Raw genomic sequence first — 57079 nt, 5'->3', positions numbered from 1 at the left:
GCCGATCGCGCCGAGAACAATGACCTTTCGGCGCGCCACCCGGACATCGTGGCCCGGCTGGTGCAGCGCTGGAAAGACTATATGGCGCAGGTCGGCGGCGTGAATCCGGTGCGTCCGGCCAGCTTCTACTAGGACGGCGACATGCGCATGACCGAATGCCTGCTGGCGCTGGTTGGCGCCGGCGCCCTCGCCGGCGCCCTTGCCGGCGCCGCGCTGGCGGTGACCGATGCCCGCCAGGCGCCGACCCTCGCGAAGCTCGGCACCGAGACCCTTTGCGCGGCCGGGACCGGCCTGCCGCCGGGCTGGGGCCGGGATCCGCGTGCCGGCATGGTGCGCCTGGCCGGCGGCGAATTCGTGTTCGGCAGCCTCGCGGGCTATCCGGACGAACGCCCGGCCAGCACCGCGCGCCACAAGGTCGACGGCTTCTGGATCGACCAGACCGAGGTCACCAACGCCCAGTTCGAACGCTTCGTGCAGGCGACCGGCTACGTCACCGAGGCCGAGCGCGAAGGCGCCGCCGTCGTGTTCGACACGCCCGATGCGGCCGAGCTGCGGCGCCGTCCCTACGCCTGGTGGCGCTATGTACGCGGCGCCAGCTGGAAGGATCCGCACAGCGCGCAGGCGCCGGCCCCGAACGCGCCGGTGACGCTGGTCACCCAGGCCGACGCCCTCGCCTATGCACGCTGGCTGGGCCGCGACCTGCCGACCGAGGCGGAGTGGGAATACGCGGCCAAGGCCGGCCGCGACGACGCCGGGCTCGATGGCGCGCCGGTCGATGCCCACGGTCGTCCGACCGCCAACTACTGGCAGGGGCCCTTCCCGCTGGCCGACAGCGGCCAGGACGGCCACGCCGGCCTGGCGCCGGTCGGCTGCTACGCCGCCAACGCCTTCGGACTGCACGACATGATCGGCAACGCCTGGGAATGGACCAAGGATGGCTACAGCGGCGCGCGCCAGCCGCACGCGAACGGCGACACCGCCGTGGCGGCGGCGCGCCTGCCGGCCGCGCCGGTCGTGATCAAGGGCGGCTCGTTCCTGTGCGCCCCGACCTACTGCCTGCGCTACCGGGCCTCGGCGCGCGAATCGCAGGAAGCCAACCTGGGCGCCAGCCATATCGGCTTTCGCACCGTGCTGCGCGGTGCCTGAGAATGGCGCGGGATGAATCGGAGGACATGATGTCGCCAGGCGCCTGAACGGCCGCGACGACTGGACCGGCAAGCATTTAGCTGCAACAATTCGGGAATGAGTATCATTTACCGATTCCACCTGTGGCTGCGCACGACGCTGGTCGTACTGACCTGCGCTTTCGCGCCGGCCGCCCTCGCCCTCGACCCGGCCATCGCGCTGGACGGCTATCGCCATGAACGCTGGGGCGAGCTGGAAGGCGCGCCGCGCTACGTCGACGCGCTGGCGCGCAGCCAGGATGGCTGGCTGTGGGTCGGCAGCCGTTACGCCGGCCTGCTGCGCTTCGACGGCCTGCGCTTCCTGCCGTTCGACACGGCCGACGGCAGCCGCCTGCAAAACAACAATATCAGCGCGCTGCGGCCCGGCCCCGGCGGCGAACTGTGGATTGGGCACGGCAGCGGCGGGCTGAGCGTGCTGCGCAAGGGACGTTACCGGCACCTGCTCACGCCCGAACAGAGCGGCAGCGTCTTCGCCATCTCCCTTGGCGCCGATGGCGCGCCCTGGATCGCCGGCTGGCGCGGCCTGTTCCGGGTCGAGGGCGATCGCGTCGTGCGCATCGGCCCGGAACTGGGCTACGACGCCGTCCGCGCCGAATACGTGCTGGCCGACGGCGCCGGCCGGGTCTGGGCCACCGACGGCGCGGCGCTCTACCTGCGCGAGGCCGGCGCCCAGCGCTTTCACAGGCTGCGCGCGGTGCGCGGCGATGCGATGCTGCTCGAGGCGCGGGACGGCAGCGTATGGCTGGTGCTCGGCAAGCAGTTCGAGCGGGTGGCGCCGCCGTCGCCGCGCAGCGTGCCCTTTCAACCCGGCAGCGCCAACACCTACCAGTCGCTGTTCGACCGCGACGGCAACGTCTGGTCCGGCAACTGTCCGGTCGGCATTTGCGTGCTGCGCCCGGCCGACTGGCAGCGCGGCGGACGTTTCACGCCGGTTGGCGCCGCCGAGCGGCTCGACCAGTCGTGGCAGATGACCAGCCTGTCGGTGCTGGCGCTGATGGAAGACGGCGACGGCAGCATCTGGGTCGGCACGCCGTCGGGACTGGAGCGGCTGCGCGACCACGCCGTGCACATGGTGCCGCAACTGCTCGACCGCGGTATCTCCCACCCCGCCCGGCACCCGGACGGTGGGATCGTCGCGGTACGGGTCCAGCGACTGGACGGTACGGCCGGCCTGGTGCGCCTCGAGAACGGCAGGGTAAGCGACCTGCCGGACTCCATCGCCACCCACGTGCTCGACCGCGCCCCCGACGGCACGCTGGTGCTCGGGGGCCGGTACGGCATCGAGCGGCACGGCCGCGCGGGCGTCGAGCGCATCGCGCTGCCGCCCGCGGTCAGCGCGGCCGCCGACAGCATCCGGCCCCGGCGCCTCACCGCCGGCAACGACGAGATCTGGCTCTGGACCGGGCGCATGGGCGCCTGGCATTACCGCAACGGCGCCTGGACCCGGCCGCCGGTCAAGGAAGACCAGCCGCAGGAAGTGGCGTTCGACGCCGCCGGCCGCAGCTACCTGGGGCTGCGCGGCAATCGCCTGCGCATCGTCGACGGCGAGACGGTGCGCGAGTACGGCGCCCGGGATGGACTGGACGTCGGCAAGTTCAGCCTCATCGTGCCGGGCACGCCCTTGGTGGTCTCGGGCGAGGATGGCATGCAGGTCCTGGCAGGCAACCGCTTCCGCAGTCTCGCGGTCAGCGTGCCGGACGGCATCGGCGCGGCCAGCGGCATCGTCACCGACGCCGCCGGCGTGCGCTGGATCAATGCCGAGCGCGGCATCTACCGCGTCACGCTTGACGACTGGACGCGTTCGATGAACGACCCCGACGTCCGGCTGCGCGGCCGGCTGTTCGATGCCGCCGACGGCTACCTGGGCGGCGGCGTGTCGCGCCTGCTGTCGCGCACGGCCGCGATGGCCAGCGACGGCACGCTCTGGTTCGCCGGCGAGCGCGGCCTGGCCTGGATCGATCCGCGCAAGACCGCGCCCAATCCGGCGACGCCCGCGGTGGAGGTGCTGGCCGTCTCGAGCGGGGCGCGCCACTACGGCGCCCGCATGGGATTGACACTCGAGCAGGGCACCGAGAACGTGCAGATCGACTACACGGCGCCCAGCCTGCGCATGCCGCAAAAGGTGAGCTTCCGCTATCGCCTGGCCGGCAGCCGGGACTGGGAGGAAGCCGGCACGCGGCGCAGCGCCTTCTTCCAGCGGCTGCGCCCTGGGACGCACAGCTTCGAGGTGATGGCCATCAACGAGAGCGGCGTGGCGGGCCCGGTCACGACCCTGGCCTTTTACATCCCGCCGCGCTGGTTCCAGACCTGGTGGTTCCTGGCGGCCTGCCTGCTGGCCTTCGTGCTCATGGCCGCGTGGGCCTACCGGCTGCGCACCCGGCGGCTGGCCGAGCGCATCGAAGGCGAGCTGATGGCGCGCATGCGCGAGCGCGAATCGATCGCCCGCTCCCTGCACGACACCTTCCTGCAGGGCGTGCAAGGGATGCTGCTGCGGATGCACTCGGTGCTGACCGGGCTGCCGGCCAACAGCCCGGTGCGCACCGGGCTCGAGCGCGTGCTGGAGAACGCCGAACAGGTGCTGGAAGAAGGCCGCGACGAAGTCCAGGGCCTGCGCCAGGGCTTCGCCAACGTCGACGCATTCTGGCAGGGGCTGCTGCGCGACGTGGAACTGATCCTTCCTGGAGGAAGCCAGCGCCTGGCGCTGGCGGCGGCGCCGGGATCGGTCGACCGGTTGCCGGTGCGCCTGCGCCGCGACGTGCATGCGATCGTGCGCGAAGCCCTGGTCAACGCCCTGCGGCATACGCCCGGGCCGGTCCGGCTCAGCGCCGACGCCGGCCAGCGCGACGTGACGCTGACCGTCGGCGACGAAGGAAGCGGCGGCTGCGCCATGGACAAGCCCGGCCACTTCGGCCTGCAAGGCATGCGCGAGCGCGCGCTCCAGATCGGGGCCAGGCTGCGCATCGACAGCGGCCCCGCGGGCACCCGGATCACGCTGGCGATTCCGGTCGGGCCGGGCCAGGCGGATCAGGCGTCGCGCCCCGTCCCGCCCTGCCCGCCGAGCACGCGCACGGCATCGTCGACCACCGGCACGATCGCCAGCACGCACAGGAAGGCGGCCAGCGGCACCGTGGACAGGTAGCCCAGGTGCTTGAAGCCCAGCGCCCCCACCACGCCGCCCAGGCAGAACGCGCCCAGTAGCGACAGCATCAGCAGCAGGCGCCCGAGGTTGGCCGTGACTTTCGGCTGGCGCAGCGGGCCGTCGGCATTCCAGTAGGCCATCTTGCCAAGCTCGATGCCGATGTCGGTCACGATGCCGGTCATGTGGGTGGTGCGGATCTCGGCACGCGAGACCTTGGTGATGACCGCGTTCTGCAGCCCCATCATGAAGCACAGCAGCATCACGGTCAGCGGAATGAAGAAGGCATCGATCCGGGCCAGGCGCGCGCCGAGGATGCCGAACACCAGCAGAAGCACAGCCTCGAGCAGCAGGGGCAGCGCGAAGCCGCTGTGCAGGCCGCGGCGCCGGATGTAGTTGACCAGGATCGCGGTGCAGGCCGCGCCGAGCAGGAAGCTGAGCAGCGCGCCGAGCGCGGCCAGCACCAGGTCGGTCTCGCCCAGCACCAGGTGGTCGGCCGCGCTGGAGACGATGCCGGTCATGTGCGAGGTGTATTCGCGCACCGCCAGGAAGCCCCCGGCATTGATGGCGCCGGCAACGAAAGCCAGCGCCACGCCCAGGTGCCGGTTGGCGCCGGGCGTGCGTTCATGTCCTGTCAGGCTGCGCGCGTAACTGATCGGCACGGCGGATGGCTCTCCAGAAAATCGCTGGTCGGTAGACGATTAATGTTACCGCAAATCACTTGCCGCACGCTCGAACGTTCTTCCATTCATGGAGCTATAATAAAAAATTATCGAAAAGCGCACACCGTTGTGCGCCCAAGACTGCCGTGAATCCCCATCTCGACAAGCTCCATCCCTACCCGTTCGAAAAGCTGCGCCAGCTGTTTGCCGGCGTCGCCCCGAACCCGGCCTATTCCGCGATCAGCCTGGGCATCGGCGAACCGAAGCATCCGACGCCGGCCTTCATCGAAAAAGCGCTGACGCATTCGGTGGCCGGCCTGGCCAACTATCCGAGCACGGTCGGCGGCGAGCCCCTGCGCGCGGCGATCGCCGGCTGGCTGGAACGCCGTTACGGCATCCCGGCGCTGGACCCGGCCACCATGGTGCTGCCGGTGAACGGCTCGCGCGAAGCGCTGTTCGCGATCGCCCAGTGCATGATCGACGCCTCCCGGCCGGATGCGCTGGCGATGTGCCCGAACCCGTTCTACCAGATCTACGAAGGCGCGGTCTACCTGGCCGGCGCGGCGCCGTACTTCGTCAACTCCGAACCCGCGCGCAACTTCGCGCCGGATTACGGCAGCGTGCCGGAAGACGTGTGGCCGCGCGTGCAGCTGCTGTATGTGTGCTCGCCCGGCAATCCGACCGGCGCCACCCTGTCGCTGGACGACTGGCGCCAGCTGTTCGAATTGTCCGACCGCTGGGGCTTCCTGATCGCGGCCGACGAGTGCTATTCCGAGATCTATACCGGCTCGGCGCCGCCGCTGGGCGCGCTGGAAGCGGCGCACCAGCTCGGAAGGAGCGGTGGCGAACAGCCGTACCGCAACCTGATCGTGTTCTCGAGCCTGTCGAAGCGCTCGAACGTGCCGGGCATGCGCTCCGGCTTTGTCGCCGGCGATCCGGTGGCGATGAAGAAATTCCTGCTGTACCGCACCTATTGCGGCGGCGCGATGTCGCCGCCGGTGCAGGCGGCCTCGATCGCGGCCTGGAACGACGAGCAGCACGTGCAGGACAACCGCGCGCTGTACAAGGAGAAGTTCGCCCTCATCACCCCGCTGCTCAAGGGCGTGATGGACGTCGAGCTGCCCGACGCCGGCTTCTACCTGTGGGCCGACGTGCGCCGCACCGGCCTGTCGGACCTTGAGTTCGCACGCCGCCTGTACGCCGACTATAATGTGACGGTCCTCCCGGGCAGCTACCTGGCGCGCGAAGCGCACGGCCAGAATCCGGGGCGCGATCGTATCCGTATGGCCCTGGTGGCCGGCGTCGACGAAGGACTGGAAGCGGCGAACCGCATCGTCCAGTTCTGCCAGGGCCTGAAATAACGGCCCCCACGAATACCTGTTTTTCATTTCAACCAAGACCAGCATCATGACCCAACAACTGCAAACCATCATCGACACCGCCTGGGAACAGCGCGCCGACATCAGCCCGAACAACGCCAGCGCCGAAGTGCGCGACGCCGTCGCCCACGTCCTTGCCGGCCTCGATGACGGCAGCCTGCGCGTGGCGCAGAAGGACACCGGCGCCTGGGTCGTGAACCAGTGGATCAAGAAGGCCGTGCTGCTGTCGTTCCGCCTGGAGAACAACGTGCCGGTCGCCTCGGGCGACATCCAGTTCTACGACAAGGTGCCGACCAAGTTCGCCGACTACACCCCGGAAGACTTCGCGCGCGGCGGTTTCCGCGTGGTGCCGCCGGCCGTCGCCCGCCGCGGCAGCTTCATCGGCAAGAACGTCGTCCTGATGCCGTCCTACGTCAACATCGGCGCCTATGTCGATGAAGGCACGATGGTCGACACCTGGGCCACCGTCGGCTCCTGCGCCCAGATCGGCAAGAACGTCCACCTGTCGGGCGGCGTCGGCATCGGCGGCGTGCTGGAACCGATGCAGGCCAACCCGACCATCATCGAAGACAACTGCTTCATCGGCGCCCGTTCGGAAATCGTCGAAGGCGTGATCGTCGAAGAGAACTCGGTGATCTCGATGGGCGTGTACATCGGCCAGTCGACCAAGATCTATAACCGCGAAACCGGCGAAGTGAGCTATGGCCGCGTGCCGTCGGGTTCGGTCGTGGTGTCGGGCAGCCTGCCGTCCGCCGACGGCAAGTACAGCCTGTACTGCGCCGTGATCGTCAAGCGCGTGGATGCGCAGACGCGTTCGAAGACCGGGATCAACGAGCTGCTGCGCGGCGTTTAAGCTGGCTGGACGCGTTGGCGGCTTCGCCGCCGACGCATCCAACCGGCCCCGGAATACCCGAAACAAACGGAGACGATGCGATGGCCATGGACCGCCTGTTCCAGCTGATGAAAGAGAAGAACGCTTCCGACATGTTCTTCGCCGTGAACTCCCCGGTGCACATCAAGATCAACGGCGCGCTCATCCCCATCAACCAGCATCGTCTCGAACCCGAGAACATCCTGTCGCTGCTGTCCGAGGTCGCCACGCCCGAACAGCTGCTCGAACTCGAACGCGACAACGAATTGAACATGGGCGTGTCGGTCCCGAACCTGGGGCGCTTTCGCCTGTCGGCCTTCCGCCAGCGTGGTTCGATCTCGGCCGTGTTCCGCTTCGTGCCGGCCGACATCCCGCCGCTGGGCGGACTCGGGCTGCCGCCGGTGCTGTCCGAACTGATCATGGAAAAGCGCGGCCTGCTGCTGGTGGTCGGCGCCACCGGCTCCGGCAAGTCGACCACCATCGCCGCCATGCTCGACCATCGCAACGAACAGCGCACCGGCCACATCCTGACGCTCGAAGACCCGATCGAATACCTGTTCAAGAACAAGAAATCGATCGTCAACCAGCGCGAGATCGGCAGCGACGCCAGCAGCTTCGGCATCGCCCTGAAGAATTCGATGCGCCAGGCGCCCGACTGCATCCTGATCGGCGAGATCCGCGACCGCGAAACGATGGCCGCGGCCCTGGCCTACGCCCAATCGGGCCACCTGGTGCTGGCCACCCTGCACGCCAACAACAGCTACAACGCGCTGAACCGCATCATCAGCTTCTACCCGATGGAAAACCGCGCCGCCCTGCTGCAAGACCTGGCCTCGAGCGTCAAGGCCATCGTCTCGCAGCGGCTGGTGAAATCGGCCGCCGGCGGCGCGCGCCAGGCGGCGGTCGAAGTGATGCTGAACACCCGCTACATCGCCGACCTGATCGAGAAAGGCGAGATCGGCCAGATCAAGGAAGCGATGGACAAGAGCCTGTCGCCCGGCTCGCAGTCGTTCGAGGGCGCGCTGTTCAAACTGGTCAAGGAGGGCCTGGTGACCCAGGACGAGGCGCTGGCGAATGCCGATTCGGCCACCAACCTGCTGTGGCTGCTCAACAATGGGCCGGACAGCCAGGTCCAGCAGACGCAAGAGCAGGAGAAACCGGCGGCCCCGCAGGGCGCCTCGTTCACCGAGTTCACGCTCAATTCCTGATCCGGCGCCAGACGCGCCAGGCGGCGCGCCCGTCCGCCTCATCTGTGTACAATCGGCCGAAGCACCTTGTGCGCCGCTGCGCGCATACACTATCCTCACGCCTTTTCGAACGACCACGCCGCCCCGGCGGCCAAGACTACCCATGACTACGACTCTCTACGGCATCCCCAACTGCGACACCGTCAAGAAGGCTCGCACCTGGCTGGCGGACAACGGCCACGACTTCACCTTCCATGACTTCAAGAAACAAGGCCTGAGCCGCGAACTGGTGCAGGGCTGGCTGAAGGACCTCGACTGGGAAACCCTGGTCAACCGCAAAGGAATGACCTGGCGCAACCTGTCCGACGAACGCAAGGCGCAAGTCAACGATGCCGACAGCGCGACCGAGCTGATGCTGGAAAACCCGTCCGTCATCAAGCGCCCGGTCCTTGCCGGCGTCGGCCCGGTCTCGGTCGGCTTCTCCGCCGACCAGTACGCCAGCAAGTTCGAGGGCGCCAAGTGAAGCCTTCCCGCACCCTGCTGCTGACCGAAGAGCTGATCGCGCTCGATTCGATCACGCCGCACGACAAGGGCTGCCAGCAGCGCCTGATCGAGCTGCTGGCGCCGCTGGGCTTTCGCTGCGAGACCATCGAGTCGAACGGCGTGACCAATCTGTGGGCGCGCAAGGGCAGCGAAGCGCCGCTGTTCGTGTTCGCTGGCCATACCGACGTGGTCCCGGCCGGTCCGCTGCACCAGTGGGAATCGGAACCCTTCGTGCCGACCCAGCGCGACGGCAAGCTGTATGGCCGCGGCGCCTCGGACATGAAGACCTCGATCGCGGCCATGGTGATCGCCTGCGAGGAATTCATCGCCCACCACCCCGACCACAAGGGCTCGATCGCCGTCCTGATCACCAGCGATGAGGAAGGCCCGGCCGTCGACGGCACCGCGGTCGTGGTCGACCTGCTGGAAGAACGCGGCGAGACGCTCGACTACTGCCTGGTCGGCGAGCCGACCTCAAACCACGTGCTGGGCGACACCATCAAGAACGGCCGCCGCGGTTCGCTGTCGGGCCACCTGGTCATCAAGGGCATCCAGGGACACATCGCCTATCCGCACCTGGCGCGCAACCCGATCCACCAGGCCGCGCCGGCGCTGGCCGAGCTGACCGCCGAGGTCTGGGACGAAGGCAACGAGTACTACGCGCCGACCAGCTGGCAGATCTCGAACATGGCGGCCGGCACCGGCGCCACCAACGTGATCCCGGGCCAGTTGACGATCGACTTCAACTTCCGCTTCTCGACCGCCAGCACCGCCGAGGGCCTGGAAGCGCGCGTGCACGCCATCCTCGACCGCCATGGCCTGGATTACGACCTGGCGTGGACGCTGTCGGGCCAGCCCTTCCTGACCGAAAAGGGCACGCTGTCGGACACGATCTGCGGCGCCATCAAGGAAGAGCTGGGCGTGCAGGCCGAACTGTCGACCACCGGCGGGACCTCGGACGGCCGCTTCATCGCCCGCATCTGCCCCCAGGTGATAGAATTCGGGCCACCGAACGCCAGCATCCACAAGATCGATGAACATATCGAGCTGCGCTACATCGATCCCCTGAAGAACATCTACCGCCGCACGCTCGAACACCTGCTGGCTGCCTGATCGGGGCGCTGAACCAACACGAGAACAAGACCATGACCAACACCACCTTCAGTACGCCGCGCGACCTGCTGCGCTACGCCGTCACCCGCTTCAACGGCGCCAAGCTGTTCTTCGGCCACGGCAGCGCCGAGGCCTTCGACGAAGCCGCCTACCTGATCCTGCACACCCTGAAACTGCCGCTGGACCGCCTCGCGCCCTTCCTCGACGCCAGGCTGCTGCCCGACGAAGTGCTGCAGGTGCTGGCCGTGATCGAGCGCCGCGTCACCGAGCGCGTGCCGGCCGCCTACATCACCAAGGAAGCGTGGCTGGGCGAATACCGATTCTACGTCGACGAACGCGTGCTGGTGCCGCGCTCCTTCATCGCCGAGCTGATCCCTCAGCAGTTCAGCCCATGGCTGACCGACCCGGACGGCGTCGAGAACGTGCTCGAACTGTGCACCGGCAGCGGCTGCCTGGCGATCATGGCGGCCGACATCTTCGAGAACGCCGTGGTCGACGCGGTCGACATCTCGAAGGATGCGCTGGCCGTGGCCGAGCACAACATCCGCGAATACAAGCTGGAAGGCCGCGTCAACCCGATCGAGTCCGACCTGTACGAGAACGTGCCGTTCAAGAAGTACGACCTGATCATCAGCAATCCGCCGTACGTGAATTCGGAATCGATGCGCACCCTGCCGCCGGAATACCTGAACGAGCCGCAGATCGCGCTGGCCGGCGGCGAAGACGGCATGGACCTGGTGCGCAAGATCATCGCCGGCGCCGCCGAGCGCCTGACCCCGGACGGCATCCTGGTGGTCGAGATCGGCAACGAGCGCGAGTTCGCCGAAGCCGCCTTTGGCCACCTGGGCCTGACCTGGCTGACCACCAGCATCGGCGACGATGCGGTGTTCCTGCTGACGGCCGAGCAGCTGCAGACCGCGCAGTAAGCGATCCGGTCATCTGTCCGTGGGGTGGACGGCTTGCCGTCCACCCCACTTTGTCATCCAATTATTCAGCGCCCCACCATGATCCGTATCCAGAACGTCAGCCTGATGCGCGGCACCAAGCCGCTGCTCGTCGACGCCGACCTGACCCTCAACCCGGGCGACAAGATCGGCCTGATCGGCGCCAACGGCGCCGGCAAATCGAGCCTGTTCGGCCTGCTGCGCAACGAACTGCATCCGGACCAGGGGCAGATCGACTTCCCCGCCAAGTGGCGCATGGCCTATGTGGCGCAAGAGACCCCGCCGCTCGAGCGCGCCGCGCTCGACTACGCGATCGATGGCGACGTCGGCCTGCGCAAGTTGCAGGCCGAGCTGGAAGAGCTGGAATCCCACCCCGACGCCGACGCCCACGGCATGCGCCTGGGCGAGCTGCATGCGGCGCTGGCTGACGCCGACGCCTATACCGTGCAGTCGCGCGGCGAGCAACTGTTGCTGGGCCTGGGCTTCTCGCTGGCGCAGATGAACCAGCCGGTGGCCAGCTTCTCGGGCGGCTGGCGCATGCGCCTGAACCTGGCGCAGGCGCTGATGTGCCCTTCCGACCTGCTGCTGCTCGACGAACCGACCAACCACCTGGACCTGGACGCCATCATCTGGCTCGAGGACTGGCTCAAGCGCTACCCCGGCACCCTGATCATCATCTCGCACGACCGCGACTTCCTGGACGAGATCGTGAACGTGGTGGTGCACATCGACGACCGCAAGCTGAAGCGCTACAGCGGCAACTACTCGGCCTTCGAGCGCCAGCGCGCCGCCCAGATGGTGCTGCAGGCCTCGGCCATCGAGAAGCAGCAGCGCCAGCGCGCCCACCTCGAATCCTTCATCAACCGCTTCAAGGCGCAGGCCACCAAGGCGCGCCAGGCGCAGAGCCGGATCAAGGCGCTCTCGAAGATGGAAGAACTGGCGCCGCTGCGCGCCGCCGCCGAATTCTCGTTCGAGTTCCGCGAGCCGCTGGCGGCCCCGAATCCGCTGCTGGTGCTGGAAGGCGTCGACGCCGGCTACCCGCTGCTCGACGCGCACGGCGACAAGGTCGGGGCGAAGACCATCGTCAACCACATCGACTTTTCGCTGCAGATCGGCCAGCGCATCGGCCTGCTGGGCGTGAACGGCGCCGGCAAGTCGACCCTGATCAAGACCGTCGCCGGCGAACTGGCGCCGCTCACCGGTCATGCCACACTCGGCAAGGGCCTGTCGATCGGCTACTTCGCCCAGCACCAGGTGGAGATGCTGCGCCATGACGAATCGCCGCTGTGGCACCTGGCGAAGATCGCGCCGACAGTGCGCGAACAGGAGCTGCGCAACTTCCTCGGCAGCTTCAACTTCCCGGGCGATATGGTGACCAGCCCGATCAAGCCGTTCTCGGGCGGCGAAAAGGCGCGCCTGGCGCTGGCGCTGATCGTGTGGCAGCGCCCGAACCTGCTGCTGCTGGACGAACCGACCAACCACCTGGACCTGGAAACGCGCGAGGCGCTGACGATGGCCCTGGCCCAGTTCGAGGGCACGCTGGTGGTGGTGTCGCACGACCGCCACCTGCTGCGCGCCACCACCGACCAGTTCATCATCGTGGCCGACGGCCGCCTGCAGCCCTTCGACGGCGACCTGGACGACTACAAGGACTGGCTGTTCAAGACCAAGCTGGGCAAGGGAGGCGACGCCCTGCCCGGCCAGGCGGCGCCGGCGAAGGCGGCCCAGCCATCCGCCAGGGCCAGCGCGCCCGCGCCGAGCCCGGCGGCGTCGCCGGCCGAACGCAAGGAACAGAAACGCCTCGAAGCCGAAGAGCGCCAGCGCCTGGCGGCCCAGCGCAAGCCCCTGGAAAACCGGGTCAAGCGCCTGGACGAGCAGATGGCCAAGCTGAGCGCGAAGAAAGCGGCGATCGACGCCGAGTTGCTCGATCCGGCGATCTACGAAGCGGCGAACAAGGACCGCCTCAAGACGCTGGTGGCCGACCAGGCCTTCGCGGCGCGCGACCTGGAAGCGCTCGAGGTGGAGTGGCTGGAAATCCAGGAGCAGCTGGAAGCGTTGACGGCGTAAGGTCAGGCGGCCCTCAGCGGCCGCCTCGGCGACAGCGACATCAAGCGATCGATGTCGATCAGCACCACGCGCCGCCCATCGATGCGGGCCATGCCGATCAGGTAGCCCGCGCTCGGCGCGCCCGGCAGGGGCTGCACCGCCTCCGGGCGCACATGCACGATGCCGGTCACGCTCTCGACCACCATGCCGACGATCCCGCTCGACAGGCGCAGGATGATCACGTCGGTATCCGGCGCCGACCGGTCCGACCCCGTGCCCGCAGCCTGGGCGCCGCCCGCGCGCATGTCGACCACCGGCATGATCACGCCATGCGACAGCGCCACGCCGCCGATGATTTCGCCGTCGGCGGCGAAGCGTTCGAGGGATCCCAGCAGCTTGAGCTCCTGCACGCGCGCGCAATCGAGCCCGTATTCCTGCCCGTCGAGCATGAAGCTGAGGAATTCCCGTGAGGCGCTGCTGCGCGGCGCCGGGTAACGGGGGACAGAAGCGCAAGGGGCTGAAGCGTGAAGCATGCTGGACGAGGTGACCATGGCGGATCCTTTATGGGTGCGATCACCATCGTATGCCTCGTCCCCGGTGCTGATGTTGACTGTAGTCAACTTCAGCCTTGGACTCTTCCCGCGCCGCGGGACAAATTCAGGACGCGGCCTGCGCCTCTGCCGTGGCCATGGACGTGTCCCACGACCAGGCGCCCTCGCAGCCCGCGTGCAGCACTTCCGCGCCCTTGGTGTCGCGCAGGCGCAGCTTGATGTCGCGCGCCGTCATGTCCCACACGCAGCCCAGGTCCGGTTCGTAGGGCAGCGCCAGCACCTGCACTTCGCCCGCCAGCATGCCGAGCGCCACCCCGGCCGCGCCGACCCGCTCGAAGCGCTGGGCCTCGAGCCGTTTCAACAGCGCCATGCCGGCCGCGCGCTCGCCGTCGAGCGACTTCGCTTCTTGCGACAGCCGGCCCAGCTCCTTGAGCGCCGGCGCCACGCTGGCCGCCAGGCGCCGGAACTGCGGTTCCTGTTCCGGCGTCAGCACCAGCTCGCCCTTGCGCAGGCGCGGCGCGATCAACAGGTATTTGCGCATCTCGGGCTGGCCGGTGAGGGTTTCCATCGCGCTGCGCCGCTGCGCCGCCAGTTGACCGAACTGGTCCACCCGTTGGCGCACCTGCGCCAGCGCCGCGTCGACGCGCGCGCAGTCCGGGCGCAGCAGCCAGGCCAGCATCTCGCCCTGCTTCCACGGCCCCGCGCGGCCGATCGCCACGCGCCGCCCGGCGATGGCGCTGCCCTCGGCATGCGCCACCTCGACCTCGTCGCCGATGATCTCGCAGTTGATGGCGGTCTCGATCCGGATGCGCGCGCCCGAGATCACGCAGTTCTCGGCGCGCTCGAGCCGCACCTCGCCCTTGGTCGCCTGGATCGTCGCCTGGGACGCGACGCCCAGCACCCGCACGCCGCCATCCAGGTTGCGCGCGCTGCCGCCGACCAGGTTGCGGCGCAGGAGGATCGCGCCGCGGCGCGCGACCAGGTGGCCATATACGTCGCCGTGCACGGTGATGCTCTCGGCCTCGATGATGCGCTGCTCCTGGACTTCGCCGAATTCCTCGTAGTCGCCCGCCAGGTGCAGGTTGCCGGTGGTCCTGGCGCTGACGCCGTCGCGGCTGACGATCTTGTCGGTGATGGCGATGCGGCTGCTCTTGGGGTCGACGCTCAGGAAGCCGTCCTGGCGCGCGACCAGGAACTCGCCTTCCGGCGCCAGCTCGACCGTCGTGCCGTCGGCCGCATAGGTGGCCAGGTCGAGGTCCTTCGCCACCTCGGGCGCGATCGGGATGCCGTTCAGGTCGAAGCCGGGACTGCCGCTGGTCCGCGGCACCTTGCGCAGCAGGCGCGTGCCGGCCGCCACCTGCGGGAAGCGGTTCTGGAAGCTCATCAGGTCGAGCTTGCCGTTGGCGAGCTGGCGCGGGGCGTCGCTGCGATGCAGGTCGCTGGTGACCTCTTCCACGCGGGCATCCATGCCGGGCAACGGCTCGAGCCGGCGCGCCACCACGTAGCGACCGGCCGCGCCGCTTTCGATATGGCTGCGGATGGCTCCGACCTCGGCGCCGAAGCGGATGCCCTTCGCCCACATGTCGGCGACGAACTCGTCGACATCGAGCCGGGTCTGGCGCTCGCCGCCTTCCTCGTCGCGCTCGAACACGGGTTCGAAATAGTATTCGGCCTGGCCGTCGGCGATCTTGACCGAGCGGTACAGGGCCTGGCGCTGCGGCGTAAACGGCACGATGTCGGCGGCGATGCGCACCACGACCCGGCCGGCCGCATCGCGCGGCAGCTCCGGCCCGTGGCCGTACAGGGCCTTGATCAGGACCGGATAATCGAGGCCGGCCAGGTAATGGCTGGAGCGCAGGATGCCGTCGACCGCCGCCACCAGCGTGGTGCCGAGCACTTCGGGATCGGCATACACGCCGTCGTCGCGCCTGGCGATGCAATGTTCGGGCCCCTTCGAGTCGAAGCGGACGGCGGGCGCCGCCGTGGCGGGCGCTGCATCGGGTAGTACGGCAAGGTCGGACACGTTCACGCTCCACTTGGCGATAAATGTTGGCGACGCAGACCCTGCCAACAGTAAGGTGGACGTAAAGATAGCATGTTGCGCAATCTAAATAAACATATGGCAACTAGATTTCTAAAAAGAAAATTTGTGACGCGACCGACACCATTACTCAGCTGGGCATTCGTGCCCGGATCCGGAAAAAACGCACGAGGTACGCCAGCATGACGCCTTGAGGAATGTCAAATTCCAGAAACGACAACGGCGCCATCGGCGCCGTCGTTTTACATTGCAAGCCGCATTTTCAGCGGCGGCGGGCGTTCGGATAGAGTTCCGAACCTTCCTTGATCTGGCGCCGCAGGTCGCGCCGCTCGTCCGGCGACAGCCGGCCGCGACGGCGCTCTTCACGGGCCGCGTCGGCCTGCGCCTCCATGACGCGACGGTCCTGGTCGCGCATCTCGTAGACGCGCGGGTCTTGCTGGGCCTGCATTTGATAACGGTCGCGCAGCGCCGCTTCGTCGCGGCGCGGATCGCGCTCCTGGTTCTGCGCCAATGCGCTGGCCCCGGTACCTGCCAGCACGCAGGCGATCACACCAAGGCGCGCAAGCCGGGCGAGCCGGCCGCCATTGGCGCCGAATCCTGCTGGTTTGTCATTGTGCGCGTGGTTCATGGTGTTCCTCTTCCGCGATGCCTGATAAACGGATAAGCTGTGTTGATCACTTGTCGCCAGTGTAGGTGCATACCGAAAGCGGAGTAAGACTTATTGGGTAAAGTTTGTAACACATTGTAATGGCTGGGCTGAGTCGTGCTTCCGCCCTAGCCATAAGAAGTTACCATAGCGACATTCATCTGACAATTCTGGACAGTTTTATGACTTCAACGACTTCGAACAATCACGCGGGTGCGGGCGCTGCATCGGGCCACTCCGCCAAGATCATGGTCGTGGACGACGACGTGCGCCTGCGCGACCTGCTGCGCCGTTACCTGACCGAACAGGGCTTCCAGGTCGTCACCGCCGAAAGCGCGCCGGCGATGAACAAACTGTGGCTGCGCGAGCGCTACGACCTGCTGGTGCTCGACCTGATGCTGCCCGGCGAGGACGGGCTGTCGATCTGCCGCCGCCTGCGCGGCGCCGGCGACCAGACCCCGATCATCATGCTGACCGCCAAGGGCGAGGACGTCGACCGCATCGTCGGCCTCGAAATGGGCGCCGACGACTACCTGCCCAAGCCGTTCAACCCGCGCGAGCTGGTGGCCCGCATCGGCGCCGTCCTGCGCCGCAAGGGCCCGGACGAGATCCCCGGCGCGCCGTCCGAAACGCCGCAGACCTTCGAGTTCGGCGACTTCGTGCTCGACCTGGGCACGCGCACGCTCAAGAAGAATGGCGAGACGGTGCCGCTGACCACCGGCGAATTCTCGGTGCTGAAGGTGTTCGCGCGCCATGCGCGCCAGCCGCTGTCGCGCGAGAAGCTGATGGAACTGGCGCGCGGCCGCGAATACGAGGTGTTCGACCGCTCGCTCGACGTCCAGATCTCGCGCCTGCGCAAGCTGATCGAGCCCGATCCATCGAGCCCGCTGTACATCCAGACCGTGTGGGGCCTGGGCTACGTGTTCATCCCTGAAGGCCAGCCGCGCTAGTGTTTACCCCGATCGCCCAGGCGCGGCGCGCCCTGCGCTTCGCCTGGTTCAAGAGCGGCCTGTTCTGGCGCACCTTCTTCCTGATGTCGGTGCTTACCGCGGCCTCGATGCTGGCCTGGATCGGCATGATCAGCGTGTTCCAGCGCGACAAGCAGGTGCAGCAGACGGCGGAGCTGGTGGTGTCGGTGGTGACCATCACCAAGGCCGCGCTCACCCACTCGGCGCCCGACCTGCGGCGCGAGCTGCTGCTCGAACTGGTGTCGAACGAAGGCATCCGCATCTTCACGCTGGAAGACACGGACGTGGTCGACCCGCCACCGCACAATCCCCTGATGCCCGAGATCGCCGCCATCGTGCGCGAACGGCTGGGGGCCGACACGCGCTTCTCGAGCGGCGTGAACGGCGTGCCGGGCTTCTACATCAGCTTCAACATCGAGGACGACAAGTACTGGCTGATGCTCGAACGCGAGCGCCTGACGGGCCTGACGCGCGAACAGTGGCTGGGCTGGGCCGTGGTGGTGGGCCTGCTGTCGGTGCTCGGCGCGGCGCTGATCTCGAGCCTGGTGAACCGCCCGCTGGCGCGCCTGACGGCCGCCGCGCGCGCCATCGCCAAGGGCGAGCGCCCTGTGCGCCTGCCCGAGAAGGGTTCGCAGGAGATCATCGAGGCCAATCGCAGCTTCAACCAGATGGTGGAAGACCTGGCGCAGGTGGAAAAGGACCGCGCCGTGATCCTGGCCGGCATCTCGCACGACCTGCGCACGCCGCTGGCGCGCATGGGGCTGGAGGTCGAGATGGCGAATCTCTCGACGGAGGCGCGCGAAGGCATGCAGTCGGACATCGCGCAGATGGACGCCATCATCGGCCAGTTCCTGGACTACGCCAAGCCGACCGAGGCGGCGACCTTCGTGCCGGTGAACCTGTCCGAGATGCTGTCCGACGTCGGCCGCGAGGCGGCCCGCATCCCCGACCTGCACGTGAAGACCGACCTGATGCCGGGCGTGCACGTGATGGGCAACGCGACCGACCTGCGGCGCGTGATCAACAACATCATCGAAAACGCGCGCCGCTACGGCAAGACGCCGGGCACCTCATGCACCGACATCGACATCGTGCTGCGGGTGAAGGCCACGGGGCACGGGCGACGCGCCGTGATCGAGATCGGCGACCATGGTGTCGGCGTGCCGGCGGACCAGATCGCACAGCTGATGAAGCCCTTCACTCGGCTGGATAGCGCGCGCGGCCAGGCGAATGGCGCCGGGCTAGGCCTGGCGATCGTGGAGCGCGTGCTGACCCGGCATAACGCGGGGCTGGAAGTGCGCAATCGCGAAGGCGGCGGGTTCTTGCTGCAGGTGGCGTTGCCGCTGGCGGCGTGATCTGCTCTATTTCCTTGCCATCTCCGAAAACCGCGCTATACTCCTACATGTACAACTTATCGTACATGTATATCCTTTCGATAACACGCTTACAACTATTGCTAACGCCTGCGAATACTGCTGACGCCTGCGACCACTGCTCACGCCTGCGATTATTGCTACCAACGACCTTTGCTAACGCCTGCGACAACTGCTAACGCCCGCGATCATTGCTTACGCCTGCGACTATTGCTAATGACTACGACTATTGAGCGATTGGAGTAATACATGAGAATCATTAACTTTTCCGATGCTCGCAACAGTCTTCGGACCGTCATCGACCAAGTGGTTGAAGATGCTGACGTCACCGTCATCTCGCGCCGCGATGCGCCGGACGCGGTCGTCATGTCATTCGATCACTACAGCAGTCTTATGGAGACTGTGCATTTGTTGAGCTCACCGGCGAATGCGGCTCACCTCGCCAAGTCAATTGCACAGGCCCGCTCTGGTCGAGCGCAGCATCGGGAATTACTCGATATATCCGACGCTGAGGAATCGCAACATGCGCCACTTGAAGTTCACGGATGAAGGCTGGGATAGCTATATTTACTGGCAGACGCAGGACAAGAAGACGCTCAAGCGTATCAATGATTTAATCAAGGATGTTCAAAGAGACCCCTTTGCGGGAATAGGCAAGCCCGAAGCCTTGAAACACAGCCTCAGTGGTTGCTGGTCACGGCGAATAGATGAGACGAACCGCCTCGTCTACGAAGTGCAGGATGAAGAGTTGATCATCCTGTCCTGCCGCTACCACTACTGATCACCAAGGGAGCAGATATGCTCCCTTTTTTCTTGCCGGTCTGACCTCCAGTAGAACTCACGACCGTTTCGCAGAAGTCAATCAATCGCCGATCAGGCTCGCAAACCGCCCGAGATCGATATTCCCGCCACTAATCAGGATCCCGACCTTCTTCCCTTTCAGCTGTTCCTTCATCCTGCGCGCCGCCGCGAAACCGAGGCAACCGGTCGGCTCCACCACGATCTTCATGCGTTCGGCGAAGAAGCGCATGCAGGCCACCAGCTCCTCGTCGCTCACGGTGAGGATGTCGTTGACGTCGCGCTGGATGATCGGGAAGGTCAGCTGGCCCAGGTGCTGGGTCTGGGCGCCGTCGGCGATGGTGCGCGGCGTGTCGATGTGGACGATCTCGCCCTTGCGCAGCGATTGCTGGCCGTCGTTGCCGGCTTCCGGCTCGACGCCGTACAGCAGGCAGCCAGGGGACAGCGCGCGCGTGGCCAGCGCGGAGCCGGACAGCAGGCCGCCGCCGCCCAGGCACACGAAGAAGGCGTCCAGCGGACCGACTTCCTCGAACAACTCCTTGGCCGCCGTGCCCTGCCCCGCGATCACGTCGGCGTGGTCGTAGGGCGGAATCAGGGTCAGGCCGTGCTTCTCGGCCAGCTCGCGACCGATCTGCTCGCGGTCTTCGGTGTAGCGGTCATAGGTCACCACGGTGGCGCCATAGCCGCGCGTGGCGGCGACCTTCGCGGCCGGCGCATCCTGCGGCATCACGATCGTCGCCGGCATGCCCAGGATCTTGGCCGACAGCGCGATCGCCTGCGCGTGGTTGCCTGATGAGAAGGCGACGACGCCGGCGCGGCGCTGTTCGGGGCTGAACTTCGCCAGCGCGTTATAGCCGCCACGGAACTTGAAGGCCCCCATGCGCTGCATGTTCTCGCACTTGAAGAATATCTCGGCGCCGAATTCCTCGTTGACGGTGCGCGAAGTCAGCACCGGGGTGCGGTGGGCTACGCCCAGGATTCGCTCGGCGGCCTGGGCGACGTCTTCGTAAGTGGGGAGCTGGAGCGAATGCATGGCGATGTCCTCGGTGACGATGAATTGGAAATATTATCCAATTCTGGAATAGTCGTCAAACCATCAGCGTCCCTCAGAACAGCGAAGCGAGCCCTTTGACGACGCGCGTGCGCCATGACACCGTATGGTCGAGGCGCATGCCGGGCGGCGCCTGTGGGGGCACGTCGAGCAAGGCCTGCTCGATCCTGCGATTGCGCCGAATGACGTGACGCAGGTAGGCCACCCCGCCCCACACAGTCAGCCCCAGCACCGCCAGCGCCGCCCAGCCGCCAAAGGCGACAAATGTAACCCCGAGCACGGCTGGCATCCCGAAATAAGCGAGCCACGCATACTGCCCCACGACCTGCCATGCGGTTTCCCGAATGTACACATGCGGCGTGGACAGATCACGCCAGGCCATGACAGCCTGCCAATTGCCCTTCTCTGCGAGAATGACGGCGTAGTGCGCACCTTCACGCGGCACGTCGCCTTCCGGCAGCATGACACCAAACTGGCGCTTGCCTGCCGCCTCGAAACTGAAATGGCCGGTGCGACCAGGGGCATCGAAGATGCGTTCGAAGCAGACCCGCTCGAGATGGAACTCGGTGATGTATCTGCTGTTTGTCGTGTCGATGCTTTTCATGATTTGCACCCTAGCGCAACGAGCCGGCGCTTGTCCACCATTGCGGCGAAGTCATGCACGCCGCATCAATCCGGAATCCGGTTGACCAGTTCCTCGCCCCGCGCGAAAGCGCCGATGCTGTCGATGGTGGTGCGCATGATCTGCCCGATCGCCTCGACAGTGAAGAAGGCCTGGTGGCCGGTCACGATCACGTTCGGAAACGACACCAGGCGCTGGATCACGTCGTCGGTGATGATGGTCGACGACAGGTCCTGGAAGAACAGGCTCGCTTCCTGCTCGTAGACGTCGATCGCCAGGCCGCCCAGCTGGCCGGTCTTGAGCGCCTGCACCGCGGCCTCGGTGTCGACCAGGCCGCCGCGGCTGGTGTTGACCAGCACGCAGCCGCGCTTGACCCGCGCCAGCGCCGCCGCATTCACGATGTGATGAGTTTCTTCCAGCAGCGGGCAATGCAGCGACACCACGTCGCTGCAGGCCAGCAGCTCGTCGACGCCGATATAGCGCCCGCCCAGCGCCTCGAAGGCCGGCGTGGGGTAACGGTCGTAGCCGACCAGGGTGCAGCCGAAACCGGCCATGATGCGGGCGAAGATGGTGCCGATCTTGCCGGTGCCGATCACGCCGACCGTCTTGCCGTGCAAATCGAAACCCATCAGGCCGTCGAGATCGAAATTGCCTTCGCGCGTGCGCACGCTGGCGCGCGCGATCTTGCGGTTCACGGCCAGCAGCAGGCCGACCGCGAACTCGGCCACCGAGTTGGGAGAATAATCGGTGACCCGCACCACCGCGATGCCCAGTTCGCGCGCGGCGTGCGCATCGACGTGGTTGTAGCCGGTCGAGCGCGTCGCCACCAGGCGCGTGCCCTGGTTCGCCAGGATGCCCAGCACCTCGGCGTCGACGGTGTCGTTGACGAAGACGCAGACCGCCTCGCAACCCTTGGCCAGGATGGCGGTCTCGCGGCTCAGGCGGTCTTCGAGGAAGCGCAATTCATGGCCGGCGGCTTCGTTGGCCTGGGCCAGCATGGTCTTGTCGTAGCGGCGGGCGCTGTACACGGCTGTCTTCAAGAGTGACTCCCCTGATAAGTGGCACCGCTGAATTCTATTTAATGTCGTTGTAAGCCGTCGCCCGCGAAATGCCGAGGTGGCCGGCCGCCACTTCCATCGCGCGCCGCACTTCGAGATAACCGCCCTCCTTCAGCTCGCGCATCAGCGCGCGCCGCTCATGCGCCTTGAGCAGCTGGGGCGAGGAGGCCAGCCGCGCAGCAAAGGCGTCGATGCGGCGCCGGATGGCGTCGGCATTGGCCGGATCGAGCGATTCGCCCACCGGCGCCTCGCCCACGGCGTTGAACCGTTCGAGGATGCCCTGCATCGAACGGAACAGGGTCAGGTCGACGTTCAGGCACAGCGCCGCGACATAGTTGCCGTCGGCGTCCTTGATGCCGATCGAGGTGCTCTTTGCCGGGCGGCCATCCGGAAACTGGTTCGGATAATTGGCGACGACTTGCGGGTAGGCGCTGTCGGCGATGCGCGCCAGCCCCAGCTCCGTGGCCGGATCGCCGGCGGCACGGCTGGAGAGATTATTGTGGATCGCCAGCACCGCATGGCCGGGGTCGCGCAGATCGTGCACCACCACTTCGCAGAACGGGGCGAAGGTCTGGGCCAGGCCCTCGGCGATGTGGCGGACCTGCTCGATGAGCGCGGACTCGTCCTTGCTTGGCAATGTCTTGGTCATGCTGGACATTTTATCCAAGACTGGCGGTTCTGTAAAAAACGACGGCGCGCAGGCCTACACCGCCACGTGAAGTGGCGAACAGAAGCGTAGTGATGCAAGGAAGACAATGAAATCCCGAACATGGATCCGTCCAGGAGCCAATCATGAAGCGTCAACTGAGCATCTGCCTGCTGGCCGCCGCCGCGATCGCCGCGCCGAGCGCCTATTCCGACACCGTCATCGTCAAGTGCATCGACGACGCCGGCCGCGTCACCCTCACCGACCGCCCTTGCGAAGCCGGCGCCGTCACCGTGCGCACGGCCAGCATGCCGTCCAGCGAGGGCGTGACCCGGCTTGCTCCCTATCCGCTGGCGGCGCGTGCAGACGTGCTGCCGCCGCCGCGCGAGCTGCAGCGCCGCGCCGTTCCGATGCCGCGGGTCAAGGCCGAGCCGCTGGCCAGCGACGTCGCCACCCTGAAGGCGGCGCGCGCGCAGTTCCTGCTCGACGACGTGGGCAGCAGGGAAACCCTCGCCGGCCTCGAGTGATTCAGAGCAGCCGGCTCAGTGCAGCCTGCTCACGCTGGCCAGGTGCGGCGCCGGAGGATTCTCCAGCTCGCGCAGCAGCTCCAGCAAGTCCTCGTCCCTGATGAAGCCGGCGCTCGAGCGTCCTTCCAGTAAACGCTCGGGCGGCATCGAGCGCGCCACCACATAGCCCTGCACGTAGTCGACGCCGATCTCGTGCAGCGTCTGCACGGTGGCCGCGTCCTCGGCCCATTCGGCGATCGTCTTCATGCCCAGGTTCACCGCCAGGCTGACGATGGCTTCGACGATCGCCACGTTGGCCGGGTGGGCGTTGATGTTGACGATGAAATTGCCGTCGATTTTCAGCACGTCGGCCGGCAACTCCTTCAGGTACGAGAACGAGGTGTAGCCGGCGCCGAAGTCGTCCAGCGCCACCTTCACGCCGAAGCTGCGCACCTGGTCGATGAAGCGGCGCGTGTTGTCCAGGTCGTGCAGCGCCACGCTCTCGGTGATTTCCAGGCACAGGCGGCTGGCCACGTGCACGTAGCGGCCCAGGATATCGAAGGTGTCCTGCACGAAGCGCTCGTCGTTGAGCGAGGCTCCCGACAGGTTCATGCACACGAAGCGGGTATTGACCAGGTCATCGGTGTGCTCGGCGATCCAGGCCAGGGTGGTGGTGAGCACCCAGCGGTCGATCATGCTGGCGCGCCCGCTCTTCTCGGCGGCGGCGATCACGGCGCCGGCCGGCACCACGCGCCCATCCGCCTCGCGCATGCGCAGCAAGACCTCGAAGTTCATCGATTCGTGCGGCGCGCGCAGCGACATGATCGGCTGCATCTCGAGCAGCAGGTTGTCGGTCGCGTCCGGGCCGGACAGGCGCTCGACCAGGTCCAGTTCGGCCGCGCGCTGGCGGAAGGCGTCGGCGCCGCGTTCATACACCACCAGGCCGTCGCCCAGGCCGGTCTTGGCTTCGCGGCAGGCGCGGTCCGAGGTCGACACCGCATCCTTCATCGGCATGCCCGGCACCACCTCGATCAGGCCGACCGAGGCGCGCACGTGGAAGGCCTTGTCGCCCACCCGGTACGGGGTGTTGCCGAGGCGGTCGACGATGCCGCGGCAGATGATCGAGGCCAGCGGGATCGCCGTCTCGGGCATCACGATCACGAATTCGTCGCCGCCCACGCGGCCGATCTGCTGGCCACCGGCCAGCATCGTGCCCATCCGCTCGCACACCTGCTTGAGCACTTCGTCGCCCGCCGCATGGCCGAACAGGTCGTTGATCAGCTTGAAGCGGTCGAGGTCGACGTAGGCCAGCGCCATCGGCCGCCCGGCGGCCAGGCTGGCGGCGGCGCCCGAGAATTCGCGTTCGATGCCGCGCCGGTTGTAGACCTTGGTCAGCGGATCGTTGTTGGCCATGAAGCGCAGCTGCTCGGTGGCCTTGTGTTTTTCGGTGGTGTCCTGCAGCACGCCCTCGATGCGCGAGCGCGCCAGGGTGGCGCTGACCAGGAAGCGCTGGTTGCCGTCGCGGCTGGCCAGTTCCATCTCGGCCTCGGACTTGGCATGCACCTGCTCGTGCAGGTTGGCCCAGCTGGCTTCGGTGAAGAACTGGCGCCAGGCGGTGCGGCCCGGCGCGAAGCCGCTCATGCCCAGCATCTTCTGCAGGGCCGGATTGACACTCAGGAAGTGGCCGTACATATCGAGCGTGAACAGGCCGACCGGCATCGCCTGGTAGGCGTGCTCCAGCTCTTCCTGGGCTTCCTGGCGCTTCTCGGTTTCCATCCGCATCTGCTCGGCCACGGCCAGCGCCGCCAGCAGGCTCGACGCGAGCGCGGCGGTGACGCTGTTGATCACGCCGAGCAGCTCGCGCATGCCGAGCGCGGCCGACAGGACCTCGGCCAGCGACGCCAGGAAGGTCACCGCGAACGAGGCCGCGAACCAGGCCGCGACCCGCGTGCGCGATTCCACGATGATCTTGAACAGGCCGATCGTCATCAGGGAGAAGCAGCACACCAGGATGCCCCACAGCAGCGGCAGGTACATGCCATACGGCAGCAGCATGGCGGCGGCCAGCATCGGCATGCACAACCACTGCATGACGCGCATCGGCAGCAGGTAGCGCATCTCGGCCAGGTGCTCCTTGAGCAGCGCCTGGTACAGGGTCAGCGTGGCGATGCCGTACAGGGTGATCGTCACGGCGCGGCTGCGCAGCAACCATTCGGAAGGCACGGTCTGGCCCAGCCACTGGATGTCCCAGCCGGCCGACAGCGCGCCCACGCGCAGGTTCAGGATCAGCCAGCCGGCGAACAGCACGTACACCGGCTGGCGGTTGATCAGGGCCGTGATGATGATGAACAGGGCCAGCACGATCATGCCGCCGTCGAGCAGGCCCGATTTGCGGTGGTATTGCTTGACCGACAAGGCGAACTGATCGGCCGGCCATTGCAGCACCGACAGGCGCGCCGGGCCCGAGAAGGTGGCGCGGCACAGCAGCTGGCGCGGCAGCGGCGCCAGGCGCATCGCGAAACCGGCCTTGTCGGCGCGCAGGGCGCCGTCGTCCGTGCTGCGGGTGGCGGCGCCGAGGGGCTCCAGGGTATTGGCATTCCAGCAGCCGATGTCGAGCGCGTGGCGCGACGGGAATTCGATCACCTGCTCGCCGGCGCGCGGCATCGGTTCGAAGACGAACCAGACCGGCGCTTCGGACAGATGGGTATCGTGGCTATTGATCAGCGGCGTGGCGCGCGCCAGGGCCAGCGCGTCGCCTGGCGCCAGCGCCGCGGCCCGGTCGACCGTGACGTGCATCGCAAGCGGCACGTCGCCGCTGGTGCGGTATTCGTCATGCCAGAAGACGAGCGCGATCAGCGAGACGACGCCGATCCCGACCGGAATCAGATAGTAGGCAAATATCTTCAGGACCAGCTCGACAGCCGCATGGAGCGCGGCCGGCAGCGTTGCACGGAGCTGATGATTGACGTTGGGCATGGACGATCTTGGGTGGCACTGGTGGCCCGGCGCGACGAGCGGCGGGCCATTAAAGCGCAAGGATACCGCTTTACGCTAGTGCCGTCATGCAATTATTAGGCCAGCCAGGGCGATTTCACAACGGTTTGTCATTGACAGTAAGGCTTAGGTCCGATTGCGCGCCTGCCGCGTCGATGGCTCACTAGTGCCATGGCGGCCGGTCGCACGGCGCATCAAACGGCCCGGCGTAGTCTGTTCGCAAACGAAAGGAAAGTCTATGCGGGCTGTCCCGATCCGATTCCTGTGCGCCGCGGCCTGGATGCCGCTGGCCTGCCTGGCGGCGCCGCAGAACGCGCCACCGGCGCAGTCCACCGCGCCGGCCCCGCCCCCAGCCCCGGCCCCGGCCGCGCAGCCCGATCTCGAGCCCGAGGCCGTTTCCGCCCTCGGCGCCATGGGCGCCTACCTGCGCACCCTGCCCGCTTTCGAAGTCGTCGGCCGCGCCACCACCGAGACCGTGATGGACGACGGCATGAAGCTGCAGTTCGACAGCACGGCGAACCTCAGGGTGCGCCGGCCCGACCGCCTCCAGGTCGACGTCGCCAACGACCGCAAGCAGCGCCAGATCTTCTATGACGGCAAGTCGGTGACCGTCTACGGCCAGCGCCTCAAGTATTACGCCACCGTCGCGGCCCCGCCGACCCTGCGTGAGACCGTCGACGCGCTGGGCACGAAATACGGCATCGAACTGCCGCTCGCCGACCTGTTCTACTGGGGGACGGAACAGGCGCCGGTGTCCGACATCCGGGCCGCGCATTACATCGGCCCGGCGACGGTCGGCAGCCTGAAGGCCGGGCACTACGCCTACCGCCAGGAAGGCGTGGACTGGCAGGTATGGATCCAGGACGGCAAGACGCCGCTGCCCCTGAAGCTGGCGATCACGGCCAGCGGGCAACCGGGCGAACCGACCCATACGGTGTGGCTGCGCTGGAACCTCGCGCCGCGCTTCACCGATGCCACTTTCTCCTTCCGGCCGCCGCCGGGCGCGATGAAGATCGCGCTGCAGACGGCCGACGGCAAGGTCGCGTCCATCAAATGAACGGGGGAGAACCCATGCCGCTCACTCCAGGACATCGGCGCGTCATCGGTGTGCTGCTCGCGCTGGCGGTCGTCGTCATCGCCTACGAGGCCGCCGCCCAGCGTGGCGCGGGACGCGTCGGCGGCGCGGCGGTCAGCCGCAGCGGGAGCGCCCAGGTGCATCGCGGCGCCTATGGCGGCAATTACCACGCCTCGAGCAGCGTCAGCCGCACCTCGGTCAACGGCCACGCCAACGTCAACCGCAACGTCAACGTCAACCGCAACATCAATGTGGATGTCGACCACGATTACTACCGCCCCGGCGCGGGGCTGGCGGTGGCCGGCGCGGTGGCGGTGACGGCGGCGGCGATCGGCTCGGTGGCATATTCGATCCCGTCGTCCTGCGTGGCCGTGGTCCGGGCCGGGGTCACCTACCAGCAGTGCGGCAGCACCTGGTACCAGCCGCAGTACGCGGGCACCAGCGTGAACTACGTCGTGGTCGCGCCTCCAGGATGAGAACGAGGCGCGCTTGCGCGACGGCGGCCGGCCTGGCCTGGCTCTCCTGCCAGCCCGTCCGCGCGCAGGAGGAACAAGAGCTGGCCAGGAAGCTCGCCAATCCCGTGGCCGCGATGATCAGCGTGCCGCTGCAATCCAATTATGACCGGCACGATGGTCCCACGCGCGACGGCCGCAGGTACACCATGAACGTGCAGCCGGTGGTGCCGGTCACGCTCGACCCGGATTGGACCCTGATCAGCCGCACCATCGCGCCGCTGGTCAGCCAGCACGACCTGGCGCCCGGCGCCGGCAGCCAGCACGGCATCGGCGACATCACCCAGAGCTTCTTCATCTCGCCGTCGCGGCCCGCGGCGCACGGCATCGTCTGGGGCGCGGGGCCCGTGTTCCTGCTGCCCACCGGCAGCGAGAGCGCCCTCAGCGCGCGCCAGTGGGGCATCGGCCCGACCGGCGTGGTGGTCAGGCAGCACGGTCCGTGGACTTATGGCGCGCTGGCCAATCACATCTGGTCCTTCGCCGGCCATGACGACCGGCCGAACGTCAGCGCCACCTTCGTCCAGCCCTTCCTCAACTACACCACCAGAACCGCCTGGACCTTCGGCATCAACACCGAGTCCAGCTACGACTGGAAGCAGGAACAGTGGTCGGTGCCGGTCATCGTCACCGCCAGCAAGCTGATCAAGGTCGGCCGGCAACCGATATCGATCGGCGCCGGCCTGCGTTACTGGGCCGACAGCCCGAGCGGCGGGCCGCGCGACTGGGGCCTGCGCCTGAGCGTGACCTTCCTGTTCGCCAGATAGCGACGCGCCGGCAGCGCCGGCGAGTCGGAACGCCCGCCGGCATGCCGCCCTGCCGTTCTCAGAACAGGTAGGAGAACGCGATCCCCACCGTCCACTGGTCGGCGTCGCCGCGGCCCTCCACCACCGGGCTGTCCTTGGCGTCGTCCAGCAGCCGCTCATAACGCCCGCCGACCGTCATCAGCCATTCCGGGTTCAGCTGGGTCGTCAGGCTGAAGGGAATCTTGATCGAGGTGACCGACGGGTCGGGGTCATAGGGCACGCCGAGCCGCTCCGGGTACAGGAAGTCGTCGCCTCCCCCGACGCCGAAGTACTTGCGGTTGAAGTCGTTACTGGCGAAGAACAGGCCAAAACCGATGCTGCCGATCAGCTGCATGCCGGCGACCGGCTGCGGGAAGGGGTGGATGTAGTTGACGCGCACGTTGCCGGTGGCGCCGTTGTACACATTATTGGTGTTGCCGACCACGTCGGCGCTGAACACCAGCTTGTGCATTGGCTGGCCTTGCGTCAGCGGCATGTGATAGGCGACGAAGGCGCCGATCTCGGTGGCCGTGGCGACCGGACGCATGCGCGAGACGATCTCGTCGTCGACATCGTCGTCGCGCCGCATGCGCCAGCGAATCAGCGGACCGGCGCGCCAGTCCTTGCGCGGCACCAGGTTGGCCATGATCTCCGGCCCGAGCACCCGGACGTAGCGGTCGGACCCGAAGTTGTAGTGCAACACCGGCGCCACGGCGGCCTGGTAATCGGACGAGCCGTAATAGTCGGGCACCGCGAACACACCCAGGCCCACCAGATTGCGTTCCTCGAGTAATTCGACTGGGAGCACGTCTTGCGCCGCGGCGAGCGGTGAACAGAGCAGCGCCGCGGCGATGGCGAGACTGCGGGGGCTGCGCGTGAATGTCTTCATGACTGACCTCTCGGAGCTAGGGGGTGGAACATCAGGGCCGCCCCGGCGCCATTCGCCGGTGCGCTTCGCACTGCTGATGGTGTGTAGACAGTCAGCGCCGCGTTTTGTGCCCCTGCCTCGTCAAGAACGTCGTGCGTCGACAGCGCTACGGCCAAGGTCCACTACCGCGCGCACCCGAAGAATGCTTATGATCGTGACTGGCCCAAAATGAAAGAACGGGATGGAAGCGCTGGTGCATGCGACCGCCGGCTGGATCGCGCTTGCCCTCGACGCGCTCGCGGTGCTGACCGTGGCCGCCGGCGCGCTGGAGGCGCTGGCGCGCGTGCTGGCACTGTGCCTGCGGGGCGCCGCCACGCCGGCGCGGGTGCACGCGGCCTTCATCGGCTTCGGCGACTGGCTGGTGGTCGCCCTCACCTTCCAGCTTGCCGCCGACATCGTCGGCACCACGATCGCGCCCGGCTGGGACGAACTGGGACGGCTGGCCGCGATCGCGGCCATCCGCACCTTCCTCACGTTTTTCCTGGACCACGACCTGGCCCGGGCCCTCGCACGCGAGCTGGCCGAGCAGGAACGCAACGGGGCGCAGCCCGTCAAGGCTGCGCCCCGCGATCCCGGCTGACGGCGTCACCGCCGGACCGGAACACGATCAGGAGAGAATCAGTCGAACATCAGGCGAACGCCAGTTCGACGCGTGGCCGGCTGGCCGGCGGCAACGGGCGCTGCGGCAGCGCCAGCGATGACGGCGCGACCGGACCGACGTCGATGTCCGGATGGTGGGTATTGAAGAAGAAGTTCAGCATCGGGTGGCGCGCCTCGGCCCAGCGCTGCTGGAAGGTGGCGATCTCGAACGCCATGATGCGATGCGGGATATTGCCCACGTGACGCAGCGGCACCAGACCCAATTCAGGGAACACGTCGACGAACATCAGCTGATCGTATTGCCTGTCCACGGGTGGACGGCCGGTCGCCACCGAGTAATCGATAGCGTTGTCTTCGCAATACATGAAGCAGGCCTTGATCAGTGCAATCTTGACCATGCGGCCGACCCGGCCTTCGTCGATGCCGAGGCGGGTCGCCTCGACCAGGCGCTTGCCCTGCAGCCAGGCGGGCAGGACGATCGATTCCTCGACGCCCAGGGGGCGGTAGAGGTTGGTGCGGATGCGGGTGCTCCCGATCGGCGTGCCGTCCAGCTTGGACTCGGCCAGCAGGACGATGGTGTCGGCATCGTAGTCGGCCGCCTCGGGCTGCGCCAGGCTGCGGGCGAAATCCGGGACATGGCGGGCATAGGCGGCGTGGCGGATGCGCACGGCCTTGAGAAGATCCGCTTCGGTTTCTACCCGGCGGACGGTGAACGGCAAACGCTCGATCGCGCCTCCAGCGACCGGCGCGCGCGCGGTGCGCGGACGGGTCGCTTTCGGGGGGGTGAACACGGCTGCTGGAAACAGCTCCATGGCGGTACTCCTGGTTGGTAAGTTGAAACAGGTTTGGTCTGGATCAAATTATCAATCCGCTCACGGAAATTCGAACTGTTGAGCAGGCGTGCTTTTTGCCCTCTATTTAATAGTAAGTACACCAGTAGTTTTATGACAAAGTTGTTGGCTTTGCCCAACGAAAACCACCAGAAATCACAAGTATTGCTTTACATCAACCTCGCCGTTCCTGACACGCGGATCGAACCGCCCGCCTCGTCGCCGATCTCGGCCGTCAAACGCGAACGCGCGCCCATGTCTTCGCCCTGGACGATCTCGATCCGTCCGCCATGCGGCCAGCCGATGTCGCGCAGGTAGCCGGCCAGTGCCGCGGTGCCGGCGCCGGTGGCCGGATCTTCATAGACGCCGCCCGAGGCGAAGGGATTGCGGGTGTGGAATAGCTGCGGATGCTCGGCCCAGACCAGTACAACCGTCACCAGGCCGTGTCCCAGCATCAGCGCCCGGCCGGCGTCCAGCTCGTAGCGCATCGCCGCGAGCAGCGCGCGGCTCGACAGCGCCAGCACCAGGTGGTCGGCGCCGCCATGGGCCAGCGCCGGCGCGATGCGCGGATCGAGATCGGCCCGGGTGTAGCCGAACAGCGCCAGCGCCGCATCGACCAGTTGCGGCTCGGCCGCCCGGCTCCAGGTCGGCGGCGACTGCAGCGCCGCGTGCACCCGCTCGCCCTCGCGCCGCCCCTCGACCGTGATGCTGGCCGCGTTCAGGGTCAGCGCGTAGCGGCCGTCGCCGTGGGCGCGGGCCAGCGCGGCGCCGAGGGCGATGGTGGCGTGGCCGCAGAACGGCACCTCGGATTCGGGCGAAAAATAGCGCACCCGCCAAGCCTCGCCCTCCGGCGCGGCGAAGGCGGTTTCCGAGAACCCGACCGCGTGCGCGATCCGGGCCATCTCGGCGGCCGGCGGCAGGGCGGCGCCGATCCAGACGCCGGCCGGATTGCCGCCCTGGCCGTTGTCGTCGAAGGCGGCGATGCGCTGGATGTCGTTCAGGTTCATGGCAATCTCCCTTGGTGAATGCACGATACTACCGCTTCGCCCCTTCGATCTTCGGCAGCAGCGCCGCCATGATGCCCAGCAGCGGCAGGAAGGACGCGATCCGGTACACCTGCTCGATGCCGTGGATGTCGGCGATATGGCCCATGGCCGCCGCGCCGACGCCGCTGATGCCGAACATCAGGCCGAAGAAGATGCCCGAGATCAGGCCCACCTTGCCCGGCACCAGCTCCTGGGCGAAGACGACGATGGCCGAGAAGGCCGACGACATCACCAGCCCGATCACGACCGACAGCACGCCGGTCCAGAACAGGTTCGCATACGGCAGCATGATGGTGAACGGCGCCGCGCCCAGGATCGAGAACCAGATCACGCGCTTGCGGCCGATCTTGTCGCCGATCGGGCCGCCGGCGAAGGTGCCCGCGGCGACCGAAGCCAGGAACAGGAACAGGTAAAGCTGGGCAGTGCCGACCGGCAGGTGGAATTTCTCGATCAGGAAGAACGTGTAATAGGTCTGCAGGCTGGCCATGTAGATGTACTTGGAGAAGACCAGCAGCGCCAGCACCACCAGGGCCTGGACCACCTTCTTGCGCGGCAGCTTTGGTCCCGCGTGCTGCGCGGCCTTCTTGACCATGTTCATCAGGTGGTTGCTGTACCAGCGGCTGACGCCGACCAGCACCGCCACCGCGACCAGCACCAGCAGCATGAACCAGGCGATCTCGCCCTGCCCGCGTCCGACCACGATGGCCGCCGCCAGCAGCGGTCCGAGCGCCGAGCCGGCGTTGCCGCCGACCTGGAACAGCGACTGGGCGAAGCCGAAGCGCCCGCCCGAGGCCAGGCGCGCCACGCGCGAGGCCTCGGGGTGGAAGGTCGAGGAACCGATGCCGATCATCGCCGCCGCGGTGAGCAGCATCGGGAAGCTGCCGGCCCAGGCCAGCAGGCCGACGCCGAGCAGGGTCACGCACATCCCGGCCGGCAGCAGGAAGGGGATCGGACGCCTGTCGGTGTACAGGCCGATCCAGGGCTGCAGCAGCGAGGCGGTGCACTGGAAAGTCAGGGTGATCAGGCCGACCTGGGCGAAGGTCAGGTCGAATTCATGCTTCAGGAGCGGATAGATCGACGGCAGCACGGCCTGCACGCAGTCGTTCAGCAGGTGAACGAAGGCGACCGAGAACAGGATTTGCATGACGGTGCCGGAAGCGGCGGGGGATATCGTGGAAGGTGAAGACGGTGATGTGGACATGGGACGACGGACTCGGATTGCGCCAACGCGGTATGGACAATCCGACAGCATATGCCAAATCCGCCGAACGCGCAGGGCCGGTGCTTCCGGTCCATGCGCGTTCGCGTCGTGCGCGACGTTCCGTTACTTCACGGGCACAAGGCGAATCGCCTGCCCACCGCCCGGCGCCAGCACCATCTTGATGGTGTCAAGGCTGGTGACGTTGCGCTTCTCGATCACGATGTCGAAGCGGCGCTTGTCGTCGCGGTAGTCGGCGTTGTCGCCGTCGCGGTAGATCTCGGCCACGTAGGTCTTGCCGGCGTCCAGGAAGTCCAGCTTCAGGTCCAGCGTGCGCCTGGCGCCATCGGTCACCGAGCCGACGTACCAGGCGCTTGACGCGCGGTCCTTGCGCGCGATGGTCACGTATTCGCCCACCGCGCCGTGCGGCACGCGGGTGTCTTCCCAGTCGGTCGGCACGTCCTTGATGAACTGGAACGGGCCCGGATAGCGCTCGTAGTGCTCGATCAGGTCGGCCGCCATCACCACCGGCGAATAGATCACGACAAAGTTGGCCAGCTGCTTGGCCTGGGTGGAGTTGAACGGCTTCTTGTCCTTGCCCTCCAGGCTCAGGATGCCCGGCGTGTAGTCCAGCGGGCCGCTCAGCATGCGGGTGAACACCAGGTTGGCCTCGTGGTCGACGCTGTTGACCGGATTGCCCCAGGCGTTGTACTCGACGCCGCGCGCGCCTTCGCGCGAGATCCAGTTCGGATACGTGCGGCGCAGGCCGGTGTCCTTCACCGGCTCATGGGTGTTGATCGCGATCTTGTAGCGCGCCGCCTCCTCGACCACCTTCTGGTAGTGGCGCACGCCCTCTTGCGAATCGGTGTAGCCGAAGTGGACCTTGCCGTTCTTGCCCATGAACTGGGCCGCGCCGCCGTCGGTCACGTAGCCGGTCTTGATGCTGTCCACGCCGTGTTTCGCGTACAGCTTGAAAGCCGCGTCCATCTGCTTCTCGTAGTGCGCGACATTGCCGCCGGTCTCGTGGTGACCGATCAGGTGCACGCCCTTCTTGCGCCCATAGTCGGTCACGGCGGCGATGTCGAAGCTCGGATGCGCCTTCGTGAAGTCCATGTCGGCGCCGTTGCCGGCCCAGTCGCTGTCCCAGCCCGGGTTCCAGCCCTCGACCAGCACGCCGCGGAAACCGTTCCTGGCCGCGAAGTCGATGTAGCGCTTGGTGTACTCGGTGGTGGCGCCGTGTTTCGGACCCGAGGCCCACGACTTGGTTTCCAGGTGCATGTCCCACCACACGCCGACGTACTTCGACGGCTTGACCCAGGAGACGTCGCCCAGCTTGTTCGGTTCGTTCAGGTTCAGCACCAGGTCGGACATGTACAGGCCGGCCGCGTCGTCGGCGATCTGCATCGTGCGCCATGGCGTGGTGAAGGCGCCGGTACGCACCACCGGGTTGCCGGTGGCGGACGGGGTCAGGTGCGCGCGCAGGCGCTGGCCCTCGACCCGGCGCAGCCACATCGAGGCATAGTCGACCAGGGCCGCCTCGTGGAAGGCGATGTGGGTGCCGTTCTCCATGCGCACCGTCATCGGGGTGTTGGCCATGCCCACTTCACGCAGGGGCGACTTCTGGATCGGGTATTCCAGCGCCCAGACTTCGCCCGCCTGCTGCCACCAGGCGGTGGCCGGCTGCGCGACCACGAACTCGGTCAGCTCGTCGGCGATGTGCAGCGCGCGGTTGTTCGGCTGCTTGGGGAACTCGTAGCGGAAGCCCAAACCGTCGTCGAACACGCGGAACACGATCGCCAGGCGGCGGCCATCGTTCTTCTTGACGTCGACCCGCATCTGGCGGTAGTGGTTGCGCACCGTGCGGCGCTCGCCCCAGGGCTGCTCCCAGGTGCTGTCATGGTCGGTGACCACCTGGCGCTCGATCTTGAAGCCCGAGTCGAGCGGCTTGTCGCTGCCCAGCACGAAGCCCAGGCGCGACGGCGCGATCACCTGCTGGCCCTTGCGTTCGACCTGGTACGACAGGCGTCCGTCCGGCGCGACCTGCACCGACACGTTCAGCACCTTGCCCGGCGACTCGACGCTCGCGCTCGTCGCATCAAGCGCGAAGGCGCTCGAGCTCACCACCATGCCCAGCACCACGCAGCAATGCGTGGCCAGGCTGACATTCATGAATCTGGAAACCATATCTCTCCTTGTTTTACTTCACCAGCACGCGGTAACTCCACGGTGCCATTTCAACATCAAGCGATCCGCCCACCTCGACCTTCGCGCCGGTGGCGAAGTCGCGGTACGACCCGTGATGCAGCGTCTTGTCGAAGCTCGCCTTGACCGGCTTGTCCGACAGGTTCAGGGCGACGAACACCTTGTCCTTGTCGTTGGCGCGCACGAAGCTCAGGACCTGGGCCGGCGCATTGTTCGGCACCTGCACCATCCGCGCGCCGTATTCGCCGTTCCACAGCGCCGTGTTCTGTTTCTTCAATGCGATCAGCTTCTTGTAGAGCGCCGTGTAGGGCGACGCCTTCCACGCGATCGGGTCGCGCTCGAAGAAGGCCAGGCGCTTGGTGTTGCCCGCTTCCTGGCCGTTGTAGACCAGCGGGATGCCTTCGCTGACGAAACTGAACACGATCGCCGCGTCGACCGCCGGGCCGAAGGCTTCGAACTCGGTGCCGTCCCAGGCGTTCTTGTCGTGGTTCGTCGTGTACAGCATGCGGTAGGCCTGGCGCGGATAGAACTTCGCGTTCCAGGCGTAATACGCGTGCAGGCGGGTGGCGTCCGAACGGCCGCGCGCGATGTCGTGCAGCGCGTCCCACCAGGTCCAGGCATAGCTGGCGTCGAAGGCGTCGCGGTGCATGTCGCGGCTCTCCCACTCGGCCAGCATGAACACCGGCTTGATCGCGCGCAGCTCGCGGCTGGCGTGGTCCCAGAAGTCCTGCGGCACCAGTCCGGCGGCGTCCACGCGATAGCCGTCGATGCCGGCCTCCCTGACCCAGAACTTCATCGCATCCGTCATGTAGCGGCGCAGTTCGGGCTTGCCGTAGTCGAGGTCAATGATGTCGTCCCAGTTGAACCAGGGCGTCGGCTGCGGCTTGCCATCGGCGCCCCTGGCGTACCACTCCGGGTGCTGCGTCATCAGCACGTTGTCCCACGAGGTGTGGTTGCCGACCCAGTCGATGATCACGCGCTGGCCCAGCGCATGGGCGCGCTCCACGAAAGCGCGCAGGTCGGCCATCGTGCCCAGCTCGGGATTCACGGCGCGGAAGTCGCGCACCGCGTAGGGACTGCCCAGCGAACCCTTGCGCTTGATTTCGCCGATCGGGTGGATCGGCATCAGCCACAGGATGTCGACGCCCAGCTCCTTCAGGCGCGGCAGCTGGCCGGCCGCAGCCTTGAACGTGCCTTCCGGCGTGAACTGGCGCGTATTGATCTGGTAGATGGTGGCGTTCTTCGTCCAGTCGGCATGCTGGAACTGGACGTACTCCCGCGGCTGATAAGGATCGGTGGCCGGCGCCGCCGGCGCCGCCGGCGCGGCGGCCAGCAGCGCCAGCGTGGCCAGGGCATGGACAAGAACGGGTTTCATGGGCAGTCCGGTCATGGTCAGAACTTGTAGTTGAGACCCGCCGAGTAGGTGCGGCCGAAGGTGACGGTGTTGGTGTACACCGTCGGATCGCTGGTGTACTCGCGGAACGGTTCGTTGGTCAGGTTATGCCCTTGCAGGAACACCGACCAGCCCTGCAGCATGCCGCCCCGGAAATCGTAGGACACCTGGGCGTCGGCAATCGTCTCGCCCTTGATGAAGGTGAACTGCGATTCGCTGCGGTAGTCGAGGATCTGGCCGATGAAGCTGGAGCGGCGGTAGGCCGCCAGCGACACCTGCAGGCCGTGCTTCTCGTAGTACAGGCGCAGGCTGGTCACGTTGCGCGACAGGCCCGGCAGGCCGATCTCGGACACCGCGCCGTTGAACACCGGCGCATTGCTGCCGGTGACGAAGGCGCTGGTCGGCAGGCGCACCGAGGAATCGGTATGCGAATGGTTCACCTGCACGCCGAAGCCATCCAGCGCGTTCACGACCAGGCCGAACGGCAGGTTGGCCGACAGCTCGATGCCGCGCATGATGCCGCCCTCCCCGTTCTGCGGCATGGTCAGGAAGCCGATCGTCGAGCCGGCGTACTGGCCGGTGGTCGGCAGCGGCGTGCTGGCGCTGGTGTACTGGGCGAAGTCGAACATCTGCGGCGCATTGATCACGTAGTTGTCGAGCTTCTTGTAGAACAGCGCGGCGCTGACATAGCCCTTCTTGCCGAAGTATTTTTCGTACGACAGGTCGAGCGCGCGCGCTTCATAGGGCTTGAGTTCCGGATTGCCGGCGAAGCCGGTCAGCGCCGGGTCCTCGGCGGTGGCGCTCTGCAGGCCGAAGTTCATGCTGGCCTTCAGGTTGTCCAGGTTGGCGCGCGAGACCTGCTTGCCGGCGCCCAGGCGCAGCAGCTGGTCGTTGCCCAGGTCGAAGGTCAGGTTCAGGCTGGGCAAGACCTCCGTGTAGTCGACGCCGCCGGTCTTGACGACCGCCGGGCAGGTGTCGGTGGTGATGCCGGTGCAGTTGGCCAGGTCGACCTGGTTGCCGCTGGCGCGCTGGCGGGTGTCGACCACCTGCACGCCGATATTGCCGCTGTACGGCAGCGACATCAGGGTGCCGTCGAGTTCGCCCATCAGGTAGGCGGTGGTGACCTTCTCGCCCACCGTCCAGTCGCGCGCCAGCACGGTGGCGTCGACCCAGCGGTTCAGTTCATACAGCGAGCCCAGGCTGCCGGTCGGATCGAACGAGGCGACCGGGATGCCGGTCGGGCCGGCGACCTCGATGCCGCTGCCCGGCATCGGGATGCTGGCATAGCCGTCGCCGCCGCGCACCGACAGGCGGCCCTCTTCGCCCAGGCGCGACTTGTCGCGCTTGGTGTAGTTGACGCCGAAGCGCACCGCGGCCAGCGGGCCCCAGTCGGTGTCGCGCTCGGCCGACAGGCGCACCGCCTGCACCTTGTCGTCGATGGTCGGCAGCGCCAGGTAGCCGGCCTGCGGCGACAGCGGGCCGCCGCCCCAGCCGGCGACGTCGGTCAGCACGGCCACGTTGCGGTCGGCGTAGTTCAGGCTCGGGCTGTAGCGCACGTCGGCGAAGTTGTTGCCGTTGAAGCCGCTGTAGCTGATCGAGCCGAGCTGGCTCTCGGGCGTGTTGCCCGGCTGGCCGGCCATGGTCTCGAAATTGCTGATGCGCTTGGTGCCCTTCGAGTACGACAGGTCGTTCACGATGCGCCACTCGCCCACCTTGAGCTCGTTGTTCACGCCGAGCGACAGCAGGCGGTCCTTGTTCGAGAACAGGTGATTGCGCACGTCGCCCTTGTAGTTGCTGAAGGTGCCGGCGGTGACGATGCCGTTCTCGATGGTGGCGTCGGTGAGCACCGCGTTCGGATCGTAGATGCCGGTGCCGCCGACGATCGCGCCTTCGAGGCCGGTCTTCTTGGTCGCCTCTTCGCCGCGCGAGTAGAACGCGTCGAAGGTCGAGCGGAATTTGTCGTTGGGCCGGAACTGCAGGGTGACCGAGGCGCCGTCGCGCTCGGCCTTGCGGCGCGAGGTCTCGGCCATGAAGCCGTTGATCGCCTTGACGGTCTGGCCGTTGTAGTCGATGTCGGCGGTGTTGGCGCCCCAGCTGTCGAATTTGAGTTCGCCGCCGTTGTCCTGCTTGAACGAGGTGAGGCCGACCGACAGGCCCAGCTTGCGGCCGAAGTACTGGTCGACGTAGGTCAGCGTCTTGCGGTGGCCCGAGCCGAGGTCGGAACCGGAACCGAAGCCGATGCGCTCCTTGCGCGCATTGGCGGCGAACATGCGCTTGCCGAAATCGAGCGGGCGCAGGGTGCGCAGGTCGATGGTCGAGGCCAGGCCCTGGCCGATCAGGCTGGCGTCCGGCGTCTTGTACACCAGCACGCTGCCGGTCAGCTCGGACGGGAACAGGTCGAATTCGGGGCTGCGCGCATCGCTGGTGGAGGCCTGCTCGCGGCCGTTGAGCAGGGAGCCGTTGAAGGTCGGCGACATGCCGCGCACGCTGACCTCGGTCGCCTTGCCGTTGATCTTGCTGCGCTGGGTGGTCACGCCCGACAGGCGCGAGATCGACTGGGCGACGGTGGTGTCGGGCAGCTTGCCGATGTCTTCGGCGGACACGGCTTCGACAATCGACGTCGCGTTGCGCTTGATCTCGATGGCCGCCTCGATGCCGCGCCGGATGCCGGACACGTTGACGGTGGCGATCGGCGCCTCGCCCGAGACGGTCGCCGCGGGCCGGACCGCGTCCTCGGCGTCCTGGGCGCCGGCTTCCTGCGCGTGCAGGGGCGCCGCCATGGTCATCAACAGCGCACAGGCGCCTGCAACCGGATGCAACTGGAAAAGCTGGCGCCGCGCGCCATCCCGACGTGTCGTCATGTCTGTCTCCTGATTATATTTATTCCAACTTGGTGTTGGTTGGATGCGATGGTCCAATATCACGCGGGCGGGGTCAACGCATGCGCTGAAGCGAATCTGAAGATTCACCAAAGCCCTGTCGCTACGCCGCGCTGGTAAACTCGCGCCATGAAAATTCTCATGATCGAAGACGATCTCGCCATCGGCCAGGCGCTGTTGTCGGTATTCCAGGACGAGGGCCACACGGCGGTGTGGCTGCGCCTCGCGGCCGACGCCGGGGCGCGCATCCGCGACGAGGCCTTTGACGCGGTGGTGCTCGACCTCGGCCTGCCCGACGGCGACGGCAACGACCTGCTGCGCGCGTTGCGCGCCGACGGCGTGCGCCTGCCGGTATTGATCATCAGCGCGCGCGACAGCCTGCAAGACCGCCTGAAGGGCTTCGACCTGGGCGCCGACGACTACCTGATCAAGCCGTTCGAGATCCCCGAGCTGCTGGTGCGCCTGCGCGCCATCGTGCGCCGCAGCCACGGCACGCTGGAAGAGAACCTGTGGACATCGGGCGACATCGTGCTCGACGAAAACCGCATGGCGGTGACGCGCGGCGGCCAGCCGGTCACCCTGTCGAAGACCGAGTTCGCGCTGCTGCTGACGCTCATGAAGCAGGCCAACCGGGTATTGACGCGGGTCGAGCTGGAGCGGCGCGCGCTGCCCGCCGGCGAGGGCCAGAGCCAGACCCTGGACGTGCACATCTTCAACCTGCGCAAGAAGATCGGCGAAGGCGTGATCCGCACCGTGCGCGGCGTCGGCTACATGGTGCAGCAGGATGCTTAGGCGGCTGGCGAACCGGCCGTCGTCGCTGTTCCAGCGCCTGATGTTCAGCTTCACGGGCGTGATCATCGGCGTGGCCATCATCGGACTGGTGTGGGTATTCCTCGAGGCCAAGGCCACCCAGCGCAGCCGCACCTTCAGCGAGAACAAGGCTCACACCGCCAATATCCAGGCCCACCTGTCGGACGTCGGCCCGGATGTGGCGCGCATGCTGCCGGTATTGGCGGAGATCGAGGCGAACCGCGTGCGCATGTTCCAGGAACTGGATTACCACTCGCACGTGCGGGTGCGCGTCTGGCTGCACGGCCGCCTGATCTACAACTCGGCGCCGCAGTGGCCCGACCGGCTGCCCGAAGTCGCCACCCGCGACGCCTATTCCTGGGTGCGCTGGGAAGCGCACGACAAGGCCCAGGACATCCTGGTCGAGCGCAGCCACGAAGTCGACGACGAATGGATGTTCTCGATCGGCGGCGTCGGCTTCCTGCTGTCCTCGACCATCTTCAGCCTGCCGCTCCTCCTGATTCCCGCCTGGCTGATCGTCGGCATTGGCCTGCGTCCGCTGCGTTCGATCGCGTCAAGCATCGCCCAGCGTTCGGACGGCGACCTGACGCCCCTGCCCGATTCCATCTACCGCGAACTGTCGCCGCTGGTGGACGCGATCAACGGCCTGATGGCGCGCCTGTCGCAGCGCATCGAGCACGAGCACGAGTTCCTGACCGACGCCGCCCACGAGCTCAAGACGCCGCTGGCGGCGATCCAGATCAATGCCCATGTGCTGCTCAGCCGCGCCGGCAGCGAGATGGCCGAGCGCTGCGCCGAACCGGCGGCCGGCCTGCGAAGCGGCGTGGCGCGCGCCACCCACACCGTGCACCAGCTGCTGGCCCTCGAGCGGGCGCGCGCCGAGCCGCAGCTCGACCATCCCTGCCCGCAGACCGACGTCGCCGAGTTCGTGCGCGACCGGGTGGCGGCGGCGGCCCACCTCGCGGTGCAGCGCAATATCGAGATCGAGTTCCACGCCGATGGCGACGGCAGCGTGCCGCTGCACCTGGAAAGCATGGCGTCGGCCGTCGATAACCTGATCAGCAACGCGATCAAGTATTCGCCGCAGGACAGCCGCATCGCGGTACGCCTCCACCGCATCGGCCACATCTATCGGCTGGCGATCGCCGACCAGGGGCCGGGCATCGCCCCCGACCTGCGCGACAAGGTGTTCGAACGCTTCTACCGGGTGCCGGGACAGGAGCAATCGGGCAGCGGCCTGGGACTGGCGATCGCCGAACGCGGCGCCGCGCGCAATGGCGGCATCATCGTGCTGTCGGACGGCGACGGCGGCCGCGGGTTGACGGCGACCATCGAGTTCGCGGGCGCCGCCGCCTGAGTCACTCCCCGAGGAACGGCAGCACGCGCCCTAGCAGCAGCTCGGGCGCTTCTTCCGCGATGTAGTGACCGCAGGGCAGCGCCCCGCCCTGCACGTCGTCCGCCACCAGTTTCCACTCCTCGAGCGGCTCGAAGCAGCGCCCGACCACGCCCTGCTCTCCCCACAATGCCAACAGCGGCATCGTGAGCTTGCGGCCTGCGGATCGATCAAACCGGTCGTGTTCGAGGTCGATGCCGGCGGCGGCGCGGTAATCCTCGCAGATGCCGTGCGCCGCGCCCGGCAACGCCAGGCAGCGCTGGTATTCGCGCAGCGCGCGCGGATCGAACGGCGCCAGGCCGGCGCTGCGCTTGCCCATCACGTCGCGCACGTAGGCGGCCGGGTCGGACTCGATCAGGCGCTCGGGCATGGGCGCCGGCTGGATCAGGAAGAACCAGTGCCAGTAGGCGCGCGCGAACGCTTCCGAGGTCTGTTCGTACATCGCCAGGGTCGGCGCGATATCCAGCAAGGCCATCCGCTCGACTGCCTGTGGATGGTCCAGCGCCAGCCGGTGCGCCACGCGCGCGCCGCGATCGTGGGCCAGCACCTTGAAGGTTTCGAAGCCCAACGAACGCATGACGGCCAGCGCATCGAGCGCCATCGTGCGCTTGCTGTAGTTGGCGTGATCAAGCGCCCCTTGCGGCTTGCTCGAGTCGCCATAGCCGCGCAGGTCGCAGGCGACCACCGTGAAACGCTCGGCAAGCCGGGGCGCGACCTTGTGCCAGATCGCGTGGGTTTGCGGGTGGCCGTGCAGGAGCAGCAAGGGCGGACCCTCGCCGCCGACGATGCCATTGATAGTGACCAGTGGGTCGACTTCGACCCGCAAGGCGCGGAAATCCGGGAACAGTGCTGTCATCTTGCCTCTGCCAGTGTGAAGATTCGTAGGCTACCACCAGGACTATACGTCACTCCGGCAACAGCTCGACATTCTCGATCTCGCCGGCCTTGTTGAGCGAGAACTTCATCGTGACGTCGTCATGCGCGAAGCGCGCGCGGTAGACATACAGGCGCTTGCCGTTCTTCTCGCCGCGTTCCATCGGCTGTACCTCGGACAGCTTGCCGAAGTCCCGCATGTCCGCCCGCACCCAGCCCATGAACTGGGGCGAGAAGAATTCCCTGGCCGATGCCGACAGCCCGGGTGGCTGCTCACCGCGCTCGAAATAAGCCAGGATCTCTTTCGCGCGCGCGGTGGCTGCAGGCTCGGTGTCGGCGATCGGATGCTGCACCAGGGCCGGCAAGACCATGCGGGCGACCTGGTTGCCGATCTTTTCCACCGGCGCCGAGGTCGAATTGGCCAGCACGATCACGGCCAGCCGGTAGTCGACGAAGCGGTGGATCACGCTGCGAAAGCCCTGCCAGCGGCCGTTGTGCCAGACGCGCCGGTGGCCGTTGACCGGTTCCAGGCTCCAGCCGAAGCCATATGGCCGGGTGCTCCCGTTCTTGAGGGTGACCGGCGTCCAGCTGGCCTGGCGGATGCGCGCGGTCAAAGGCTTGTCGCCATACAGCGCCAGGTCCCACAGGGCCAGGTCGTGCGCCGTCACGTACAGGCTGCCGTCGGCGGTGGCGTTCATCGTCGGCGATACCCATTCCTGGTTCTTGACCTGCCCGTCCACCAGCTCGTAGCCAGCCGCACGATGCGGCACGATATCGCGCTCGCTGATCACGCGCGCCGACATGCCCAGCGGCGCGAAGATCCGCTCGCGCAGCTGGTCACCATAGAACTTGCCGCCGACCTTCGTGCACAGGTAACCGAGCAGCTGGTAGCCGACGTTGCTGTATGCCCAGTCTTCACCCGGCTGGAAATCCAGCGGCAGCGCGCCGGCGATCGCGATCATTTCGTCGTCCGTGTAATCCTTGCGCAAGTCGATTTTGTCGCCCGGGTCGGCCAGGCCCGAGGTATGCGTCAGCAGGTGGCGCACGGTGACGTCCTTCCAGGCCGGCGGCGTGTTCGGCAAGTGGCGCGCGACCGGGTCGTCGAGCCCGAGCTTGCCATCCTCGACCAGCAGCATGACCAGCGCGGCCGTGAACTGCTTGCCGATCGACGCGGCCTGAAACAACGTCGCTGGCTTGACCGGCACCTGGTGTTCGAGGTTCGCCAGGCCGTATGCCTGCTCGCGGACGATCTTCCCATCACGCACGATCGCCAGGCTCAGGCCAGGCGTCTGGCTGCGCTGCATTTCCGCCTTGATGAAGTCATCGATGGGATCGGCGCGGCCCCATGACGAGGCAAGGAGGAGCAAAACGGCAAGCGGTGTCCACAAACGCATAGGATATCCCCGGTCAAGTAATGGAATCAATTACTTCCCAACAGTAGCATTTAAGAATGCTATGCAATAGCAAAATTCTTACAGGGAGATAAATTCATGCGCACCGCATGAGCGTTGCTTATGCGCTTCACATGTTCTTACATAGACCTGACATTTCGATAATTGTTGTAAAGATGCACGGCGGCGGTTTTAACGAATTGACACCATGAATGGTGCTGCGCAGTATGGACCAGAGGCAACCGCCTCGCCCTTTCCCAGGACCACCGCCGTAGAAAAAAAAGGAATCAGCACCATGCAGAAAGCCAGGACGGAAAAAACAGCACTCGCTCTCGCCATCGCCGCGCTGTGCGCAGGCGCCGCCCATGCCCAGGAGGCCACACCACAGGCCGAGTCGGCCACCAATGCCGCCACGGTCGTGGTCACCGGCACCCGCGTCGCCAACCGCACCGCGCTCGACACCGCCGCGCCGGTCGACATCATCTCGTCCGACACCCTCAAGAATGCCGGCAGCACCGAGATGAACCAGGCGCTGTCGATGGCCCTGCCCTCGCTGAACTTTCCGCGGCCCTCGCTGACCGACGGCACCGACACCATCCGTCCCGCCACCCTGCGCGGCATGGCGCCCGACCAGACCCTGGTGCTGGTCAACTCCAAGCGCCGTCACGCCTCGTCGCTGGTCAACGTCAACGGTTCGATCGGCCGCGGTTCGGCGGCGGTCGACCTCAACACGATCCCGACCGCGATCGTGAAATCGGTCGAGGTGCTGCGCGACGGCGCTGCGGCGCAATATGGCTCGGACGCGATCTCGGGCGTGGTTAATATGCGCCTGCGCACCGACCGCGATGGCGGCGAAGCGAGCGTCACCTATGGCGCGCGCAAGTCCGAGTACGATCTGTGGAACGATGTGGCGCCCGCCGGCGGTACCTGGAGCGGTCCGGATTCGCGCAAGCGCACCGACGGCCAGACCGCCACCGTCAGCCTGTGGAAGGGCCTGGCCCTGGGCGAATCCGGCTTCCTGACCGTGGCCGCCGAGTACCGCGACCAGAACCGCACCGAGCGTGGCGGCTACGACATGCGCCAGCAGTACCCGCGCGTGAACGGCGCCTTCGACCCGCGCGAGAACACGATCGACCGCTTCAACGCCTGGACCGGCGAACCTGACCTCGACCAGGCCACCTTGTTCGCCAACGCCGGCAACAACCTTGGCGGCGGCGTCAAGGTCTATGGCTGGGCGAGCTACCAGGACCGCGACGCCACCTCGTCCGGCTACTTCCGCCCGCCGCAGGACGCCCGCAACATCCTGTCGATCTATCCGGACGGCTTCCTGCCGCTGATCTCCCCCACCGTCAAGGACTTCTCGATGACGGGCGGCGTGACGTGGCAAGCGGGCCAGTGGGACATGGACGCCTCGCTCGGCTACGGCAAGAACAAGATGGAGTACACGATCGAGAACACCCTGAACCGCTCGCTGGGACCGACCAGCAAGACCGAGTTCTACGCCGGCGGTTATTCGTACGACCAGGCCGTGTTCAACCTGACCGGCGTGCGCAGCATCGAGCTGGCGTCGCTGTCGTCGCCGCTGAACGTGGCGGTGGGCGTGGAGGCGCGCCGCGAAGGCTATGAGCTGTTCGCCGGCGAAGAGCAGTCGTGGAGCTATGGCGGCGAGGTGCTGCCCAACGGGACGCCGGCCGCGCCGGGCGCCCAGGTGTTCCCGGGCTTCCGCCCGGCCAACGAGGTCGACGCCCACCGCAACGCGGTTGGCGCCTTCATCGACCTCGAAGCGAACGTCACGCCCGAGCTCCTTGCATCGGCCGCGGTGCGCGCCGAAAAATATTCGGACTTCGGCAACAGCGTGGCCGGCAAGCTGGCGCTGCGCTACGATTTCAACAAGGCGTTCGCGCTGCGCGGCGCGATCCAGAACGGCTTCCGCGCGCCGTCGCCACAGCAGCAGCACTTCACCGCGACGTCCACCAACTTCATCAACGGCATCCCCTACGAGATCACGACCTTCAAGCCGTCCGACCCGGTGGCGGTGGCCCTCGGCGCCAAGCCGCTGGACGCCGAGGAATCGGTCAACGCCTCGCTCGGCGCCGTGCTGCGCCTGGGCGGCGTGAGCGTGACGGTCGACGCCTACCGCATCGACATCGACGACCGCATCATCCTGTCCGAGAACCTCACCCAGGCCAATGTGCGCGACTACATCGCCAGCCAGGGCTTCATCGGCGTGGGCGGCGGGCGCTTCTTCATCAACGGCGTCGACACCACGACCAAGGGTGTGGACGTGGTGGTCAACTGGGCGCACAACGCCGGCGCGGCGGGCCGCTTCGACTTCACGCTGGCCGGCAACTTCACCGACACCGAGGTGACCAAGGTGCCGGTGACCGAGCAGCTGTCGAGCCTGAGCCCATCGCCAGTCCTGTTCGACCGCGTCAACGTGCTCTCGCTCGAGAAGGGCCAGCCGAAGAACAAGATCAGCGCCAACGTCAACTGGAAGCTGGGCCCGTGGGGCGCGACCCTGCGCGCCACGCGCTATGGCGAGGTGCTGTCGCCGGGCACCACGGCGGCCTTCGACTTCGAGCTCGGCGCCAAGACCGTGGTCGACCTGGAGGGACGCTACGCCGTCACGCCCAAGCTGACCCTGGCCCTGGGCGCGGACAATGTCTTCGACCAGTATCCGGAAACGCTGCCGCCGTCGCTCAACACCACGGGCAATACGCCGTTCTCGACCTATGCGCCGTTCGGGCGTTCGGGACGCTATATCTACGGGCGCGCGACCTACGCGTTCTGACCCTGGCACGGCATGGGCGGCAGCCGCTCGCGGCAGCGCCGCCCATGCGTGTCGGATCGCGCCGCCCACCAGCGCCCGACAGCACGCCGTTTCAATCGAACGGCCCGAAACCGGCAGAGCTGGTATGCTATTTCCTTGAGACAATTTCTATTGTCTAAATACAATCCCCTCCTCTCAAGCGAAATTATCATGCTGGCTCACGACGATGTCGCGCAGTGGCGCGCACGTGTTTTCACGTCATTGATGTCCGTCGTCCTGGTGCTGGCACTGATCGCGGCGGTGCCAAGCGCGGCGCTGGCGGTCTACAGGAATGTGCCGGCGGTGGCCCTGATGGATACCGCCGCGCTGGCGTGGATCCTGGCGATCTGGCGCATGGACCATCTGGCCTACCGGACCCGCGTCCTGAACTTCCTGGCCATGCTGTACATCGTGGGTGTCGGCTCGATGCTCGCGGCCGGCGCGATCGGCCTGTTCTACCTGCTGGCGGCGCCTGCGCTGGCCGCGGTCCTGCTGGGCACACGACCGGCGATCTCCGGACTCGCGCTCAGCGCCGCCACGCTCATGGTGCTCGGCCTGACGGGACAAACCGACATCCCGGTCGGCCACTATGCGCACGACTCGCTGCCCAGCGTGCTGATCCTGACCCTGAACTTCACCTGCGTGGGCGGCCTGATCACCCTGAGCTGCGGCACCCTGCTCAAGGGCCTGGCCGGCTCGCTGAACGACGTGCGCACCTCCGCCGCCTCGCTGGAAGAAGGGCAAAGCCTGCTGCGCGCGATGAACGGCGAACTGCGGCTGACTTCCGCCGCGCTGGCCGGCCTCAACGAGATGGTATTGATCGTCAAGGTGGATGAGCGCCCCGGCGCCATCCAGCCCGTCATCTTCGCCAACCGGGCCTTCGAGCGCCGCAGCGGCTACCGCGCCGACGAGATCGTCGGGCGCAGCATGCGCATGCTGCACGGCCCCGACACCGATCCGGCGGTGGTGGCGCGCATCGTCGAGGCCATGGGCAAGCGCGAGCCGGTATCGGCCGAGCTGGTGAACTATTCGAAGACGGGCGAGCCGTGCTGGGTCGAAATCGAGATGGTGCCGTTCGCCGGCGAAGGCGGGCCGATCACGCACCTGGTGGTGGTGGGACGCGACATCACCGAGCGCCGCCGCTCGGCCGACGCGATCGAGCAGCTGGCCTTCTTCGACGTGCTCACCGGCCTGCCGAACCGGCGCCTGCTGATGGAGCGCCTGCACGCGATGGTGGAGGGGGCGCACGCGGGCCGCGGCCTCGGCGCGGTGCTGTACATCGACCTCGATAATTTCAAGAGCGTGAACGATGCGCGCGGCCATGCCACCGGCGACGCCCTGCTCAAGCACGTCGCCGCCCACCTGGTCGACGCGGTGCGCGAAGGAGACACCGTGGCCCGCCTCGGCGGCGATGAATTCGTCATCCTGGCCGCGAATCTCGGCAGCGACGGCGCGTCCGCCACCGCCGCCGCCCAGGAGCTGGCGCAAAAGGTCGGCAAGGCGCTGCGCCGTCCGGCCATGATCGACAACCAGGTCTACCATTCATCGGGCAGCATCGGCGTCGCACTGCCGCTGCGCCTGGGTCAGACCATGCACGACCTGCTGCGCGAAGCCGATACCGCGATGTACCACGCCAAGGCGGCCGGTCGCAACGGCGTCGCGCTGTTCGAGACCACGATGCTGGCGGCGGCCGAGAACGTGCTGACGCTCGAGCGCGACCTGGCCGATGCGCTGGCGCGCAACGAACTGGCGCTGCACCTGCAGCTGCAGGTCGACCCCGCCGGCGCGCCGGTCGGCGCCGAGGTGCTGCTGCGCTGGCGCCGCGCGGACGGCGTGCTGGTGCCGCCCGATGTCTTCATCCCGGTCGCCGAAGAAACCGGCCTGATCGTGCCGCTCGGCGCCTGGGTCCTGCGCCACGCCTGCCTGGCCTGGCGCGAGCTGGAACGCGCCGGCCATGCGCTGCCGCTGTCGATCAACGTCAGTCCGCGCCAGTTCCGCCAGCCCGATTTCGTCGCCATGGTGCGCGCGGTGGTCCAGGAGACGGGCGTGCCGCCGCGGCAGCTGATCTTCGAAGTGACCGAAGGCCTGCTGGTGGATGACATCGACGACACGGTAAGCCGCATGCAGGAACTGGCGCACATGGGAATCCGCTTCTCGATCGACGACTTCGGCACCGGCTACTCGAACCTGGCCTACCTGCGCAAGATGCCGCTGTACGAACTCAAGATCGACAAGGGCTTTATCCGCGACATGCCCGACGACAGCAACGGCACTGCCCTGGTGCAATCGATCCTGGCGATGGCGGGCCAGCTCGGCCTGCGGGTCGTGGCCGAAGGCATCGAGACCTCGGCGCAGGCGCGCTTCCTGGCCGAACACGGGCAGCCGTGCATGCAGGGCTACCTGTTCTGCCGTCCGATGCCGCTGCCGGACCTGATCGAACGCCTCGCAAGCGCCGAGGTGGGCGCCGCAGACTCCCTGGCCTAGGTGCCGAGCACCTCGCCCAGCCTGCGCGCGAGGAAGTCCACCAGCGCCGCCACCCGCGGCGCCAGCGCGCCCTGCTTGTAGAACACCGCCCATACGGGCTGGGTCCACGGCAGGGTGTGCTCTTCCAGCACCGGCGCCAGGCGCCCCGCCGCCAGGTCCGAGCGCACCAGGAATTCGCCCACCGATGCGATGCCTGCCCCGTGCAGGGCCAGGTGGCGCACCGTCTCGCCGCTCGAGGCCAGCACCTGCGGCGTGACGGTCCAGCCCTCGCCGCCGGCATGCAGCAGCGGCCAGGTGTTGAGCGAGGCCGGCGCCGTGAAGCCCACGCTGCGATGCAGCGCCAGCTCGGCCGGCTCGCGCGGCACGCCGTACTTGTCGATATAGGCTGGCGCCGCCACCACCCGCAGCCTGCCGCTGCCCAGGCGCCGCGCATTGAGCGTCGAATCGGGCAGCGCGCCGATGCGGATCGCCAGGTCGGCCCGCTCCTCGATCAGGTCGACATAGGTTTCGCCGCTGGTCAGTTCCAGCTGGACCAGCGGATACGCCTCCAGGAAATCGGGCAGCAGGGGCGCCAGCAGGTGGTCCAGGGCCGGGGTCGAGGCATTGACCCGCACCAGGCCCGAAGGCTGCGACCGGCGCGCCTGCGCCTCGGCCTCGGTATTGGCCAGGTCCTGCAGGATGGCGCGGGCGCGCTCGAGCAGCCAGGCGCCTTCTTCGGTCAGTTGCAGGCGCCGCGTCGTGCGGTGCATCAGCGTCATGCCAAGGCCATCCTCAAGCCGCGAGATGGTGCGCGAGACTCCCGATGGCGTCTGCCCCAGGCGTTCGGCGGCGGCCGAGAACGAGCCGGAATCTATGACGGCGGCAAATACAATCAAGGCGTCTACATCGATCATTATTGACTCCGAGTCAAAAGTCCATTGTACAGCGGCCTATTTTTCCTTGCACCCTGGCACGGCACACTGCATGCCTGGCTCCAGCCACGTCAACAACAAGGAGAATCACATGCCACTCGCACTCTGGGCGCTCACCTTGAGCGCCTTCGCCATCGGGACGACCGAATTCGTGATCGTCGGTCTGATCCCCACCATCGCCGCCAGCCTGGGCGTCTCGGTGCCCTCGGCCGGCCTCTTGGTCAGCCTGTACGCACTGGGCGTCGCCATCGGCGCGCCGGTGCTCACCGCCCTCACCGGCAAGCTGCCGCGCAAGCACCTGCTGCTCGGCCTCATGGTCCTGTTCACGCTCGGTAACCTGGTGGCCTGGATGGCGCCGAACTACGAAGCGCTGATGGCCGCGCGCGTGCTCACCGGCCTGGCGCACGGCGTGTTCTTCTCGATCGGTTCGACCATCGCCACCAGCCTGGTGCCGAAAGAGAAGGCCGCCAGCGCCATCGCGCTGATGTTCACGGGTCTTACCGTGGCGCTGGTCACCGGCGTGCCGCTCGGGACCTTCATCGGCCAGCACTTCGGCTGGCAAGCCACCTTCCTCGCCGTGTCGCTGCTGGGCGTGATCGCCGTGATCGGCAGCGCCATCCTGGTGCCGTCGACTATCGCGGGCAGCCAACCATCGAGCCTGCTGACCCAGCTCGCGGTGCTCAAGAAACCGCGCCTGCTGCTGGTGTACGCCATGACCACGCTCGGCTACGGCGGCAGCTTCATCGCCTTTACTTACCTGGCGCCGGTGCTGCAGGAAGTCTCGGGCTTCGCGGCGTCGACCGTCAGCCTGGTGATGCTGGTGTATGGCGTCTCGGTCGCGGCCGGGAATATCTGGGGCGGCAAGCTGGCCGACCGCCATGGCCCGGTGCCCGCGCTGCAGATCGTGTTCGCCCTGCTGGCCGTGGTGCTGCTGGCACTGACCTTCACCGCGCCGAGCAAACCGCTCGTGCTGATCACGGTGCTGGCCTGGGGCGCGGTCGCCTTCGGCAACGTGCCCGGCCTGCAAGTCTATGTGGTGCAGCGCGCCGAGCGTGACGCGCCGCAGGCGGTGGACGTCGCCTCGGGCCTGAACATCGCCGCATTCAACGTCGGCATCGCGCTGGGCGCCTGGGGCGGCGGCCTGATCGTCGCCCACCTCGGCCTGATGGCCACGCCCTGGATCGGCGCCCTGGTCGTCGTCGGCGCCCTGCTGCTCACGACCCTGGCCGGCTGGCTCGACCGGCGCGAAGGCGCGCCGGCCAAGGCCGTGCGCAGCGCCGCCGCCACCCATTAACTCATTTCAAAGGACACATCATGAAGATGCCACAACTGGGTCTCGGGACCTTCCGCCTGCAAGGGCAAGCCGCGATCGACTCGGTCGCAACCGGCCTGGAACTGGGCTACCGCCACATCGACACCGCCCAGATCTATGGCAATGAAACGGAGGTCGGCCAGGCGCTGCGCGAATCCGGCGTGGCGCGCCGCGACGTCTACCTGACCACCAAGATCTGGACCGAGCACCTGGCCGCCGACAAGCTGGCCGCCAGCCTCAAGGACAGCCTGCGCAAGCTGGGCGCCGAACAGGTCGACCTGACCCTGATCCACTGGCCCTCGCCCGGCGCCGCCGTCCCGGTGGCCGAGTCGATGCAGGCCCTGCTGGCGGCGCGCGACGCCGGCCTCACGGGCGCGATCGGCATCTCGAACTTCCCGGTGGCGCTGATGCGCGAGGCGATAGCCGCCGTCGGCGCGGAGAATATCGCCACCAACCAGGTCGAGCTGCACCCCTATCTGCAGAACCGCGGCGTGGCCGACTTCGCGCGCGCGGCCGGCATCCACGTCACCGCCTACATGCCGCTGGCCTATGGCAAGGTGATGAGCGACCCGGTGGTCAAGGAGATCGCGCGCCGCCACGGGGCCACGCCGGCCCAGGTGACGCTGGCCTGGCTGCTGGCCAAGGGCTACGCCGTGATCCCGTCGTCGACCAAACGCGAGAACCTGGCCGGCAACCTGCGGGCGACTGAACTCGTGCTGGGCCGGGAGGACAGCGCCGCCATCGATGCGCTCGACGATGGCGCTCGCCTGGTCAGCCCGGATTTCGCGCCGGCCTGGGATTGATTAGAGCCTATCCCGGTAGGTGTGGGGAAGCTCATGGCGACATGCGCGTAGGCGATGCATGGCTGGCGTGGGCAAGGCGCGAGGAGGCCGCATGGCAAGCCATGCAACGACGAGCAACGCAGCCCACGTCTGCCAGGCGCGCCAGGAGCGACTCACACCTACCGGGGTAGGCTCGTTACTGATCCAGTTCCGGATAGCGGCGGAAGATGCCTTCCTGGTTGAACGGGATGCGCCGTTCGGACGCCAGGTAGGCGGCGATGTTGGGCCGCGCGGCCACCCGGTCGCGCAGGCTTGCCAGCACCGGATGCTCCTGCTCGATCTTCTTCATCGCGTTCGGGAAGGCATAGCGCAGGCCTTCGATCACCTGGAACAGCGACAGGTCGGCGTACGTCACCTTGTCGCCCGTGAGGTAGTCGCGCGGCTCGGGGTTGGACAGCAGGCGCGCGAAATAGGCCATGAACTTGGGGATGCGCGACTCGACGAAATCGGCCGAGCGGCGCAGCGCCTCGGGCTTCTGGTCTTCGTAGTACAGCGCGGACGCGATCGGGTGATGGGTGTCGTGCGCCTCGGTCACCAGGTCGGCGATGGTCAGCTGCAGCTGGTGCACCCACAGGCGGCCCGGGTCGGTGCGCGGCGCCAGGCCGTGCTGCTCGCCCAGGTAGAGCAGGATGTTGGCCACCTGGCCGATGACCAGCTCGCCGGCCTTCAGGAAGGGCGGCGCGAAGGCCGGATATTCCTCGACGTCGAGCGCCGCCATCAACAGGTCGACCCCGCCTTCGCGGCGCGCCACGTCGACGTAGTCGGCGCCCGCTTCTTCCAGCGCCAGGCGGACGAATTCGCCGCGGCCCTGGATGCTCGGCCAATAGAATAGCTTGTACGGTTCCACCATGATAAATTTCTCCGATGTCTTCAGGTCGGCCCATGGTATCCGCAGTAGACCGTACACGATGCACGGCATGGTCGATACTGCTGAGGGCGTCGTAAGTAGCGGCAATTGATCGGACTGCTAGCGTCACGACACGGAACCACCAAGAGAAATAGTTGCTCGGAATGCAAATTTGGTTCTTTGAAGAGACTGTCGAGCCTCGTACAATCGACGCTCCATAACTCATCAGGAGGTCTCTCGGTTGATCTCAAAGAATCCCAAGCAGCAAACGCCGAACGCATCGCCGAACAGTTCCTGCTGGTTCGCAAGCAGCTTGAACATAGAGTGGAAGAGGCCGATCTGAATGGCATTGCCGCGACGTTGACGGCGGCCCTGTGGTCGAGCGATGAAGGGGCGAAGGCTAATGGTCTGACAAAGGGTAAGCTTATCTACCTTGCCCCACCTCGCGGTTGATTGCTCGTACTTGAAGGGCAGTTACCAATATCAGCGGTGACGGCCCCGAAACATCAACACCAATGCGGTGAGAATGCCCGAGCCGAAAAACGCGTAGAAGATGATGCCAAATGCCTTTTCAACGTTCATTCCGGGGTCAAGGAAGAGTATTGAGATATAGACAATTGCCACCGCTAAGAGTGCGACGCCAAATGAAATTAGCATGGTTCTCATGCGAATGGCTCCGCAATAGGGCAATTGAAATACTGTCCGGCTTTACTGCCGCCTGCCCGTACAACTTCTTCCGCAAAGGACGTGCAGTTATGCGCCACGCGTACAGGACGTTATTGCATTCGATCCAGTTGCGGTGCCGCTCGTCTTCGGATTCCCCCCGGTGTCAGAATAGTTGTCGCGTCACCTGATGAAGTAAATACCAACCGGGGACGGGCAAGAGAGATCGTGTGAAGCAGTATTCAGCAGAACGGAAAGAAGCGCTACTTCGGCAGATGATGCCGCCGCAGAACAGGCTGGTGTCGGAGTTGGCCCGCGAGAGCGGGATCACCGAACAGACCCTTTATACTTGGCGCCGTCAACTTCGTAATCAAGGAACGCTGGTGCCAGGTAGTGGAAAGAATGCCGAGGAATGGACTTCGGAAGACAAGTTTTCCGTGGTACTGGAAACGGCTGCGCTGAACACAAGCGAACTGGCCGAGTATTGCCGTCGCAAGGGCCTGTTCGCGGAGCAGATTGCCACGTGGCGTGCCGCATGCATGTCGGCCAATGCGAGCGTGGTAAAGCAGACGCGGGAGCAGCAGGCGCAGTCGAAGGAGGACAAAAAGCGCATCCGGCAACTGGAGAAGGATTTACAGCGCAAGGAGAAGGCGCTGGCCGAGGCGGCCGCGCTGCTGATCCTGCGAAAAAAAGCCCAGGCGATCTGGGGGGACAAAGAGGAAGACTGATCAGCGTCCCAGATCGCCTGTTGTGTGTTGAGTTGATCCGTGAAGCAGAGGCCGCCGGCAGCCGGTTGGCGCCAGCCTGCATCGAGCTGGACATTACCTTGCGTACTTTCCAGCGCTGGGTGCGCAATGGCGACGATGCCGTGGCCGGCGACGGTCGTCCCTCCAGCGTGCGGCCAGAACCGGTCAGCAAGCTGAGCGAGGATGAGCGTACCGAAATCCTCGCCGTTGCCAACAGCGAGGAATTCGCCAGCTTACCGCCCAGCCAGATCGTGCCAGCGCTGGCCGATCGGGGCGTGTACATGGCGTCCGAGTCAAGCTTCTATCGCGTTCTGAAAGCGGCGGCGCAACAGCATCATCGGGGCCGCGCGAAGAAACCTTGTGAGCGCGTGCTCACGAGTCATTGCGCCGCGGCTCCGAACCAAGTGTGGAGCTGGGATATCACCTGGATGCCGGCCGCCATCAAAGGCCAATACTATTACTGGTACATGGTGCTCGATATCTTCAGCCGCAAAGTCGTCGGGCATGAGGTGCACGTGGCGGAATCGGCGGAACTGGCTTCACGGTTGATGCGCCGCACTAGCTTGGCCGAGGGGCTGGCCGGTCGTCCACTGGTGCTCCATTCGGACAACGGCAGCGCCATGAAGGGCGCCACCATGTTGGCCACGTTGGAACAGCTGGGTGTGGCGCCCTCGTTCAGCCGGCCACGTGTAAGCAATGACAATGCATACGCCGAGTCGCTGTTCAAGACCTGCAAATATCGCCCAGATTACCCGAACAAGCCATTCGGAAGCCTGGAAGAGGCGCAGGCATGGACGCAGAAATTCGTGCGTTGGTATAACCACGATCACAAGCACAGCGGCCTGAAATTCGTGACCCCGGCACAGCGCCACTGCGGGCAAGACGCGGCGATTTTGAAGCTTCGTGAGCAGGTCTATCACGAGGCTAGAAAGCGCAACCCGCAGCGCTGGTCGCAGGGCACCAGGAACTGGGAACTTGACGATCAAGTCTGGTTGAATCCGGAACGGATTCGGCCAGAAGCACTACAGCAAGCAGCTTGAGATGACGCGACAACTACGTTGACAAACACCGATTCCCCATTGATGCCTCCACTATAAGGATTCAACGGTGATTCTTGCCCGAACAAGAACAATGTTGGCAGGTGTCAAAAAATACGCGAGGAAGCTCAACAAGACGATTGCTTATGAGCCGGTAATATAGATTGACGGTTGCACCATGATAAATTTCTCTCGTGTCTGTAAGCGGGCCATGGTAGCTCTAGCGGCCTGCGCACGCTGCACGGGACACTGTTAAAGCTCTCTACCGAGGTCATATCAGCGGTGGCGATCCCTTAGCGTCAATAGCAGTGCAGTGAGGACTACCGAGCCGAGAAACGAGCCAACGATCAGGCTATAAGCTGTGTCGAGATTCATCCTCGGAGCAAAAATGATGATCGAAGCCCAGACAAGTACAGCTATCAACAAGGCGCTTAGGAGTGAAATGAATGCGGTTCTCATGCGAATGGCTCCGCAATAGGACAGTTGAACATCTGATAGGCGTTGCTACCGCCTGCCCGCACCACGTCTTCCACAAAGGAAGTGCAGTTGTTCACTATCCCGCCCCAGAACCAAGGCTTATCGATGAGTTCATGCAGCTTGTCACGCGCACCCTTAGGGTTGGGCAGTTTGATATCCCAGCGGCGAATCTCACGCTTGTTGTTCTCCTTTAAGTACCGCATGTAATTACTTTCAGGGATGAACTTGGGCAAATTGTATGGGCCAGCGATATGGACATACCAACTCCAACTTTCACCAACATGGAGAAGAGTATGGCCGCATTTGTTGAGCTTATGACCCGAAACGATGACAGCACATACGTGCCGCCAGTCAGATAGTTCAAGCGGGCTGATAAACATTGATGCGCCCTCGTAGGGGGTGGACATATCGCCTCCCGTTAGCACACTTTATGGGCTGAACAGTCCCAGCTACCGCTAGTATTGCCCTGCGCTCCACCCCGGATGCTCTGGCGGGTGTAGTGCCATTTGATCTTGGCATACGCAAGCTGGACCCTCTCAGTAATGATCCCGCCTTCGCCACTATCTGGCTTGATGCTGGCGATCATTACGCTTTCCAGTTCGATCTTAAAGTAAGGGATGGGCTTGCTGTCAGCAGCGGTTGTAAACTGATACAGGCAGCGATTGAAAACTGATACACCATTTTGAGAAGATGGCCGCTTTGCGGAGCGGCCTTGAAACC

The 57079-nt window shown here is 66.3% G+C and carries 50 protein-coding genes (1 of these 50 cut by a window edge); 27 read left to right on the top strand and 23 right to left on the bottom strand.

Annotated elements, in window-relative coordinates:
* The 3 genes from HMPREF9710_RS11830 to HMPREF9710_RS27125 all read left to right on the top strand — a co-directional run.
* Positions 1-132: the 3' portion of an arylsulfatase gene (locus HMPREF9710_RS11830; RefSeq protein ID WP_005666619.1), read on the top strand. Its footprint begins 1749 nt before the window's first position; 132 of the gene's 1881 nt are visible here — the last part of the coding sequence; its start codon lies beyond the left edge, outside the window; its stop codon occupies positions 130-132.
* Positions 133-141: 9 nt separating this feature from the next.
* Positions 142-1146 (top strand): formylglycine-generating enzyme family protein, encoded by a 1005-nt coding sequence (locus HMPREF9710_RS11825; protein WP_005666617.1) that lies wholly within the window; start codon positions 142-144, stop codon positions 1144-1146.
* Between the two features lie 96 nt (positions 1147-1242).
* A complete protein-coding gene (locus tag HMPREF9710_RS27125) occupies positions 1243-4323 on the top strand; it encodes a sensor histidine kinase (RefSeq protein WP_005666615.1) in 3081 nt (1026 codons plus the stop codon).
* On the opposite strand, the gene HMPREF9710_RS11820 is transcribed toward HMPREF9710_RS27125, so the two are convergent.
* Entirely contained in the window at positions 4209-4982 is a 774-nt protein-coding gene (locus HMPREF9710_RS11820) for a YoaK family protein (protein ID WP_005666613.1), read from the bottom strand. The two genes, HMPREF9710_RS27125 and HMPREF9710_RS11820, sit on opposite strands and share 115 nt — an antisense overlap.
* 146 nt (positions 4983-5128) lie before the next feature.
* Between HMPREF9710_RS11820 and dapC the strand changes: the two genes are divergently transcribed.
* From dapC to HMPREF9710_RS11785, 7 genes are all read left to right on the top strand, one after another.
* Positions 5129-6343, top strand: coding sequence for a succinyldiaminopimelate transaminase (dapC, locus tag HMPREF9710_RS11815; protein WP_005666611.1), 1215 nt, complete (start codon positions 5129-5131; stop codon positions 6341-6343).
* 46 nt (positions 6344-6389) lie between these two features.
* Entirely contained in the window at positions 6390-7214 is an 825-nt protein-coding gene (gene dapD / locus HMPREF9710_RS11810; protein ID WP_005666609.1) for a 2,3,4,5-tetrahydropyridine-2,6-dicarboxylate N-succinyltransferase, read from the top strand.
* Between the two features lie 80 nt (positions 7215-7294).
* Positions 7295-8440: a PilT/PilU family type 4a pilus ATPase gene (locus HMPREF9710_RS11805; RefSeq protein WP_005666607.1), complete on the top strand. Its 1146-nt coding sequence runs from the start codon at positions 7295-7297 to the stop codon at positions 8438-8440.
* A gap of 142 nt (positions 8441-8582) precedes the next feature.
* On the top strand, positions 8583-8942 hold the full coding sequence (locus HMPREF9710_RS11800) for an ArsC family reductase (RefSeq protein ID WP_005666605.1): 360 nt from the start codon (positions 8583-8585) through the stop codon (positions 8940-8942).
* On the top strand, positions 8939-10075 hold the full coding sequence (gene dapE, locus HMPREF9710_RS11795; protein ID WP_005666603.1) for a succinyl-diaminopimelate desuccinylase: 1137 nt from the start codon (positions 8939-8941) through the stop codon (positions 10073-10075). The genes HMPREF9710_RS11800 and dapE overlap by 4 nt, the downstream gene beginning before the upstream one ends.
* Before the next feature lie 32 nt (positions 10076-10107).
* On the top strand, positions 10108-11001 hold the full coding sequence (gene prmB, locus HMPREF9710_RS11790) for a 50S ribosomal protein L3 N(5)-glutamine methyltransferase (RefSeq protein ID WP_005666601.1): 894 nt from the start codon (positions 10108-10110) through the stop codon (positions 10999-11001).
* A gap of 78 nt (positions 11002-11079) precedes the next feature.
* A complete protein-coding gene (locus HMPREF9710_RS11785) occupies positions 11080-13086 on the top strand; it encodes an ATP-binding cassette domain-containing protein (RefSeq protein WP_005666600.1) in 2007 nt (668 codons plus the stop codon).
* Positions 13087-13088: 2 nt separating this feature from the next.
* On the opposite strand, the gene HMPREF9710_RS11780 is transcribed toward HMPREF9710_RS11785, so the two are convergent.
* From HMPREF9710_RS11780 to HMPREF9710_RS11770, 3 genes are all read right to left on the bottom strand, one after another.
* On the bottom strand, positions 13089-13598 hold the full coding sequence (locus HMPREF9710_RS11780) for a chemotaxis protein CheW (protein ID WP_051205104.1): 510 nt from the start codon (positions 13596-13598) through the stop codon (positions 13089-13091).
* A 124-nt stretch (positions 13599-13722) separates the two neighbouring features.
* Entirely contained in the window at positions 13723-15639 is a 1917-nt protein-coding gene (locus HMPREF9710_RS11775) for a flagellar assembly protein A (protein WP_005666596.1), read from the bottom strand.
* A gap of 280 nt (positions 15640-15919) precedes the next feature.
* Positions 15920-16285 (bottom strand): hypothetical protein, encoded by a 366-nt coding sequence (locus tag HMPREF9710_RS11770; RefSeq protein ID WP_005666595.1) that lies wholly within the window; start codon positions 16283-16285, stop codon positions 15920-15922.
* 200 nt (positions 16286-16485) lie between these two features.
* On the opposite strand from HMPREF9710_RS11770, the gene ompR reads away from it, so the two are divergent.
* The 4 genes from ompR to HMPREF9710_RS11755 all read left to right on the top strand — a co-directional run bounded on the left by ompR (position 16486) and on the right by HMPREF9710_RS11755 (position 19425).
* On the top strand, positions 16486-17253 hold the full coding sequence (gene ompR / locus HMPREF9710_RS11765; RefSeq protein WP_005666593.1) for an osmolarity response regulator transcription factor OmpR: 768 nt from the start codon (positions 16486-16488) through the stop codon (positions 17251-17253).
* On the top strand, positions 17253-18626 hold the full coding sequence (locus tag HMPREF9710_RS11760; RefSeq protein WP_005666591.1) for a sensor histidine kinase family protein: 1374 nt from the start codon (positions 17253-17255) through the stop codon (positions 18624-18626). Before ompR ends, HMPREF9710_RS11760 begins: the two co-directional genes overlap by 1 nt.
* 267 nt (positions 18627-18893) lie before the next feature.
* Complete coding sequence (locus HMPREF9710_RS27120) at positions 18894-19193, top strand: type II toxin-antitoxin system Phd/YefM family antitoxin (protein WP_081589899.1); 300 nt, start codon at positions 18894-18896, stop codon at positions 19191-19193.
* On the top strand, positions 19168-19425 hold the full coding sequence (locus HMPREF9710_RS11755; protein ID WP_005666589.1) for a Txe/YoeB family addiction module toxin: 258 nt from the start codon (positions 19168-19170) through the stop codon (positions 19423-19425). The genes HMPREF9710_RS27120 and HMPREF9710_RS11755 overlap by 26 nt, the downstream gene beginning before the upstream one ends.
* 81 nt (positions 19426-19506) lie before the next feature.
* Here HMPREF9710_RS11755 and HMPREF9710_RS11750 read toward each other — a convergent pair whose 3' ends face one another.
* The 4 genes from HMPREF9710_RS11750 to HMPREF9710_RS11735 all read right to left on the bottom strand — a co-directional run bounded on the left by HMPREF9710_RS11750 (position 19507) and on the right by HMPREF9710_RS11735 (position 22831).
* Positions 19507-20475 (bottom strand): threo-3-hydroxy-L-aspartate ammonia-lyase, encoded by a 969-nt coding sequence (locus tag HMPREF9710_RS11750; RefSeq protein WP_005666587.1) that lies wholly within the window; start codon positions 20473-20475, stop codon positions 19507-19509.
* Between the two features lie 73 nt (positions 20476-20548).
* Positions 20549-21097, bottom strand: a complete 549-nt coding sequence (locus HMPREF9710_RS11745; protein ID WP_005666585.1) for a hypothetical protein — start codon at positions 21095-21097, stop codon at positions 20549-20551.
* A 65-nt stretch (positions 21098-21162) separates the two neighbouring features.
* The gene (locus HMPREF9710_RS11740; RefSeq protein WP_005666583.1) at positions 21163-22155 is read right to left on the bottom strand and encodes a 2-hydroxyacid dehydrogenase; all 993 of its coding nucleotides are present in this window, start codon (positions 22153-22155) and stop codon (positions 21163-21165) included.
* Positions 22156-22189: 34 nt separating this feature from the next.
* Entirely contained in the window at positions 22190-22831 is a 642-nt protein-coding gene (locus HMPREF9710_RS11735) for a helix-turn-helix transcriptional regulator (RefSeq protein WP_040776150.1), read from the bottom strand.
* A 134-nt stretch (positions 22832-22965) separates the two neighbouring features.
* Here HMPREF9710_RS11735 and HMPREF9710_RS11730 point away from each other — a divergent pair, with 134 nt between their 5' ends.
* Entirely contained in the window at positions 22966-23346 is a 381-nt protein-coding gene (locus HMPREF9710_RS11730; protein WP_005666579.1) for a hypothetical protein, read from the top strand.
* 15 nt (positions 23347-23361) lie between these two features.
* Here HMPREF9710_RS11730 and HMPREF9710_RS11725 read toward each other — a convergent pair whose 3' ends face one another.
* Positions 23362-26301, bottom strand: coding sequence for a putative bifunctional diguanylate cyclase/phosphodiesterase (locus HMPREF9710_RS11725; RefSeq protein WP_005666577.1), 2940 nt, complete (start codon positions 26299-26301; stop codon positions 23362-23364).
* A gap of 256 nt (positions 26302-26557) precedes the next feature.
* Between HMPREF9710_RS11725 and HMPREF9710_RS11720 the strand changes: the two genes are divergently transcribed.
* The 3 genes from HMPREF9710_RS11720 to HMPREF9710_RS11710 are packed head-to-tail and all read left to right on the top strand — an operon-like array spanning position 26558 to position 28670.
* On the top strand, positions 26558-27376 hold the full coding sequence (locus tag HMPREF9710_RS11720; protein ID WP_005666575.1) for a DUF2092 domain-containing protein: 819 nt from the start codon (positions 26558-26560) through the stop codon (positions 27374-27376).
* A 14-nt stretch (positions 27377-27390) separates the two neighbouring features.
* Entirely contained in the window at positions 27391-27870 is a 480-nt protein-coding gene (locus HMPREF9710_RS11715) for a hypothetical protein (protein ID WP_005666573.1), read from the top strand.
* A complete protein-coding gene (locus tag HMPREF9710_RS11710; RefSeq protein ID WP_005666571.1) occupies positions 27867-28670 on the top strand; it encodes a hypothetical protein in 804 nt (267 codons plus the stop codon). Before HMPREF9710_RS11715 ends, HMPREF9710_RS11710 begins: the two co-directional genes overlap by 4 nt.
* A gap of 58 nt (positions 28671-28728) precedes the next feature.
* Here HMPREF9710_RS11710 and HMPREF9710_RS11705 read toward each other — a convergent pair whose 3' ends face one another.
* A complete protein-coding gene (locus tag HMPREF9710_RS11705; RefSeq protein ID WP_005666569.1) occupies positions 28729-29577 on the bottom strand; it encodes a MipA/OmpV family protein in 849 nt (282 codons plus the stop codon).
* A 220-nt stretch (positions 29578-29797) separates the two neighbouring features.
* Between HMPREF9710_RS11705 and HMPREF9710_RS11700 the strand changes: the two genes are divergently transcribed.
* Positions 29798-30196, top strand: a complete 399-nt coding sequence (locus tag HMPREF9710_RS11700; protein ID WP_005666568.1) for a DUF1622 domain-containing protein — start codon at positions 29798-29800, stop codon at positions 30194-30196.
* 49 nt (positions 30197-30245) lie between these two features.
* Here HMPREF9710_RS11700 and HMPREF9710_RS11695 read toward each other — a convergent pair whose 3' ends face one another.
* From HMPREF9710_RS11695 to HMPREF9710_RS11670, 6 genes are all read right to left on the bottom strand, one after another.
* Positions 30246-31028, bottom strand: coding sequence for an N-acyl amino acid synthase FeeM domain-containing protein (locus HMPREF9710_RS11695; protein ID WP_005666566.1), 783 nt, complete (start codon positions 31026-31028; stop codon positions 30246-30248).
* Positions 31029-31216: 188 nt separating this feature from the next.
* Positions 31217-32053: a PhzF family phenazine biosynthesis protein gene (locus HMPREF9710_RS11690; protein ID WP_005666564.1), complete on the bottom strand. Its 837-nt coding sequence runs from the start codon at positions 32051-32053 to the stop codon at positions 31217-31219.
* A 28-nt stretch (positions 32054-32081) separates the two neighbouring features.
* Entirely contained in the window at positions 32082-33236 is a 1155-nt protein-coding gene (locus HMPREF9710_RS11685) for an MFS transporter (protein WP_005666562.1), read from the bottom strand.
* Between the two features lie 180 nt (positions 33237-33416).
* Positions 33417-35474 carry a glycoside hydrolase family 97 protein gene (locus HMPREF9710_RS11680; protein ID WP_005666561.1) on the bottom strand — a complete coding sequence of 686 codons (2058 nt, stop codon included), beginning with the start codon at positions 35472-35474 and terminating at the stop codon, positions 33417-33419.
* Positions 35475-35487: 13 nt separating this feature from the next.
* The gene (locus tag HMPREF9710_RS11675) at positions 35488-36867 is read right to left on the bottom strand and encodes an alpha-amylase family glycosyl hydrolase (protein ID WP_005666559.1); all 1380 of its coding nucleotides are present in this window, start codon (positions 36865-36867) and stop codon (positions 35488-35490) included.
* A 17-nt stretch (positions 36868-36884) separates the two neighbouring features.
* Complete coding sequence (locus HMPREF9710_RS11670) at positions 36885-39746, bottom strand: TonB-dependent receptor (RefSeq protein ID WP_005666557.1); 2862 nt, start codon at positions 39744-39746, stop codon at positions 36885-36887.
* A 159-nt stretch (positions 39747-39905) separates the two neighbouring features.
* On the opposite strand from HMPREF9710_RS11670, the gene HMPREF9710_RS11665 reads away from it, so the two are divergent.
* On the top strand, positions 39906-40556 hold the full coding sequence (locus HMPREF9710_RS11665; RefSeq protein ID WP_229409785.1) for a response regulator transcription factor: 651 nt from the start codon (positions 39906-39908) through the stop codon (positions 40554-40556).
* Entirely contained in the window at positions 40549-41931 is a 1383-nt protein-coding gene (locus HMPREF9710_RS11660) for an ATP-binding protein (protein WP_005666553.1), read from the top strand. Before HMPREF9710_RS11665 ends, HMPREF9710_RS11660 begins: the two co-directional genes overlap by 8 nt.
* Position 41932: 1 nt before the next feature.
* On the opposite strand, the gene HMPREF9710_RS11655 is transcribed toward HMPREF9710_RS11660, so the two are convergent.
* Together HMPREF9710_RS11655 and HMPREF9710_RS11650 are read right to left on the bottom strand one after the other, a co-directional pair.
* A complete protein-coding gene (locus tag HMPREF9710_RS11655; protein ID WP_005666552.1) occupies positions 41933-42823 on the bottom strand; it encodes an alpha/beta fold hydrolase in 891 nt (296 codons plus the stop codon).
* A 49-nt stretch (positions 42824-42872) separates the two neighbouring features.
* Positions 42873-44207 (bottom strand): serine hydrolase domain-containing protein, encoded by a 1335-nt coding sequence (locus tag HMPREF9710_RS11650; RefSeq protein ID WP_229409784.1) that lies wholly within the window; start codon positions 44205-44207, stop codon positions 42873-42875.
* A 319-nt stretch (positions 44208-44526) separates the two neighbouring features.
* On the opposite strand from HMPREF9710_RS11650, the gene HMPREF9710_RS11645 reads away from it, so the two are divergent.
* On the top strand, positions 44527-47022 hold the full coding sequence (locus HMPREF9710_RS11645; RefSeq protein WP_005666548.1) for a TonB-dependent receptor plug domain-containing protein: 2496 nt from the start codon (positions 44527-44529) through the stop codon (positions 47020-47022).
* 189 nt (positions 47023-47211) lie between these two features.
* Positions 47212-49524, top strand: a complete 2313-nt coding sequence (locus HMPREF9710_RS11640; protein WP_005666547.1) for a putative bifunctional diguanylate cyclase/phosphodiesterase — start codon at positions 47212-47214, stop codon at positions 49522-49524.
* Here the strand turns inward: HMPREF9710_RS11640 and HMPREF9710_RS11635 are convergent.
* The gene (locus tag HMPREF9710_RS11635) at positions 49521-50417 is read right to left on the bottom strand and encodes a LysR family transcriptional regulator (RefSeq protein ID WP_005666545.1); all 897 of its coding nucleotides are present in this window, start codon (positions 50415-50417) and stop codon (positions 49521-49523) included. The two genes, HMPREF9710_RS11640 and HMPREF9710_RS11635, sit on opposite strands and share 4 nt — an antisense overlap.
* 109 nt (positions 50418-50526) lie before the next feature.
* Between HMPREF9710_RS11635 and HMPREF9710_RS11630 the strand changes: the two genes are divergently transcribed.
* On the top strand, positions 50527-51729 hold the full coding sequence (locus HMPREF9710_RS11630) for an MFS transporter (protein WP_005666544.1): 1203 nt from the start codon (positions 50527-50529) through the stop codon (positions 51727-51729).
* Positions 51730-51749: 20 nt separating this feature from the next.
* On the top strand, positions 51750-52550 hold the full coding sequence (gene dkgB / locus HMPREF9710_RS11625) for a 2,5-didehydrogluconate reductase DkgB (protein ID WP_005666542.1): 801 nt from the start codon (positions 51750-51752) through the stop codon (positions 52548-52550).
* A gap of 175 nt (positions 52551-52725) precedes the next feature.
* Here dkgB and HMPREF9710_RS11620 read toward each other — a convergent pair whose 3' ends face one another.
* Entirely contained in the window at positions 52726-53439 is a 714-nt protein-coding gene (locus HMPREF9710_RS11620) for a glutathione S-transferase (protein ID WP_005666540.1), read from the bottom strand.
* Between the two features lie 177 nt (positions 53440-53616).
* On the opposite strand from HMPREF9710_RS11620, the gene HMPREF9710_RS27865 reads away from it, so the two are divergent.
* Entirely contained in the window at positions 53617-53889 is a 273-nt protein-coding gene (locus HMPREF9710_RS27865; RefSeq protein WP_157225554.1) for a hypothetical protein, read from the top strand.
* Between the two features lie 30 nt (positions 53890-53919).
* Here the strand turns inward: HMPREF9710_RS27865 and HMPREF9710_RS27860 are convergent, their stop codons facing one another.
* Positions 53920-54102: a hypothetical protein gene (locus HMPREF9710_RS27860; RefSeq protein ID WP_005666539.1), complete on the bottom strand. Its 183-nt coding sequence runs from the start codon at positions 54100-54102 to the stop codon at positions 53920-53922.
* A 227-nt stretch (positions 54103-54329) separates the two neighbouring features.
* On the opposite strand from HMPREF9710_RS27860, the gene HMPREF9710_RS11610 reads away from it, so the two are divergent.
* Positions 54330-55885 (top strand): IS3 family transposase gene (locus HMPREF9710_RS11610; protein ID WP_229409743.1). Its coding sequence is split into 2 segments (ribosomal slippage): positions 54330-54792 and positions 54792-55885, totalling 1557 coding nucleotides; the frame shifts between segments, so codons are not numbered across the junction.
* A gap of 452 nt (positions 55886-56337) precedes the next feature.
* Here the strand turns inward: HMPREF9710_RS11610 and HMPREF9710_RS27855 are convergent.
* Together HMPREF9710_RS27855 and HMPREF9710_RS11600 are read right to left on the bottom strand one after the other, a co-directional pair.
* Positions 56338-56766: a hypothetical protein gene (locus tag HMPREF9710_RS27855; RefSeq protein WP_005666538.1), complete on the bottom strand. Its 429-nt coding sequence runs from the start codon at positions 56764-56766 to the stop codon at positions 56338-56340.
* A gap of 11 nt (positions 56767-56777) precedes the next feature.
* The coding region (locus HMPREF9710_RS11600; protein WP_174348355.1) for a type VI secretion system tube protein Hcp at positions 56778-57079 on the bottom strand (302 nt) is incomplete at its 5' end.

The sequence above is a fragment of the Massilia timonae CCUG 45783 genome (genome assembly GCF_000315425.1).
GTDB lineage: Bacteria > Pseudomonadota > Gammaproteobacteria > Burkholderiales > Burkholderiaceae_D > Telluria > Telluria timonae.
Note: the sequence above shows the minus strand (reverse complement) of the source record. Positions and strands in the feature narration are given on the sequence as shown.

Bases quoted from the DNA above. Each gene is read 5' to 3' on its own strand.
- HMPREF9710_RS27855 (WP_005666538.1), bottom strand. From the start codon at position 56,766: ATGTCCACCCCCTACGAGGGCGCATCAATGTTTATCAGCCCGCTTGAA.
- HMPREF9710_RS11720 (WP_005666575.1), top strand. From the start codon at position 26,558: ATGCGGGCTGTCCCGATCCGATTCCTGTGCGCCGCGGCCTGGATGCCG.
- HMPREF9710_RS11725 (WP_005666577.1), bottom strand. From the start codon at position 26,301: ATGCCCAACGTCAATCATCAGCTCCGTGCAACGCTGCCGGCCGCGCTC.
- HMPREF9710_RS11670 (WP_005666557.1), bottom strand. From the start codon at position 39,746: ATGACGACACGTCGGGATGGCGCGCGGCGCCAGCTTTTCCAGTTGCAT.
- HMPREF9710_RS11655 (WP_005666552.1), bottom strand. From the start codon at position 42,823: ATGACAGCACTGTTCCCGGATTTCCGCGCCTTGCGGGTCGAAGTCGAC.
- HMPREF9710_RS11680 (WP_005666561.1), bottom strand. From the start codon at position 35,474: ATGGTTTCCAGATTCATGAATGTCAGCCTGGCCACGCATTGCTGCGTG.
- HMPREF9710_RS27120 (WP_081589899.1), top strand. From the start codon at position 18,894: ATGAGAATCATTAACTTTTCCGATGCTCGCAACAGTCTTCGGACCGTC.
- prmB (WP_005666601.1), top strand. From the start codon at position 10,108: ATGACCAACACCACCTTCAGTACGCCGCGCGACCTGCTGCGCTACGCC.
- HMPREF9710_RS11710 (WP_005666571.1), top strand. From the start codon at position 27,867: ATGAGAACGAGGCGCGCTTGCGCGACGGCGGCCGGCCTGGCCTGGCTC.
- HMPREF9710_RS27860 (WP_005666539.1), bottom strand. From the start codon at position 54,102: ATGAGAACCATGCTAATTTCATTTGGCGTCGCACTCTTAGCGGTGGCA.
- HMPREF9710_RS11730 (WP_005666579.1), top strand. From the start codon at position 22,966: ATGAAGCGTCAACTGAGCATCTGCCTGCTGGCCGCCGCCGCGATCGCC.
- HMPREF9710_RS11750 (WP_005666587.1), bottom strand. From the start codon at position 20,475: ATGCATTCGCTCCAGCTCCCCACTTACGAAGACGTCGCCCAGGCCGCC.
- HMPREF9710_RS11645 (WP_005666548.1), top strand. From the start codon at position 44,527: ATGCAGAAAGCCAGGACGGAAAAAACAGCACTCGCTCTCGCCATCGCC.
- dkgB (WP_005666542.1), top strand. From the start codon at position 51,750: ATGAAGATGCCACAACTGGGTCTCGGGACCTTCCGCCTGCAAGGGCAA.
- HMPREF9710_RS11665 (WP_229409785.1), top strand. From the start codon at position 39,906: ATGATCGAAGACGATCTCGCCATCGGCCAGGCGCTGTTGTCGGTATTC.
- HMPREF9710_RS11690 (WP_005666564.1), bottom strand. From the start codon at position 32,053: ATGAACCTGAACGACATCCAGCGCATCGCCGCCTTCGACGACAACGGC.
- HMPREF9710_RS11770 (WP_005666595.1), bottom strand. From the start codon at position 16,285: ATGAACCACGCGCACAATGACAAACCAGCAGGATTCGGCGCCAATGGC.
- HMPREF9710_RS11745 (WP_005666585.1), bottom strand. From the start codon at position 21,097: ATGAAAAGCATCGACACGACAAACAGCAGATACATCACCGAGTTCCAT.
- HMPREF9710_RS11735 (WP_040776150.1), bottom strand. From the start codon at position 22,831: ATGTCCAGCATGACCAAGACATTGCCAAGCAAGGACGAGTCCGCGCTC.
- HMPREF9710_RS11785 (WP_005666600.1), top strand. From the start codon at position 11,080: ATGATCCGTATCCAGAACGTCAGCCTGATGCGCGGCACCAAGCCGCTG.
- HMPREF9710_RS27125 (WP_005666615.1), top strand. From the start codon at position 1,243: ATGAGTATCATTTACCGATTCCACCTGTGGCTGCGCACGACGCTGGTC.
- HMPREF9710_RS11695 (WP_005666566.1), bottom strand. From the start codon at position 31,028: ATGGAGCTGTTTCCAGCAGCCGTGTTCACCCCCCCGAAAGCGACCCGT.
- HMPREF9710_RS11700 (WP_005666568.1), top strand. From the start codon at position 29,798: ATGGAAGCGCTGGTGCATGCGACCGCCGGCTGGATCGCGCTTGCCCTC.
- HMPREF9710_RS11800 (WP_005666605.1), top strand. From the start codon at position 8,583: ATGACTACGACTCTCTACGGCATCCCCAACTGCGACACCGTCAAGAAG.
- HMPREF9710_RS11660 (WP_005666553.1), top strand. From the start codon at position 40,549: ATGCTTAGGCGGCTGGCGAACCGGCCGTCGTCGCTGTTCCAGCGCCTG.
- HMPREF9710_RS11640 (WP_005666547.1), top strand. From the start codon at position 47,212: ATGCTGGCTCACGACGATGTCGCGCAGTGGCGCGCACGTGTTTTCACG.
- HMPREF9710_RS11825 (WP_005666617.1), top strand. From the start codon at position 142: ATGCGCATGACCGAATGCCTGCTGGCGCTGGTTGGCGCCGGCGCCCTC.
- HMPREF9710_RS11715 (WP_005666573.1), top strand. From the start codon at position 27,391: ATGCCGCTCACTCCAGGACATCGGCGCGTCATCGGTGTGCTGCTCGCG.
- HMPREF9710_RS11755 (WP_005666589.1), top strand. From the start codon at position 19,168: ATGCGCCACTTGAAGTTCACGGATGAAGGCTGGGATAGCTATATTTAC.
- dapD (WP_005666609.1), top strand. From the start codon at position 6,390: ATGACCCAACAACTGCAAACCATCATCGACACCGCCTGGGAACAGCGC.
- ompR (WP_005666593.1), top strand. From the start codon at position 16,486: ATGACTTCAACGACTTCGAACAATCACGCGGGTGCGGGCGCTGCATCG.
- HMPREF9710_RS11675 (WP_005666559.1), bottom strand. From the start codon at position 36,867: ATGAAACCCGTTCTTGTCCATGCCCTGGCCACGCTGGCGCTGCTGGCC.
- HMPREF9710_RS11805 (WP_005666607.1), top strand. From the start codon at position 7,295: ATGGCCATGGACCGCCTGTTCCAGCTGATGAAAGAGAAGAACGCTTCC.
- HMPREF9710_RS11685 (WP_005666562.1), bottom strand. From the start codon at position 33,236: ATGCAAATCCTGTTCTCGGTCGCCTTCGTTCACCTGCTGAACGACTGC.
- HMPREF9710_RS11705 (WP_005666569.1), bottom strand. From the start codon at position 29,577: ATGAAGACATTCACGCGCAGCCCCCGCAGTCTCGCCATCGCCGCGGCG.
- HMPREF9710_RS11620 (WP_005666540.1), bottom strand. From the start codon at position 53,439: ATGGTGGAACCGTACAAGCTATTCTATTGGCCGAGCATCCAGGGCCGC.
- HMPREF9710_RS11635 (WP_005666545.1), bottom strand. From the start codon at position 50,417: ATGATCGATGTAGACGCCTTGATTGTATTTGCCGCCGTCATAGATTCC.
- HMPREF9710_RS11780 (WP_051205104.1), bottom strand. From the start codon at position 13,598: ATGCTTCACGCTTCAGCCCCTTGCGCTTCTGTCCCCCGTTACCCGGCG.
- HMPREF9710_RS11630 (WP_005666544.1), top strand. From the start codon at position 50,527: ATGCCACTCGCACTCTGGGCGCTCACCTTGAGCGCCTTCGCCATCGGG.